The organism is Microbacterium sp. K36 (assembly GCF_004794355.1).
Lineage (GTDB): Bacteria > Actinomycetota > Actinomycetes > Actinomycetales > Microbacteriaceae > Microbacterium > Microbacterium paraoxydans_D.
In genome coordinates, this window is record NZ_SSDN01000048.1 from 1 (window position 1) to 40,809 (window position 40,809).

The 40,809-nt window shown below is 67.7% G+C and carries 55 protein-coding genes and 1 pseudogene; 46 read left to right on the forward strand and 10 right to left on the reverse strand.

What is annotated here, in order from left to right; all coding sequences use genetic code 11:
• Positions 1-107: 107 nt before the first annotated feature.
• The 3 genes from DW296_RS03900 to DW296_RS03910 all read right to left on the reverse strand — a co-directional run bounded on the left by DW296_RS03900 (position 108) and on the right by DW296_RS03910 (position 2,741).
• Positions 108-1,283 (reverse strand): site-specific integrase, encoded by a 1,176-nt coding sequence (locus tag DW296_RS03900; protein ID WP_136051166.1) that lies wholly within the window; start codon positions 1,281-1,283, stop codon positions 108-110.
• Positions 1,284-1,833: 550 nt separating this feature from the next.
• Complete coding sequence (locus tag DW296_RS03905; protein WP_136051167.1) at positions 1,834-2,292, reverse strand: ImmA/IrrE family metallo-endopeptidase; 459 nt, start codon at positions 2,290-2,292, stop codon at positions 1,834-1,836.
• Complete coding sequence (locus DW296_RS03910) at positions 2,289-2,741, reverse strand: hypothetical protein (RefSeq protein ID WP_136051168.1); 453 nt, start codon at positions 2,739-2,741, stop codon at positions 2,289-2,291. The genes DW296_RS03905 and DW296_RS03910 overlap by 4 nt, the downstream gene beginning before the upstream one ends.
• A gap of 88 nt (positions 2,742-2,829) precedes the next feature.
• On the opposite strand from DW296_RS03910, the gene DW296_RS03915 reads away from it, so the two are divergent.
• From DW296_RS03915 to DW296_RS03955, 9 genes are all read left to right on the forward strand, one after another.
• Complete coding sequence (locus DW296_RS03915; RefSeq protein WP_136051169.1) at positions 2,830-3,099, forward strand: helix-turn-helix domain-containing protein; 270 nt, start codon at positions 2,830-2,832, stop codon at positions 3,097-3,099.
• Positions 3,100-3,113: 14 nt separating this feature from the next.
• Positions 3,114-3,341 carry a helix-turn-helix transcriptional regulator gene (locus tag DW296_RS03920; protein ID WP_168428972.1) on the forward strand — a complete coding sequence of 76 codons (228 nt, stop codon included), beginning with the start codon at positions 3,114-3,116 and terminating at the stop codon, positions 3,339-3,341.
• Positions 3,338-3,685: a hypothetical protein gene (locus DW296_RS03925; protein ID WP_136051171.1), complete on the forward strand. Its 348-nt coding sequence runs from the start codon at positions 3,338-3,340 to the stop codon at positions 3,683-3,685. The genes DW296_RS03920 and DW296_RS03925 overlap by 4 nt, the downstream gene beginning before the upstream one ends.
• Positions 3,682-4,059 (forward strand): hypothetical protein, encoded by a 378-nt coding sequence (locus tag DW296_RS03930; RefSeq protein ID WP_136051172.1) that lies wholly within the window; start codon positions 3,682-3,684, stop codon positions 4,057-4,059. The genes DW296_RS03925 and DW296_RS03930 overlap by 4 nt, the downstream gene beginning before the upstream one ends.
• Complete coding sequence (locus DW296_RS03935) at positions 4,056-4,802, forward strand: phage antirepressor KilAC domain-containing protein (RefSeq protein WP_136051173.1); 747 nt, start codon at positions 4,056-4,058, stop codon at positions 4,800-4,802. The genes DW296_RS03930 and DW296_RS03935 overlap by 4 nt, the downstream gene beginning before the upstream one ends.
• Positions 4,803-4,867: 65 nt before the next feature.
• Positions 4,868-5,194, forward strand: a complete 327-nt coding sequence (locus tag DW296_RS03940; protein WP_136051174.1) for a hypothetical protein — start codon at positions 4,868-4,870, stop codon at positions 5,192-5,194.
• On the forward strand, positions 5,191-6,171 hold the full coding sequence (locus DW296_RS03945) for a hypothetical protein (RefSeq protein WP_136051175.1): 981 nt from the start codon (positions 5,191-5,193) through the stop codon (positions 6,169-6,171). Before DW296_RS03940 ends, DW296_RS03945 begins: the two co-directional genes overlap by 4 nt.
• Positions 6,158-6,916 (forward strand): hypothetical protein, encoded by a 759-nt coding sequence (locus DW296_RS03950; RefSeq protein ID WP_136051176.1) that lies wholly within the window; start codon positions 6,158-6,160, stop codon positions 6,914-6,916. Before DW296_RS03945 ends, DW296_RS03950 begins: the two co-directional genes overlap by 14 nt.
• The gene (locus DW296_RS03955) at positions 6,916-7,350 is read left to right on the forward strand and encodes a hypothetical protein (protein WP_136051177.1); all 435 of its coding nucleotides are present in this window, start codon (positions 6,916-6,918) and stop codon (positions 7,348-7,350) included. Before DW296_RS03950 ends, DW296_RS03955 begins: the two co-directional genes overlap by 1 nt.
• Positions 7,351-7,352: 2 nt before the next feature.
• Here the strand turns inward: DW296_RS03955 and DW296_RS03960 are convergent, their stop codons facing one another.
• Together DW296_RS03960 and DW296_RS03965 are read right to left on the reverse strand one after the other, a co-directional pair.
• On the reverse strand, positions 7,353-7,580 hold the full coding sequence (locus DW296_RS03960; RefSeq protein WP_136051178.1) for a hypothetical protein: 228 nt from the start codon (positions 7,578-7,580) through the stop codon (positions 7,353-7,355).
• A gap of 9 nt (positions 7,581-7,589) precedes the next feature.
• Complete coding sequence (locus tag DW296_RS03965) at positions 7,590-7,964, reverse strand: hypothetical protein (protein ID WP_136051179.1); 375 nt, start codon at positions 7,962-7,964, stop codon at positions 7,590-7,592.
• 26 nt (positions 7,965-7,990) lie between these two features.
• Here DW296_RS03965 and DW296_RS16740 point away from each other — a divergent pair.
• The 8 genes and pseudogenes from DW296_RS16740 to DW296_RS03995 all read left to right on the forward strand — a co-directional run.
• Positions 7,991-8,527 (forward strand): annotated as a pseudogene (locus DW296_RS16740) (DNA cytosine methyltransferase); the annotation flags it as partial.
• Positions 8,528-8,680: 153 nt separating this feature from the next.
• Positions 8,681-9,415, forward strand: a complete 735-nt coding sequence (locus DW296_RS16645; protein WP_240742980.1) for a hypothetical protein — start codon at positions 8,681-8,683, stop codon at positions 9,413-9,415.
• Positions 9,412-9,822, forward strand: a complete 411-nt coding sequence (locus DW296_RS03975) for a hypothetical protein (protein WP_136051181.1) — start codon at positions 9,412-9,414, stop codon at positions 9,820-9,822. The genes DW296_RS16645 and DW296_RS03975 overlap by 4 nt, the downstream gene beginning before the upstream one ends.
• A gap of 336 nt (positions 9,823-10,158) precedes the next feature.
• Entirely contained in the window at positions 10,159-10,827 is a 669-nt protein-coding gene (locus DW296_RS03980; RefSeq protein WP_205807805.1) for a hypothetical protein, read from the forward strand.
• A complete protein-coding gene (locus tag DW296_RS16410; RefSeq protein WP_168428974.1) occupies positions 10,811-10,987 on the forward strand; it encodes a hypothetical protein in 177 nt (58 codons plus the stop codon). Before DW296_RS03980 ends, DW296_RS16410 begins: the two co-directional genes overlap by 17 nt.
• On the forward strand, positions 10,984-11,187 hold the full coding sequence (locus DW296_RS03985) for a hypothetical protein (protein WP_136051182.1): 204 nt from the start codon (positions 10,984-10,986) through the stop codon (positions 11,185-11,187). The genes DW296_RS16410 and DW296_RS03985 overlap by 4 nt, the downstream gene beginning before the upstream one ends.
• A complete protein-coding gene (locus tag DW296_RS03990) occupies positions 11,187-11,660 on the forward strand; it encodes a single-stranded DNA-binding protein (protein WP_136051183.1) in 474 nt (157 codons plus the stop codon). Before DW296_RS03985 ends, DW296_RS03990 begins: the two co-directional genes overlap by 1 nt.
• Positions 11,638-12,087: a hypothetical protein gene (locus DW296_RS03995; RefSeq protein ID WP_136051184.1), complete on the forward strand. Its 450-nt coding sequence runs from the start codon at positions 11,638-11,640 to the stop codon at positions 12,085-12,087. Before DW296_RS03990 ends, DW296_RS03995 begins: the two co-directional genes overlap by 23 nt.
• 28 nt (positions 12,088-12,115) lie before the next feature.
• On the opposite strand, the gene DW296_RS04000 is transcribed toward DW296_RS03995, so the two are convergent.
• Positions 12,116-12,436: a hypothetical protein gene (locus DW296_RS04000; RefSeq protein WP_136051185.1), complete on the reverse strand. Its 321-nt coding sequence runs from the start codon at positions 12,434-12,436 to the stop codon at positions 12,116-12,118.
• Positions 12,437-12,480: 44 nt separating this feature from the next.
• Positions 12,481-12,651 carry a hypothetical protein gene (locus tag DW296_RS04005; RefSeq protein WP_168428975.1) on the reverse strand — a complete coding sequence of 57 codons (171 nt, stop codon included), beginning with the start codon at positions 12,649-12,651 and terminating at the stop codon, positions 12,481-12,483.
• A 137-nt stretch (positions 12,652-12,788) separates the two neighbouring features.
• Between DW296_RS04005 and DW296_RS04010 the strand changes: the two genes are divergently transcribed.
• The 5 genes from DW296_RS04010 to DW296_RS04030 are packed head-to-tail and all read left to right on the forward strand — an operon-like array spanning position 12,789 to position 15,404.
• Positions 12,789-13,730 carry a hypothetical protein gene (locus DW296_RS04010; protein WP_205807809.1) on the forward strand — a complete coding sequence of 314 codons (942 nt, stop codon included), beginning with the start codon at positions 12,789-12,791 and terminating at the stop codon, positions 13,728-13,730.
• Complete coding sequence (locus DW296_RS04015) at positions 13,727-13,960, forward strand: hypothetical protein (RefSeq protein ID WP_136051187.1); 234 nt, start codon at positions 13,727-13,729, stop codon at positions 13,958-13,960. Before DW296_RS04010 ends, DW296_RS04015 begins: the two co-directional genes overlap by 4 nt.
• Positions 13,961-14,009: 49 nt before the next feature.
• Entirely contained in the window at positions 14,010-14,516 is a 507-nt protein-coding gene (locus DW296_RS04020; RefSeq protein WP_136051188.1) for a hypothetical protein, read from the forward strand.
• A 34-nt stretch (positions 14,517-14,550) separates the two neighbouring features.
• A complete protein-coding gene (locus tag DW296_RS04025; protein WP_136051189.1) occupies positions 14,551-14,988 on the forward strand; it encodes a hypothetical protein in 438 nt (145 codons plus the stop codon).
• 47 nt (positions 14,989-15,035) lie between these two features.
• Positions 15,036-15,404 carry a hypothetical protein gene (locus tag DW296_RS04030; protein WP_136051190.1) on the forward strand — a complete coding sequence of 123 codons (369 nt, stop codon included), beginning with the start codon at positions 15,036-15,038 and terminating at the stop codon, positions 15,402-15,404.
• Between the two features lie 123 nt (positions 15,405-15,527).
• Here the strand turns inward: DW296_RS04030 and DW296_RS04035 are convergent, their stop codons facing one another.
• Positions 15,528-15,917 (reverse strand): hypothetical protein, encoded by a 390-nt coding sequence (locus DW296_RS04035; RefSeq protein ID WP_136051191.1) that lies wholly within the window; start codon positions 15,915-15,917, stop codon positions 15,528-15,530.
• Positions 15,918-16,753: 836 nt separating this feature from the next.
• On the opposite strand from DW296_RS04035, the gene DW296_RS04040 reads away from it, so the two are divergent.
• From DW296_RS04040 to DW296_RS04150, 24 genes are all read left to right on the forward strand, one after another.
• Positions 16,754-17,191, forward strand: a complete 438-nt coding sequence (locus DW296_RS04040) for a transposase (RefSeq protein ID WP_136051192.1) — start codon at positions 16,754-16,756, stop codon at positions 17,189-17,191.
• Positions 17,145-18,668: a terminase gene (locus DW296_RS04045; RefSeq protein ID WP_136051193.1), complete on the forward strand. Its 1,524-nt coding sequence runs from the start codon at positions 17,145-17,147 to the stop codon at positions 18,666-18,668. The genes DW296_RS04040 and DW296_RS04045 overlap by 47 nt, the downstream gene beginning before the upstream one ends.
• Positions 18,669-20,291 carry a phage portal protein gene (locus DW296_RS04050; protein WP_136051194.1) on the forward strand — a complete coding sequence of 541 codons (1,623 nt, stop codon included), beginning with the start codon at positions 18,669-18,671 and terminating at the stop codon, positions 20,289-20,291.
• Between the two features lie 2 nt (positions 20,292-20,293).
• Positions 20,294-21,028 carry a VG15 protein gene (locus tag DW296_RS04055; RefSeq protein WP_136051195.1) on the forward strand — a complete coding sequence of 245 codons (735 nt, stop codon included), beginning with the start codon at positions 20,294-20,296 and terminating at the stop codon, positions 21,026-21,028.
• A 67-nt stretch (positions 21,029-21,095) separates the two neighbouring features.
• Positions 21,096-21,536, forward strand: coding sequence for a hypothetical protein (locus tag DW296_RS04060; protein ID WP_136051196.1), 441 nt, complete (start codon positions 21,096-21,098; stop codon positions 21,534-21,536).
• A 23-nt stretch (positions 21,537-21,559) separates the two neighbouring features.
• Positions 21,560-22,474 carry a phage major capsid family protein gene (locus DW296_RS04065; RefSeq protein ID WP_136051197.1) on the forward strand — a complete coding sequence of 305 codons (915 nt, stop codon included), beginning with the start codon at positions 21,560-21,562 and terminating at the stop codon, positions 22,472-22,474.
• Entirely contained in the window at positions 22,474-22,845 is a 372-nt protein-coding gene (locus DW296_RS16415; protein ID WP_168428976.1) for a hypothetical protein, read from the forward strand. Before DW296_RS04065 ends, DW296_RS16415 begins: the two co-directional genes overlap by 1 nt.
• Before the next feature lie 18 nt (positions 22,846-22,863).
• Positions 22,864-23,307 (forward strand): hypothetical protein, encoded by a 444-nt coding sequence (locus DW296_RS04075; protein ID WP_136051199.1) that lies wholly within the window; start codon positions 22,864-22,866, stop codon positions 23,305-23,307.
• Positions 23,304-23,639 carry a hypothetical protein gene (locus DW296_RS04080; RefSeq protein ID WP_136051200.1) on the forward strand — a complete coding sequence of 112 codons (336 nt, stop codon included), beginning with the start codon at positions 23,304-23,306 and terminating at the stop codon, positions 23,637-23,639. Before DW296_RS04075 ends, DW296_RS04080 begins: the two co-directional genes overlap by 4 nt.
• Positions 23,640-23,648: 9 nt before the next feature.
• The gene (locus DW296_RS04085; RefSeq protein ID WP_136051201.1) at positions 23,649-23,912 is read left to right on the forward strand and encodes a hypothetical protein; all 264 of its coding nucleotides are present in this window, start codon (positions 23,649-23,651) and stop codon (positions 23,910-23,912) included.
• Between the two features lie 23 nt (positions 23,913-23,935).
• The gene (locus tag DW296_RS04090; protein ID WP_136051202.1) at positions 23,936-24,307 is read left to right on the forward strand and encodes a hypothetical protein; all 372 of its coding nucleotides are present in this window, start codon (positions 23,936-23,938) and stop codon (positions 24,305-24,307) included.
• A 79-nt stretch (positions 24,308-24,386) separates the two neighbouring features.
• Positions 24,387-25,175 (forward strand): phage tail tube protein, encoded by a 789-nt coding sequence (locus DW296_RS04095; RefSeq protein WP_136051203.1) that lies wholly within the window; start codon positions 24,387-24,389, stop codon positions 25,173-25,175.
• 79 nt (positions 25,176-25,254) lie between these two features.
• Positions 25,255-25,632 carry a hypothetical protein gene (locus DW296_RS04100; protein WP_136051204.1) on the forward strand — a complete coding sequence of 126 codons (378 nt, stop codon included), beginning with the start codon at positions 25,255-25,257 and terminating at the stop codon, positions 25,630-25,632.
• A gap of 484 nt (positions 25,633-26,116) precedes the next feature.
• Complete coding sequence (locus DW296_RS16580) at positions 26,117-29,500, forward strand: tape measure protein (protein WP_205807811.1); 3,384 nt, start codon at positions 26,117-26,119, stop codon at positions 29,498-29,500.
• A 62-nt stretch (positions 29,501-29,562) separates the two neighbouring features.
• Complete coding sequence (locus DW296_RS04110; RefSeq protein WP_136051205.1) at positions 29,563-32,778, forward strand: fibronectin type III domain-containing protein; 3,216 nt, start codon at positions 29,563-29,565, stop codon at positions 32,776-32,778.
• Positions 32,775-35,024, forward strand: a complete 2,250-nt coding sequence (locus tag DW296_RS16420; RefSeq protein ID WP_168428977.1) for a fibronectin type III domain-containing protein — start codon at positions 32,775-32,777, stop codon at positions 35,022-35,024. Before DW296_RS04110 ends, DW296_RS16420 begins: the two co-directional genes overlap by 4 nt.
• A gap of 37 nt (positions 35,025-35,061) precedes the next feature.
• Complete coding sequence (locus tag DW296_RS04120) at positions 35,062-35,535, forward strand: hypothetical protein (protein ID WP_136051206.1); 474 nt, start codon at positions 35,062-35,064, stop codon at positions 35,533-35,535.
• A 2-nt stretch (positions 35,536-35,537) separates the two neighbouring features.
• A complete protein-coding gene (locus tag DW296_RS04125) occupies positions 35,538-35,780 on the forward strand; it encodes a hypothetical protein (protein ID WP_136051207.1) in 243 nt (80 codons plus the stop codon).
• 3 nt (positions 35,781-35,783) lie between these two features.
• Positions 35,784-36,533, forward strand: coding sequence for a hypothetical protein (locus tag DW296_RS04130; protein ID WP_136051208.1), 750 nt, complete (start codon positions 35,784-35,786; stop codon positions 36,531-36,533).
• Positions 36,533-37,036, forward strand: a complete 504-nt coding sequence (locus DW296_RS04135; RefSeq protein ID WP_136051209.1) for a hypothetical protein — start codon at positions 36,533-36,535, stop codon at positions 37,034-37,036. The genes DW296_RS04130 and DW296_RS04135 overlap by 1 nt, the downstream gene beginning before the upstream one ends.
• Positions 37,033-37,476 (forward strand): holin, encoded by a 444-nt coding sequence (locus tag DW296_RS04140; protein ID WP_136051210.1) that lies wholly within the window; start codon positions 37,033-37,035, stop codon positions 37,474-37,476. Before DW296_RS04135 ends, DW296_RS04140 begins: the two co-directional genes overlap by 4 nt.
• 121 nt (positions 37,477-37,597) lie before the next feature.
• Positions 37,598-38,065, forward strand: a complete 468-nt coding sequence (locus tag DW296_RS04145) for a hypothetical protein (protein WP_136051211.1) — start codon at positions 37,598-37,600, stop codon at positions 38,063-38,065.
• Positions 38,066-38,151: 86 nt separating this feature from the next.
• Positions 38,152-38,322, forward strand: coding sequence for a hypothetical protein (locus DW296_RS16425; RefSeq protein WP_168428978.1), 171 nt, complete (start codon positions 38,152-38,154; stop codon positions 38,320-38,322).
• 39 nt (positions 38,323-38,361) lie between these two features.
• Positions 38,362-39,495: a fatty acid desaturase family protein gene (locus DW296_RS04150; protein ID WP_136051212.1), complete on the forward strand. Its 1,134-nt coding sequence runs from the start codon at positions 38,362-38,364 to the stop codon at positions 39,493-39,495.
• A 179-nt stretch (positions 39,496-39,674) separates the two neighbouring features.
• Here the strand turns inward: DW296_RS04150 and DW296_RS04155 are convergent, their stop codons facing one another.
• Both DW296_RS04155 and DW296_RS04160 read right to left on the reverse strand, forming a co-directional pair.
• Positions 39,675-39,917 (reverse strand): hypothetical protein, encoded by a 243-nt coding sequence (locus tag DW296_RS04155; protein ID WP_136051213.1) that lies wholly within the window; start codon positions 39,915-39,917, stop codon positions 39,675-39,677.
• A gap of 150 nt (positions 39,918-40,067) precedes the next feature.
• Positions 40,068-40,418, reverse strand: coding sequence for a hypothetical protein (locus tag DW296_RS04160; RefSeq protein ID WP_136051214.1), 351 nt, complete (start codon positions 40,416-40,418; stop codon positions 40,068-40,070).
• Positions 40,419-40,809: the final 391 nt, after the last annotated feature.

Consider the following 40,809-nt stretch of genomic DNA (forward strand, 5'->3'; position numbering starts at 1 on the left):
GGGTTCGATTCCCCCCAGCTCCACCAGGTCGCTGTCACACAGAACGAGGCCCGCCTCCCTAGTAATCACTAGGGAGGCGGGCCTTTTTTTGCGTTGTGGATAACTCGTCAGGCGGCGAGCCCTGCCCACACTTTGCCCACATCTGCCGCCGTCGCGCGCTCGTCGAGCCGGTTCGCGACGTCGTCGAGGTCGTCGTCGAACAGGTCGGCGTACGTGTCGAGGGTCATCGCCGCGGACTTGTGCCCGAGCATCCGCTGCACGGCCTTCACGTGCGCGCCCGAGCTGATCGCGAGCGACGCCGCCGTGTGACGTAGGTCGTGCGGTGTGAGCCGCTCGAGACGGGCTTCCTCAGTCGCGCGTGCAAACCAGGACCCCGCGCCCTCGCTCGTCTTGGCGCGCCGCAGGAAGTTGCCGTTCGGGTTGGAGAACACGAGATCGCTCTTGGACTTTCCGGCGCACTGCCGCTCGAGGGCGTCGCTGAGGAATCCGGGGAACGGGACGGTGCGCTTTTCCCATGACTTCGGCGCGCCGACTTCGATCACTCCGTCGACCTCGACCGCGGCTCGGTTCACGTGCACGCGCCGACGCAGCATGTTGATGTCGGAGACGCGGAGCCCGATTGCCTCGCTCCATCGCAGCCCGCAGTACGCGAGGACGAGGGTGAGCGTGGCGCGGGTGTGGTCGTGCGTCGCCGCCGCGAGGCGCACGACCTCCGCGTCGGATAGGTATCGACGTTCCTTGGCCGAGACCTTCTTCGGCAGGTTCCTCGCGCCGCGGGCCGGGTTCTTCGAGATTCGGCGATCGCGCACGGCGACGTCGAGGATGCCGGCGAGTACACCGAGTGCGCGCAGCACCACGGTTGCGGACCGCGGCCCTGTGGTGTTCCGGCGGAGTCGCTGACGATCAGTTACGGCCGTGCCCAAGCTCATCCCAGAGATCCACGCTTCGACAGCTGACGGCTTGATGTCGCCTACGGGCGTCTCACCCCACCGCGGCTTCACATGGACATTCCACGACGTCTCGAGCGAGTGGTACGACGAGGGCTTCAGCCCCTGCTTGGTCAACAGCCAGGCGTCGCCCAGAGCACCCACGTTGACGCGCGAGTCCTTCGGGTCGAAGTACTCGCCGGTGGCCTTCGAGACGGTGACCGAGGCGAGGAACAGCTCCGCCTCCTTTTTGGTGCGGAACCCTCGCTTGTCGGTCTGTGACTTGTCCGGCTTGCGATAGCGCACCCTGTAGCGGCGCCCCTGCGCGGTGTTGTAGGGCGTGATCGAGCCGGCCACTAGTTCCCGCCCTTGTCGCGAACCGCATACCAACGTCGAGCGATTGACTCGACCCGCAGGACCTCGCCGCGCACCCAGCCGCGGGACTGAGCCGCCTTGAAAACCCTCCACCACATTCGGCCGTAGGTCGCGGCCTGCTCCGCTGACGCGGAACCGTCGACGGGCGCGATCGGGGGGAAGCCGTCGGGCACGCGTGAACGGACTCGGCCAGAGGTGCTGAGCCCGGCAGCACGGCGAGCCATATTCAACCAGGCATCCTCCTTCGCCTCCGCAGAGGCTGCGGCCTTGGCGATCTCCGCATCGGTTACGAGACGAGTGACTGTCTTCAGCGCCATGCCGCGAGGTGGAGCGACGTCGATCGCAGCGATCACGGCGAACGCTGCACGACCGTCACCCCCAGGAACGACTACGCGCGTGCCTACGACCGGAGGCGTCACGAGCGTCCACTCGTACGCATACGCGTGGTCTGGGTTCGGGGGAGTGTTTGACGCGAGTTCGCGAAACGAGACACTCACGATGCGTCGGCTGGGCTTACGGGTGAACCAACCCATCACGCAACCTCGATGCGCTCATGCCACTGGCCGGCGCCCATCCTTGCGTCGACGTAGGTCGTGTCGCCGACGCGCAGTAGTAGCCCCTGGTATGCGAGCACGATGCTCTTCATGACTCCGAGCTCGACCGCGATTCCTGCAGCGCGACCGTGATGGACTCGCTCGAGGTACCGGTAGGTGTCGAGGTCGATGAGTCGTAGCGCTGCCCATTCCTCCGCACGTCGCTCCTGCTTCGCATTTACGGGGCCGAACTTCGAAGGGATGTCGCCCCAGAGCGCGTGCGCGAGCTCGTGTGCAAGGACGCTGCGGTGGTGTCGTGCATGCATGCCGGGGCGCAGGCAGATCACGCGCTTTGCGTGGACGTATTGTCCATCGCGGTCGGTGGGCAGCTCGCGGTACTCGATGCGAACGCCCAGGGCGTCGGCGAAGTCGAGGAGTCTCTGATCGATGGGGGTCATTGCTCGTCCGTGGGTTCCGATTCCGCCGGCCGTGCGACCGAGGGCAGTTCCTCATCCTCATCCGAGCCGCGGACATCGCGAGCCGGAAACCTGTGGATCGTCGCTTCGGAAACCGCTTCGCTGATCGGTTTGTCGAAGAGCGAGCCGGTGTCAGTCATGCCGAGCCGGCGGCCTACCTCGAGCACGAGCGCTTCGTCGGTCGCGGCGTGGAGAGCGTTCTCGACGTCGCTGATGCCGACGTCCTCGGGTGCAAGGTGTCCAGTGGCGAGAAGGTCGGCGAGGACTGGGCGCTTGTAGGCGTAGGAAATCGATCGGACGAGTTCGAACGACAGGGAGTCGTCGTTCGCCTGGCGGTTCAAGGTGGCGTGCGTGGTGCCGATCTTCCTGGCTACCTCGCGGATCGAGTCAGAGCCGCGGACGCTGTCGAGCCACTTGATGGTGTCGTTCATGTCTCAAGTGTGTTCCATAGTCGTCACGCGCGCAAGCCATTTTGAACGCTGGCTTGACAGCATGGATCGCCGGAGTGACAGTTGGAACATGAACAATCCAATCGGTGAGGCAGAGATCCGCCCCGTCGCCGTCATTCGCGATGGACTGCTCGATCGCCTCAAGGTTCAGTCCGGCATCAAGTCCGATGAGGCCTTCGCCCGGCTCGTGGGCGTGAGCCGACCCACGCTCGCCCGATACAAGGCCGGCGAGGAAGTGTCGATGCGCGCCGCGGTAGGAATCGCCCTCGCGTTCGGGCTCGGCCTCGGCGAGGTCGTTGAGATGCGGAGCGACGATAACGCAATGGCAGTGGCGTCGTGAACAACGTCACGCCCATGAAGCGCCCGGTCGCCGCCGTCACGCCGCGGTACCTCTCACCTGAGCAGGTCTGCGACCTCGTCCCCGGGATGACCGTCGCCAACCTCAAGGACCTCCGCGCGTCCGGCAAGGGCCCGCGTTACAGCAAGCCGACTGGCGAGCGCGGCCACATCACTCTCTACCGCGAGGACGACGTCGTCGCCTGGGTCGAGGCCGCGTTCATGGGCACGAGGGAGCAGTCATGAGCGAGCATCTCTTCGACGGCGTCTCGCATGATGAGGGCCGCGGCCATTATCCGCTCCTCACGGGTGAGGTCCATGGCGTCGAGCTTACGGGTTCAGTCTCAGCGGAGGGCGCGTCGGGTCGGGGCACCGTGGGGATGGCTGCCCCGGCCGGACGGCTGAGCCCGATCGTGCGGGCTACGTCCCACGCCTACACCGTCGCCGCCGTCGTCGCCGCGGTCTTCGCGTTCGTCCTCGCGCCCTGGGGACTGCTGCTGCTGATCGTGACGCTCGCGGCGCTGGCCGTCGCGGTCCTCCTGCAGTCGATGGCCGCCGGGCTCGCCGCGTTCGAGGAGGACGAGTCGTGAATGCGCTCGAAGTACTCGATCTCGCCAGCGATGTCGTGAACGCGCGCGAAGTGCTACCAGCGGCGTTTGCGGCGCTGGCTGGTGGCGTGCTCGGCGGCGCGGTCGGCGGCGTTCTTCACGAGCGCTTCCACGTCGGCGCGGGACGGCATGTCGATCGCGTCACGAACACGCACTCCGTCGTCGTCGATGGCGCTCGCGAGCATTTTGACGACGTGCCAGATCCCGTCGAGCTCGGCACGAATCTGGGCGTGCGCGAGGTTGCCTTCGAAGTTCGTACTGATCGCCCTCTGGGCGTCAATGACCGTGGCCTCGAGTGCAAGGACAGCGCTGTGGACTCTCATGGCGCCGAGCCTAGCGACGGGCGTGCATCGTGAGCGCGCTCGAGGTGTTCGACTACGCCGACCGGCAGGTGCGCACCGTCGCGGTCGACGGCGAGGTCTGGTTCGTGCTCGCCGACATCTGCAGCGTGCTCGGCGTCGCGAACGTCGGCAACGTGGCCGCGCGCCTCGACGAGGCTGATATCCGCCAGACGGACATCAGCTCTGGCGGTCAGCGCCGCGCGGTCACGATCGTGTCCGAGTCCGGCATGTACGAGGTCGTCATCCGGTCCGACAAGCCGGAGGCCCGCCGCTTCCGCTGGTGGGTCACGCACGAGGTCATCCCCGCGATCCGCCGAACCGGCACCTATGCGGTCGAGACGCCGGAGCAGCTCATGGCGCGCGCCGTCGTGCAGGCGCAGGAGATCATCGCCCGCAAGGACGAGCAGATCGCCGCGCTCGCGCCGATGGCCGAGGCCTGGGAGGAGATCGCCGACGCTGGCACCGACTACGCGGTCCGCGACGTCGCACCGATGCTCTCTCGCGCCGGGATCGAGACCGGCCCGCAGCGCCTCTTCGAGAAGCTCCACGAGCTCGGCTGGATCTACCGCGGCGAGAAGGGCCGCTGGACGCCCTACGCCAGCGCGGTCGACGCGGGTCTGCTCAAGGTGCGCGCGATGGCCCCGTACCGCGACCGCGACACCGGCGACCTCAAGCCCTCCGCCCCGCAGGTGCGGATCACGCCGAAGGGCATCGAGCGCCTCCGCGTCCGGCTCGGCGCCGGCGCCCTCACACCCTGACCCCACACACGAAAGCGGGGCGCCCGCGGCAACGGACGCCCCACCAGAAAACGAAAGGCAAGCACATGCCTCAGACACAGGATACCGACGACAACGTCGAACCGGTGGACGACTTCGCACCGATGACCGCTGACATGCACCTCAGCGTCGCCGAGCGCACCGCGCCCGTGATCGACGGACCGGTCGCGACCGATCACCGCAGCATCTGGCCGCTGTCTCCCGGACGCATGGTCGCCGTCGTGGCCGCGCTGCTCGGCACGGCCGTCTGCGGCCCCGCCGCGGCCGACCCGACGACCGGGGTCAACGGTGCCGCCCTCGGCGTCCTCCTCAGCCTGGCGACGTTCGTCGCCGCGTTCCTCATCCCGCTTCCGAAGAAGGACGACCAGTCATGACCCCGCAGATCACCGCCGCCCGCGTCGTCGTCCCCGGCGACGCGCCCCGCACCGTGTGGATGCTCGAGCGCGGCGAGGGCGTCACCGCCTCCGACGTGTGGCGCATCGCACGCGCCGGCATCAAGGCGCGCCGCGCCATCGTCGAGCAGAAGATGAACGGCTCGACGTTCCGCGGCAACCGGGCCACGGCGGCCGGGCACGCCCGCGAGGCCGCCCTGCTCGATGAGGCCGCCGAGCGCCTCGCATCGCTCACCCCCAACGCCGCGCTGTGGGCCGCGCTCGACAACGACCTGCACCGAGCCACCCCGGACGCGATCGGCATCGACCAAGACGGCGCTCTCGTCGTCATCGAGGTGAAGTCCCACGAGTTCGGCTGGGACTCCTGGACGATCCCCATCGAGCACATGGCGCAAATGCAGTGGCAGATCCACGTCCTCGGCGCCGACTACGCCCTCTACGGGTTCGAGGTCCGCGACGAAGACGACATGCCGCCCGCCGACGGCGCGACCTGGATCCCGGTGCCCCGGGACGAGGAGATGATCGCGTACCTCGTCGACCGCGCCGACAACTTCATCGCCTGGCGCGACGCGGGATGCCCCGACGTCGACGACCTCCCCGACGACGTCACGGACGCCGTCGCCGCATGGGCGCCACTGAAGCGCGACCTCGACGCCGCAGTGAAGGCGGAGAAGGCCGCGAACGCGAAGGTCAAGGCGGCGACCGCGAAGCTCCCCGGCGCGCAGCGCTTCGGCGCCGTCGGCATGACCGAGCACGGCGGGTTCCAGACCACCGTCGCCGAGACGGTGTCGATCGACGAAGCCGCATGGAAGGCCGCCGCACCCGAGGTCCACGCCCACGTCGAGGCGCTGCGCCTCGAGCTCGCCGTGCTCGAGGCGTCGGCGCTGAAGCACTTCCCCCGCACCACCCGCAAGGCGCCCGCTCTGAAGTTCCAGGAGGTCGAGCATGTCAACGACTGAACTCATCGAGAAGAAGACCATCGGCGAGGTCGAGCACATCGTACACGCCTCGGGCGAGTGGGACGGCACCGGGCCCGTCGAGTTCTCCGACGACGGGGAGACCTGGACCCAGGCGTGGGCGCCGACGATCATCACCGGCACCGACGGCGAGACGATCCGCGTCGAGGTCGCGCACCCGGAGTTCGCGCGCGTCGAGGTCTACCGCAAGGGTGTCCGCATCCCGACGACCGTGACGATCCGTTGGGCCGAGCAGTACCCCGCCGCATCCGACGAGTGGGCGGCGAAGTGGGATCGCTCGCCGATGCGGCACCTCGGCCGGACAGTGCGCATGGTCGCATTCCGGCAGACGTTCCGCGACCTCCTCGGCGACATCCGCATCGAGGAGGAGGTCGACGAACGCGACCTCCCGGACGCCCCCGCGAACACCGCGCCGGCGGCGGAGCGCGACTGGGCGGCCGAGTTCCTCGCGACCGAGACGATCGAGCAGATCGACGCCCTCGAAGCGGAGGCCCGCGCCGTCCGAGCCTTCACCCCCGACAAGGCCGGCACCGACCTGCACCGCACCGCCCGCAACCAGCGGAAGGCGCTCGCCGAGTCCGCCTGGGCGCTGTCCGCCGCCGCGGCCGCCCCGACGGCGACCGAGTCCGAGACTCCCGTCATCGAACGGCCCGCGCCGGGCGACCACCTCCTGCCTCAGAACCGCTCCGCCCGCCGCGCCGCGGCACGCAAGAAGGGACGCCGCTGATGTTCACGAACCCGAGCACGGGCGAGGTGATGACCACCGAGGCCGCGACGTTCGCGATCAAGGCTGGCGCGCAGCTCCTCGACTACCAGCCGACCAACCCGACCGAGATGGAGTACTTCATCCGCGAGTCCGTCGGGCTGATGGAGAAGCTGCCCGACGTGATGCTCGAGATCAACGCCCGCCGCTACGCCGCCGAGCGCGCCTACATCGCGAGGAAGCAGACCCAACTCGCCCACTACGGCCGCAACAACGTCCCCGCGACGTTCGCCCGCGCGATGGCCGATACCGACGCGCAGGCCGAACTCGAGGCGTGGCACACCGTCAAGGCCGAGTACCACTACGCCGAAGGTACCGAGCGCGCGCTGCGCACGAAGGTCAACTCGATGCTCAACATCAATCGCGCGATCGCCGCGCAGTTCGGAGCGCACCGATGAGGTCAGCGAGGGGCGCCGTACCAGTAGCGAATCATCACCGCTTCGATGTCGCGAAAGGTCTGCCCGTCGAACTCGAAGTGGTCCCCGCGCTGGGTGAAAGTGGCGCGGCGGTAGAAGTGGCCGCTTCGATCCTGGTCGTACTCGATGAACCAAGTCGTGCTGCCATCGTCGTTCGTTCTGATCTGTCGGGCTTGATGCGGGATACCACCGAAGTCACGTTCGTAGGGCATTCCCGCACTCTAGCGGGCGAGTACATCGCGAGTGATCTGAGCCAAGTCTCGTACTGCTGCAGCAACCGAACGAAGCCGGCTGCGAAGTGCCCGCGCGTCGGTAGTCGACCCGATTTCTTCAAAGGCCTCGGTGACGCCCTCGATGATCTGGCCGAGATGCTCGAGTTCGGACATGGTGGCGCCGCCCACGTGGGTGGCCGCCATCAAGTTCACTCGAACGCGAGACTCCTCGGCGACGAGATCGAACGCGCTCTCAGCCCGTTCGATCAGCTCCTCGCGACCGAGGGAGTGGGCATGGAGAAGCATCAATGTTGCTCCGACGATCGGGGAATTCTCGCGGAGAGCGTCCGCGATGTTCTCGAGTTCGTCCTTCTCGTTCAGCATGCCCGCACTCTATCGGGGGTGACCAGATGACCGCGCTTCGTTCGGGTGAGTTGTTCGCTGGCGTCGGGGGTCTCGGCCTTGCGGTCGACGAGGTCTTCGGCTCTGACCCCGCATGGTTCGCCGAGTTCGACGCGGCCCCGTCAAAGGTGCTCGCACACCACTACCCGAACGTGCCCAACTACGGCGACGTGCGCGCCGTCGACTTCCGCACCATCCCGCACACTCAGGTCCGCGCGGGCGGGTTCCCCTGCCAGGACGTTAGCCTCGCCGGCCGACGCCGCGGCATGACCGACGGCACACGCTCCGGCCTCTGGTCGGAGTTCGCCCGATCCATCGAAGAAGACCGGCCCGACTGGGTCGTGATCGAGAACGTGAGAGGACTGCTCAGTGCAGACGCATCTAGCGACATGGAACCCTGCCCGCTCTGTGTGGGAGACGACCCAGGGCATGTTCTGCGGGCACTTGGAGCTGTACTCGGAGACCTGGCCGACCTCGGGTTCGATGCGGAATGGGTCGGTCTTCGAGCGTCCGACATCGGAGCACCTCACGGCCGGTTCCGCGTCTTCGTCCTCGCCTGGCCCGGGGAGGGAACTGTTACCGACGCCCGCGGCGGCGGACGGGTCCGGGGGACGAGTCTCGGCCGAGATGGGCGGGACGAGGGAGTCCGGGGCGAAGCGTTCGATCACGCTCGCGACGGCGGTGCATCACAGACTGACGTGACGCTCCTCCTGCCGACACCTGTCGCTCAGCCGTCCGGTAACAGCCCCGAGGAGCACCTGCGGAAGAAGCCGGGACGCGAGGTCGTGACCGACTTGGCGATCATCGCGGAGAACGGGCTGATCGAATCGGGCGGGAAGCTCCTTCCGACGCCTGACGCGTACAGCGGCAGCCGGGGCGGGTCGCAGCACCCGGAGAAGCGCCGCGACGGCGGGCACACGGTGTCGCTGGCCGATGTGACGGAGCACGCGCTCCTCGGGACGCCGCGCACCGCGCAGGGCGTGCAGAACGACCTCCGCGATCCGGCCGTAATCGGTAATCCTCGCGGTCGGCTCGAGGATCAGATCGCGCTGATGCCGACGCCATCGGTCTCGAACAGCCACGGCAACGAGGTCAATGGGCGCGGCGAGCCGCTGCTCCCAGGCATCACCGACTGGGGGCCGTACGAGGCGGCGATCCACCGCTGGGAGCAGATCATCGGCCGCCCGGCCCCGGCGCCCGTCCGTCACGACGGCAAGGGCGGGAAGGCCCGCCTGAACCCCGAACTCACCGAGTGGATGATGGGCTGGCCCGCCGGATGGGTCACCGTCCCGGCCATCGGTCTGTCGCGCGCCGAGCAGCTCAAGGCGTGCGGCAACGGTGTCGTGCCGCAGCAGGCCGCCGCCGCCCTGCGCCTGCTGCTCGCACGACCCGGTGTGCCAGCGCTCGCCGAGACGATGGCGGTGGTATCGTGACCGCCCCGAGCGCCGAGGTGCGCAACGGCGTCTACCTCCGCGACGGCTTCCGCTGCGTGATGTGCGGTGCGCTCGAGAAGACGTTCCAGCACCGCCGCGCGGTCGGCATGGGAGGCTCCCGCAACGTGCCCACCGCCGTCGACGGCCTGACGCTCTGCCTGACCTGCAACGTCGCCTGCGAGGGTGAGCTGCAGGGGAAGGCGCTCGCGAACGGCTGGAAGGTGCGCCGCTGGGTCACCGCGCCCGAGCGCGTGCCGGTCTACTTCCCGCACGAGTTCGCCTGGTACCGCCTCGAGGGCCTCAACCGGATCCGGATCTCGGCCGCCGTCGCGATGGAGATGGGCAGCTCGGTCTACGGCGACGAGTGGATGCAGTGGCGGCTCCGCGAGATCGGCGGTGTGGCATGAGCACGATGCCGACCTACGCGATGACGTACGTCGTCTACTGGCCCGAGGCTGGCGTGCTGAAGGTGGGGCGCGCGTGGCGCTTCCACCGGGTGCAGATGATGACCCGCTCCGGCGGGCACATCGTCGTCCTCGCCCGCGGCACCGACAAGACATGGGAAGCCGAGGCGCTGCGGACGCTGCGCCGCTGGTTCCCGCAGGCATTCAGCAACGAGGACGAAGCGCGCGAGCTGCTGTTCATGGGCCGCGGGTGGACCGAGTGCTTCGAGGTCGACGAGCACCACCTGCAGCTCGCCGTCGACCTGTGTTTCGAGGGATTCGCGAGAGGGAACGATCAAGGTGTCAACGAAGAACGTGCAACGGAAGATCAGCGCGGAGGATCTGCAGTTCCCCGGGTACCTGCGAGCCCCGATGGTCGCGAAGCCGACGGCGATCGGCCTGTGGCTGCACACCGACGGCCTCGGCCGCCGCGAGGTGGTTCCGGAGCTGCTCGCGGCCGCGATCTATCCCGGCGAGGCGGCGACCGACCTCGTGCTGGAGCATCTGCTGATGCTGGACGAGTCCGGGTTCCTGGACTTCTACCAGGCCGACGGGACCGAGTACCTGGTGCTGCGGCGCCCGCTGAGGGTGGACGCGCGCCTCGCGTGGTCGAACTGCCCCGATCCGCCTCATCGCGAATCTTCGCGAACGTTCGCGGCTGTGGGGGGAGCGCGGGCGAGAGCGGGGGAGCGGGTGCGTGCCGAGCAGGCCGAGCGGGCGTCGGAGTGGGCGCAGTGGGCGGACGAGCACGAGAGCAAGCCCCGGCCGCCTCGGAGACCTCTGCTGCTGGATGCTCCGCCCATCGGATGCCCCGATCACCCCTTCGGCAGGTTCAAGGACTGCGGACCATGTGGCACCGCGCGCCGGCGTCACGATCGCTGGGTCCAGGAGGCCCGCTACGGCGAGCAGAGGACCGAGTACGAGCAGACCCAAGAGACAGAGGAGCCCTGGGATGGAAAGCCGTTCTGACGCCCTCGCTGACTTCGTCGAGATGACCGTCACGAGGTTCACGAAGGACCAGCGCTTCCGGTTCCGCCTGATGGCGGAGGCCGATGAGACCCCGCGGGAGACCGCACGCAAGATCGCTGCCGAGGCACACGCCGCGGCACTGAGGAGGACAGCATCATGAGCAGCAAGACGGTCTATCTGCACCTGAGGAAGGGTCCCAGCTATGGGGGCTTCTCGGTCGTGAAGCTCGCGAAGACACGAGATGCGGTGACGCGTGATGGCGACGTCGTCATGCCGCTCGAGATCGAGCTGCCGCACGACTTCTTCGAGCGCGCCGCGATCCGGGTGCACCTCGAACCGATGACGGGGGAGAAGCGCTGATGGCCGGCGAGACCGTCATCACCGTCGTCGGCAATCTCACGGCCGACCCCGAGTTGCGCTACACGCAGAACGGCCTCCCGGTGGCGAACTTCACCATCGCGAGCACCCCGCGGACGATGAAGGACGGCGAGTGGAAGGACGGCGCCCCGCTGTTCCTCCGCGCGAGCGTCTGGCGAGAGTTCGCCGAGCACGTCGCCGGCAGCCTGACGAAGGGCGTGCGCGTCATCGCACAGGGTCGCCTCCGCCAACGCTCCTATCAGGACCGCGAGGGCACCCAGCGGACGGCGATCGAGCTGGAGGTCGACGAGATCGGCCCGAGCCTCCGCTACGCGACCGCACAGGTCACCCGTGCTACGTCGACCAGCGACCAGCAGCGCCCGGCAGCGTCCGCCCCGGCGCAGGAACAGCAGTGGGTGGCCTCCGAGCCACCCGCAGGAGGGGAGTGGAACCATGGCGACGACACACCGTTCTGAGCTGATCGACGAGCTTGAGAAGGCGCTGCACGATGAGGTGTACGACGGCGGGCTGGGTGCGCTGCCGCCGGATCAACTCACGGACTACGTGCGGAGGTTGGCGGTGACCGCGGCGAAGGTCGCGGAGGAGGTGCACACCCCGACCGACGACGAGTACCTCCGCACCCCGGATCCGCAGGGCGAACCGTCCGACGCGCAGGAGCAGCTCGCCGAAGCGCTCTACCTGCTCGACCCGATGAAGGACGATGTCAACCCGCTCGGTGACGGAACGTACGACGACAGCGAGATCGTGCCGTGGGAGCGGTTCGTGGAGCGCGATCCCGAGTGGCTGCATCCGCCGTCACCCCGGTGCCGTGGGACCGCGTGGGCGGGTGCATCGGTCCCTGCGGCCCCGAGGGATGGTATCCGCCCCGCCGGGTGCAGGTGACGCAGGAAGGGACAGAGGCGTGAACTCGCTATCCGCGTTCCGGATGCTGGCCAGCGATGTGCTTGGGCTTCAGAGAACGGTCGCGAGGCGCCGTAAGCGTCTCACCGCCGTCGTCAGCCCAGTGTTCGGTGGCGTCCCGATCGGACCTATCGTCTGCGGCCGCACGGGCAGCTTCCTCCTCCTTCCCGCTTCGGCCGATGATCTCGCGGATCTTCTCTCCGGTCGCTCCCGTCGCGCTTTCAACGGCCGTGGTCGCATCGTTGACTTTGCGTTCGACCGCGTCCACCACGCGCTGGGTGAGGTGCGAGGCGCCTTCAGACGCCGTCTTGATGTGGTCTCCAACAGACATGGCATTGCTCCTTCGTTATCTCCGCCGGGATCGGCGGAGCACGTTCAGGGCCCGGAGGGGCCCTTACGGCTGCGGTTCCTCAAGAGCCCGAAGATCACAGTGCCGACGAACAGGATGATTCCGATGATTGCCAGCCAGAGCAGGCCCTCGATGGCGAAGCCGACAACGGCCAGGATGGCCCACACGATGAGCAAGATGACGAGGACGGTCCACATGTTGTTCACGCTACGCGCATCCGCACCCGATGGATACGGGTTCTGGATTCAGCCCAGGAAGCGCATCAAGATGATGACTCATCGCATGGTCATCACCGAGCCGGATCCTGCGCTGACGTCAGCGGAAGGAACCGACGATGTCTGACCGCTACTGCATCCGCGGCTGCAAGATCCGGGGTGAGCACTTCGCAACCTGTACCCGCAGCGGCGAGGCCTATAAGGGCGACGACCCGTGTCCTGGCTGCGCCCAGGTAGATGCTCGGGACGGTGTGCTCATCTGCGACCGCTGCTACCGGACCCTGCGGCGTCACCTCGAGGACGCGGCCGACGTCGTCGGGCACCTCCGTTCGATCGCGGACCCGACCAAGGCTGCGGTCTTCGATCGGATCCGGGTGCAGTCCTCGTCGGTCGAGATCCCCGCGCCCGTGGCCGCCGACCTCATCGACGCCTCGAACGACATCACGACGACGCTGAACATGTGGGCGAACCACGTCGCGGGGGAGGACCGACCGGGCGCGGGCCTCGCCGCCGGCGCGATGGCGGATGCCGCGCACGACGTCGTCCGCATGGCCGCCGACGTGATCCTCGACGAGCTCGACGACCTCGCGAACGACTCGCACCAGATCGAGGCGCTCTGCGAGGGCGTCATAGTCGTGCACCAGGGCGCCCCGGACGTGTGGACCGTCGCCGACGCCGCGGTGCGCTGGCCGCTCGAGGACTCGCCCCGGTGGGCGCAGGCTCCATGCCCGGAGTGCGACCTGATGGCCGTGCGCGTCCAGCCCGGCCGCAATGGCCGCCCCTCGCGGTACCGGTGCACGACACCCGAGTGCGACTGGGAGGCGAACTCGAACGACGACGGCGGCCTCTGGGCGTCTGTCTTCGCCGAGCCCGCACCGCCCGAGATCCGCCCGCACGACCCGAGCCTGCTCACCCTGGTCGACGCTGCGCGCCTCGTGCACCGCGAACCCGGCACCGTGCGCGGCTGGGCGAAGGCGGGGGACCTCGAGCAGCACCTCGGCCGATACCGCATAGATGATGTGCTCGCGGTGGCGGCGCGGAAGAAGGGAGGGACCACATGAAGACCTGGCTCACGCTGGCCGAAGCCGCCGAGCGGATCCGAACCGACGGCACCGCGAGGGCTTCCGCTGAGCGTCGCATCCGCCGATGGGTCGACGCTGGCGAGCTCAAGCCGATCGCCGGACGCTTCCTTGTGGTGGACGTGCTCGCCGCGGAAAAAGCTATGAGGAGCCGTCGTGGGCGTCCTCGTAAGGCGGCGAGCAAGGGCGGGACCGGGTCGCCGGCGGGCTGAGCAGGGCGTGGGGACGATGCGCAGGTCAGCAGTCAGATAGGGTGCACTCATGAGTGTGCTGAGTCGCGCCTACTTCATCCCGCATGAGCCTGTCGGGTCTCGCTGCTACGGCGCGCTGCTCGCAGACGGAGGGGCGGTGCTGCACGAGTGGGACTACGTGGAGGCGGCTCGCAGCGAGATCGGCGATCTCCACGCGAACAATCTGGATCCCGCCCTCACCGAGGCCGAGCAGAAGGAGTACGCGAGCCAGCTGATGCTCTTGATGCACAAAGCAAAGACGGGACAAGTGCGGTTCGTGGGGCGCGATGCCGAGGGGAATATCGTTGGACGCACCCTGGTTGAACTCAAACCACGGCTGCCCCAGGTTCGTGCCGCTTTTGGTCGCAGGCCGCGACTCCTCCGTCTCTACCTTGGGGAGCCTGCGATCCATCCGAGGAAGTTGCTCGCCCTCAGGCTTGCCACGAAGGAAGATTCGGCTGCAGGTTTGGATGAACAAGACGCTGACATCGCGGAAGCCAAGGCCCGGGCTGAGGCCTGGTGCTCCGGAACTGCGTAGCGGGTAGGCTGATGCTTAGGAAGGAGCGGGTGACATGGTGAAGCACGCAGCGCGACGGCGCAACGTTCGCAACGACCTGGCCCACACGGAAGACCTTTTTGGGTGGTCTTCACAGTGCAACGTCGCTCGGCACGATGCCTTCTTCGACACCTTCGTCGTAGCGATCGAGAGAGCAGGCGTGCCGCGCGCGGAAGTCGCGAGGCGGCTTGGTATTTCCTCCGACGAGCTTGAGGTTGTGATCTCTGGCCAGACTGACATGACGCTGACCGAGCTCCGCATGCTCTCTTCGGCCAGTGAGCTGGTGATCGACTTTCACGTCGAGGCGGCTGCAGTCGAACAGAGCCGAATGAGCCGTCAGCATCTCAGCGACTTGATCTTCGTCGTCCACGAATCTGCAAATCGCGGAGTGTCCTGGGAGAACGACACCAAAGACATGGTGGCGGTAGTTCAAGCGAAGGTCGCATCGTCGTGACGTTGCGCCTGGAAAACGTTGGGGTCGTGCGGTTACGAGGGACCACAGTGGACCCCGAAGACGACGAGACGGTTGTCTGGAACATAACGATCATTGACAAGCAACTGAGCAACTCGTCCTCCAAAACTAGGCCGGTTTTCGGCTTGCTTCGTGCGTCCTCGGAGAATGGATGGGCAGAAGTTGAGGTGAGTGCTGGTCTTGTGGGTTCGAAGAAGGGCACGGAGGAGTCGCTCAAGCGAGACATCGTCGAAAGTGGTGCAGCTGAGAACCTCTACGACTTCGCTCGTGTGCACGTTCAGACCCTGCTTGCTCAGGTGCGCTCCGATCAGTACATCGGTCTTGCAGCGCCGGAACCCCAGCTCCGCTTCATCAGTAGGCAGGAGTTCGACAAGCTCGCCGCCGACAAGGAGGCCTAAGGGCTGCAGCGCCGCGCGTGGGCGGCACCGTGAAAAGTGTCAAACGTGTCCGACGCATATGTTAAGCTGTGCTTGCACCTGAACTATGACCGAAGCCTCGCCGATCCGGCGGGGCTTTTCGCGTCAGAGAGCGTCCGCTGTGACTTGTAGTGCGACGAGGATTACGCCCGCTGTTGACGTCAAGATCAGAACCCATTGCCGACGGAGATCGGCAGCCCGCGGAGCCTGCGGCCGGTTCTGTTTGTCGAAACCTCCGATGGTGCCGATCGACGGATCGAGGCCATTCGCCTCCATAAGTCGATGGCGCCTGCCGTTGAGTTCGTTCACGCGTCGGTCGTACTCGACTGCACCGAGCTCCTTGATAGTGAGAGCGGAGCGGAGGGGTTGGTACCAGCGGTCTATCCGGTCGTATGCCCGGACGTGGCTGGCCGCGCGTGTGTATTCGATGACCATCGAGAAGGCCACGTACAAGGAACCGGCGATCGGTACGACCGCAGCGAAGAACGCGAGCATGCGCTGATCGTATCCAGCCCACAGGTCGGGGGTAACGCTCCTGGCCTCACCGACTGCACTAGGCGGGTGCCTCGGATGACTCCCGGTGCCCGGGGCGCCCGCTTCCAGACTCTCGGGGGTGGGTAGTGGCAACCGCCCCAGCGAACGCGAACGGCCATCGTCGCCGGCAGGTCCGCATCCGTGTCCTCCGCGAGGAGCATGTGTGCGCACTGTGCGACCGGGCCGTAGACAAGTCGCTGACGATGACCCCCGGTGCTCATGGCCCGAGGTGTGGGGGAGCGGGGTGCGCGGGCTGTGTCCCTCACCCGATGCGTGCCGAGGTCGACGAGGACGTGCCCCGCGCTCGTGGAGGCTCGCCGTACGACCGCGCGAACACCCGTCTAATGCATCGCAAGTGCAACAGGTGGAAGGGCACCATGACTCTTGCGGAGGCCCGGAGGAAGCTGCACGAGGCCGCCGAGAGCGCAGCGAGCCGGATCATCACGAACCTCGTGGCCTGGTAGCCCTCGACGAGGAAGGGGAGACCTGATGCGCGTCACCGACTGGCTGATCCGTAACCGAGACGCTGCAGCGACGACATGGCTCACCCGAGACCGGTTCGCTCGACAGCTCGACTCCGATCACCCTCACGCCGATATGTTCCGAGCGCATGCCACGAAGGCCCGTCGACGCCTCGCCTGGTGGGACTTCGCTCTCGGTGTGTGGACCCGAGGCGGCACCCGCCGCCGCTGACGGCCCCCGGGGGCCACCCCCTCCCCCCGCCGTCCCCGGCCCTCCCGGAGGCATAGGGCCGATCTCTCCCCGGGAACTTTCCACTTTCCAGGGGGTGACACCGCATGGCCTCATCCAACGCCCCGCTGCGCGCGGTCGGCGCCCCGAAGTCCGCAGGATCCCGCGGCAAGACCGCCTACACCGAAGCGTTCAAGCGCGACGCTGTCGAGAAGGCGCGGGCTGCAAAGTCGATTTCACAAGTGGCAACTGCTCTCGGGGTGTCCCGGCCGACGCTTCGGAAGTGGATGGATGCCGCCGCGCCCCCGCCGATGACCCTCGTCGAGGCCGCCCGCTCCGGTAACCGGAAGGCGTTCCTGCAGGCGCTCCGCGACGAGCTGGCGCAGAAGATCGCCGAGGGCATGGCGCCGCGCGACCTGCCGCCGAACGTCCGACTCCTGGACGCGACGATGCGCGAGCTCGACGAGATCGAGGCGCGTGAGTCCGAGGAGGCCGCTGATGCCGCGTCCGCGCCCGACGAAGACCTCGACCCCGACGACCTCTGAACGGAAGCTGTCGGACGTCGCGAAGCACCTCGTCGTGCCGTCCGGAATCAAGACCACTGGCTACCCGGCGGTCGAAGCCCAGTGCCGAAAGATGGGCGTCCAGCACGACCCCTGGCAGAAGGGCCTCGCCCGGGCGATCCTCGCCAAGCGCGCCAACGGACTCTACGCCGCAGGCATCGGCGGCGTGCTCATCTCGATCTGCCGCCAGGTCGGCAAGACGTTCTCGATCGGCACCATCGTCTTCGCGCTGTGCATCCTGTTCCCCGGCATCAAGGTGCTCTGGACCGCACATCACTCCGCGACCTCCGACGAGACTTTCGAGACGCTGTCCGCGCTCGCCCGTCGCCGCCGCATCGCCCCCTACATCGCCCACAACGGCATCCGGCAGGGCAACGGCAAGCAGCGCATCAAGTTCGCCAACGGCTCTCGCATCATGTTCGGCGCTCGCGAGCACGGCTTCGGCCGAGGCATCCCAGGCGTGACGATCGTCGTATTCGATGAGGCGCAGATCCTCAAGGCCAAGGCGCTCTCCGACATGATCCCGGCGGCCAACACCGCCAAGAACCCGCTCATCATCTACATGGGCACCCCGCCCAAGCCCGACGACCCCGCCGAGGTGTTCCGCGCTCGCCGCAAGAAGGCGCTCGCCGTCAAGGAGCAGCGCGCGAAGGGTGAGGCCGTTGACTACGACACACTGTACGTCGAGGTCGGCGCGGACGCCGGCGAAGACGTCGAGGACCGCGCCACGCTCGAGAAGGCCAACCCGTCCTTCCCCCACCGCACCCCCTGGGAGGCGATCCTCCGCCTCCGCGAGAACCTCACCGACCCGAGTGACTGGGCGCGCGAGGGCCTGGGCATCTGGGACGAGGAGGAGGTCGGCGGCTCCCGCGAGATCACCGCGGAGGAGTGGCAGGCCACCGAGGTCGAGTCGGTCCCGCAAGAGGGGCTGCGCGCGCTCGGCGTCGCGTTCTCCGCCGACGGCACGCGCGTCGCCGTGGCTGGGGCGCTCAAGCACGGTGCGAGCAGTCACCTCGAACTCATCGACGCGAACACCGGATCCCTCGAGGACGGCATCGGACCGCTGGCCGACTGGATCGCGCTGCGCGCTCACACGATCGCGCAGGTCACCATCTCGGGACGCGCGGGCGCCGACGCGCTGGCGCTCGCGCTGCGTGAGCGGAAGGTGTCGGCGAAGGCGATCCGCGTCGCGTCGACTCCGGAGTACTTCGCGGCGTGCTCGATGCTCCCCGACGCGGTGCGCGGCAAGACCGTCACACACCCCGCAGCCCCGGAGGGCGACCTCCTCGATGCGTCGGTGGCGGTGTGCGACAAGAAGTTCCGCGGAACCGCCGGCGCCTGGGGATGGGCAGCGACCACCCCCGACGGTGACGAGACACCGACTGAAGCGATCAGCCTCGCCCTTTGGGGCGTGCGCACAACAAAGCGCCGACCCGGCAAGAAGCAGGAGGTGATCTGAGTGATCGCGTCATCGACCTACCTGGACGGCATCACCCCGCAATTCATGCAGGGCGTCACCGACCAGGAGCTCGACATCATCCGCGGCCTGGTCGCCGTCTGGGCGAAGAAGCGGCCCCGCAACGTGCTGCGCAGTGTCTACTTCGACGGCAAGATGCCCTTCCGCGACCTCGGTATCGGTGTGCCGCCGCAGATCCTCCGCAAGGTCAAGGCCACCCTCGGGTGGCCCGCCAAGGCCGTCACCAAGCTCGCCGAGCGCAGCGTCTTCGATGCGTTCGTCGCGCCGAACAGCACGAGCGACCCGTTCGAGATCTCCGGACTCCTCGACGCCAACCGGTTCGACCTCGAACTGCCGCAGGCGATCGAGTCGGCCTACAAGCACTCGTGCGCGTTCATGACCACCACGCTGGGGGACACCGAAGCCGGCGACCCGGACGTGCTGATCATGGCGCGCTCGGCCGAGTGGTCCGCGGGGACATGGGACAAGAAGCGGCGCGTCGTCTCGGCGATGCTCGCCATCACCGACGTCGACCAGGACGGCCGCCCCACCGGCATGGACGTCCTCCTGCCCGACGTCGTGCTCATCTGCCGGCGCCGCCCCTCCGGCGCCTGGCTCACCTCCCGACAGGAGAACCCCCTCGGCGAGGTGCTTGCCGAGCCGCTCGCGTGGAGCCCTCAGCTGGACCGGCCGTTCGGCCGCTCCCGCATCTCCCGCCCCGTCATGGCGATCACCGACAACGCGATCCGCTCTGTCGTCCGCGGAGAGGGCGCCGCGGAGTTCTTCGCCGCCCCGCGCATGATGGCCCTCGGCGTCTCCGAGGACGCATTCAAGTCGGGCAAGTGGCAGGCCGCGATCGACCGCTGGTTCGCCATCGGCCGTGACGAAGAGGGCGAGCTGCCGAAGGTGGAGCAGCTGCCGCAGATGACCATGCAGCCGCTCATCGAGCACTACCGCATGTACGCCAGCCAGTTCGCCGGGGAGACCGATCTGCCCATCTCCGCACTCGGCATCGTCCAGGACAACCCGCCGTCCGCGGAGGCCCTCTACGCCGCCGAGAAGGATCTCATCGTCGCCGCGCGGGCATCGAACCGCGTGCTCGGGGCAGCGCTCCGCCGTGTCGCGCAGCGCGCGGTGATGCTCCGCGACGAGATGGACAAGCCGTCGGACGAGTTGCGCGGGCTCCGGCCGACGTGGGTCAACCCGGCCTTCACGTCGCCGACCACGGCCGCGGCCGCGCTCAGCCAGCTCGTGAGCGTGTTCCCGTGGATGGCCGAAACCGACGACGCCCTGCGCTATGCCGGGTTCGAGGAGCCAGAGATCGCGCGCATGAAGTCCGACCGCACCAAGGCGGGCGGCGCGGGCGTACTCGAGCGGATCTTGGCCGGGCAGACCCCGAAGGCCGATGCCGCCCCGGCTCCCGCCGGTCAGCCGCAGGCAGCAACCGGCGACGACCCCGCGGCGCTCAAGGCGAAGTTCGACGCCCTCGGCACGGCCATCCGCGCCGGCGTCGACCCCGACGACGCAGCGAACCGACTCGGCCTCGCCGGGATCCGGTTTACCGGAGCGACCCCGGTCGCGCTGCGCCTGCCGAAGGACGACGCAGACCAGCTCGAAGAGAGGTGACCATGACGACGCGCGCCGACGTGACTCGACTGTCCGCGGCGCAGCGTCGTCTGGTCACCCTCGCCCAGACCGAGCTCACCGGGTACTTCGCCACCCTCGACCTCACCCGGCCCGAGGCGGTCCGCGACGCACTTCTGGAGATCGTCCCGCTCCTCGTGCGCGAGCACGGGGATCTCGCCTCGGTCGCCGCCGCGGAGTGGTACGAGCAGATGCGGCCGGGCGTCGGCTTCAACGCCCGCGTCGCACCCGCCGCCGCTGCCGACCTCGTACAGGGCTCGACCCGAGCGCTCGCGGGCGGGCTGTTCACCGACGACCCCGCGTCCGTCCTCGGCGGCCTCGCGGGCGCGGTCCAGCGCCACATCACCTACTCGGGACGCACCACCATCGCGCTCAACTCCATGCGCGACCCCTTGCGACCCCGATTCGGGCGCGTTCCCACCGGGGCCCAGACCTGCGCCTGGTGCGCGATGCTCGCCTCCCGCGGCTTCGTCTACGCCACCGCCCAGACAGCGGGCGAGATCGCCGACCACTTCCACGACGACTGCGACTGCCAGATCGTCTCCCTGTTCGACGCAGACGCATCGCACATCGAGGGCTACGACCCCGACCAACTCTTCGACCGGTACGAGCAGGCCCGAGCCGCCGCAGACAGCAGCGACCCGAAGGCGATCGCCGCCGCCATGCGGCGCATGTTCCCGGACGAGTTCACCGACGGCGTGCACGAGCACGACGCCTAAGACCACCCGCCGCCGTGGCGGGTTCACGCCGACCCGAGCGGTCAATCGGGGCGAAAGAGGAACGGCTATGGATTTCCCCATCACCATCGACTCCCAGGACAAGTTCGACGACCTCGTCAAGGACCGCCTCGCGCGGGAGAAGACGAAGGTCGACGAGGCCCTGCAGCGAGCCACCGACGCCGAGACGGCGAAGACGGCCGCCGAGCAGGAGCGCGACACCCTCAAGACGCAGGTCGGCGACCTGCAGACGAAGGTGACCGGCTTCGAGTCGAAGACGCAGCTGGACACCTGGCGCGCCGACGTCGCCAAGGCGAAAGGCGTGCCCGCGGACGTGCTGCGGGGAACGACCAAGGAAGAGCTCGAGGCCCACGCCGACGAGATCAAGCCGCTCATCAAGACCCGAGGACCGGTCCTCCCGGACCCCGGCAAGACCCCTGAGAACACCCCGACCGGGGACGAAGCAGAACGCGCCACCGTGCGGCAGCTCTTCGGCTCCGGCGAGGACTGATCGCTTCTGAAAGGAGCACCATCATGGCAGTATTCGGCACCGCGGACGCGAAGGTTCTCATGCCTCGCACCATCGCGGACGGCATGATCAAGGAGACGAAGAGCCTCTCGACCGTGGCGCGACTGTCGGCCCGTGAGCCGATGCGCTTCGGTGAGGTGGACTTCATCACCTTCAACGACTTCCCGAAGATGGAGTACGTCGAGGAGGGCGGCAACAAGGCCTCCACGTCGACTGGCTTCGGCGCGGTCACGGCCAAGCCCCACAAGGGCCAGGTCACCCTCCGCTTCAACGAGGAGGTGCAGTGGGCCGACGAGGACCACCAGCTCGGCATCCTCCGCGAGGTCGGCGACGCCGGTCAGGTCGCGCTCTCGCGAGGCCTCGACCTCGGTCTGTTCCACCGCATCAACCCGCTCAGCGGCTCGGTGATCACCGGATGGGACAACTACGTCACCGCCACCACGAAGCGCGTCGAGCAGGATACCGCCGACGCTGACGACGACTTCCGCGCCGCCGTCGGTCTCCTGATGAGCGCCTCGAAGCAGGTCAACGGTGCCGCCATCGACCCGAAGTTCGCGTGGGCTCTCGCGAACCTCAAGCGTCGCGACGGCGCGGGCGAGACCTCCGACATGCGGTACCCGCAGCTCGGCTTCGGCACCGACGTGAAGGACTTCAGCGGCGTGCCGACCGCTCAGGGTGACACCGTCTCCGGTGTCCCCGAGGCGGCCGACACCGGCGTGCGCGCCATCGTCGGTGACTTCCGCAACGGCATCCGCTGGGGCGTTCAGCGCGAGCTGCCGATCGAGATCATCCGCTACGGTGACCCGGACGGCCAGGGCGACCTCAAGCGGAAGAACCAGATCGCCCTCCGCCTGGAGATCGTCTACGGCTGGTACGTCTTCACGGACCGCTTCGCCGTGATCGAGGACAAGGTCGCGTGATGACCGAGTCCATCCGTCTCACGCACAGCCGCACCGGGGTCGTCGTCAACGTCGACCCCGGCACGCGCGCCGGCCTGGACCGCGAGTGGGTCGAGGAAGGCGAAGAGCTCGACGAGTTCCTCCGCGACCTCGTCGAGCCCGTCGAGCCGGTCGAGCTGGTCACGCCCGTCGAGCCGGTCGAGCCGGTCACGCCCGTCGAGCTGGTCGACCCGGAGGAGACGCCGGAGCCTCCGGCGGGCAACGCTTCCCGCGACGAGTGGGTGGCGTTCGCCAAGGAGATCGGCATCACCGTCGACGACTCCGCGAAGCGCGACGAGATCCGCGCGCAGGTCGAGCAGCTGCTCGACGCCGACGACGAGTCCGGCGAGTAACAGAAGGGGGTGGGCCGAATGGTCGAACCGTTCGCCGACAAGGCGTACTACGAGGAGAACTTCGGCACACCCCCGGCCGCGATCGCGGGCCGGCTCGACAAGGAGCTGGCCCGCGCATCGCGGTACCTGCGCGCCGAGTGCCCCGGCATCGACGGACGCCTCCAGCTGTGGGCCATCGACCCCACCGCCGACGGCGCGATCGATCCCGACCTGGCCGCCGACGTCGTCTGCGAGATGGTCAAGACCGCGGCCGCCTCGGCGGGAGACGGCATCGAGACTTCGCAGATGGCCGCCGGTCCGTACTCCCAGTCGGTGAAGTACATCAACCCCTCCGGCGACCTGTTCCTCACCAAGAAGCAGCGCCGCCTCCTCGGCTACTCCGCCCAGCAGGCCTTCACCGTCAGCATGGCCCCGGCCTACCGCGACGACCCGCTCGCCGACCTCGGGCTGGTCGACCGATGATCGGCGAGACCGTCACCGTGCTGCGCCGCATCGACGGCGCGGAGAACGCGCACGGCGAGCCGACCCAGACACTCGTCGAGACCGACGTCGACGACGTGCTCGTGGCCCCAGGCCCCCGCGCCGACGTCCCCGACACCGCGCGGCCCTACGGCACAGTCGTGGCCTGGAACCTCCACTTCCCCAAGACCTTCACCGGCTCACTACGCGGGGCACTGATCCGCGTTCGCGGCCAGGCGCCGTGCAAGGTGATCGGCGACCCGCAACCATTCACCGCCGAGAACACCCCGACCCGCTGGTGGCTACCGGTCGAGGTCGAACGCTCCGACGGGTAGGTGATGGCCGTGGCTCAACGCATCCCCGTGCGACTCAACCTGCCCGGGCTGAACACCATCATGCGGTCGCCCGAGGCGCGGGCCATCGTCGATAGCACCGGACAACGCATGGCGGCGGCCGCAGGCGACGGCTTCGAGTACGTCGCCGCACCCCACCGCTGGGTCGCCCGCGGGTACGTCCAGCCCGCCAACGCCCGCGCGATGCGCGAGCAGGCCCGCACCGCCGCGCTCGAGCGCGCGCTCGGGCAGATCAAGGGCAGCGGAAAAAGCTGACCGACCCGACGAGAGGAGTCGGCATGTCGTTCCCCGACATCGAGGCGATGGTCCGCCAGTTCCTCCTCCCGATAGCCGCACCGCACAAGGTCGTGGTCATCGTCCCGGCGGACCGTCCCGGAACCTTCGTGCGCCTTTTCCGCAACGGCGGCGCCGCGTCGAACCGCATTGTCGACCGGCCACAGGTCACCGTCGAAGCCTGGGCGCCGGACTCCGCCACCGCCTCCGACCTCCTCAACCGGTGCCGCACTGCACTGCTCAACGACCTCGCCCGGCTCCCGCTCGTGCGCGGCGTCGATGAGATCAATGGCCCCTACTGGACACCCGACCCCGACAGCGAGACGCCGCGCTACCGCCTGACCGTGCAGATCACGGTCCGCGCTCGCAGGGCGTAACCCCGAACCCGGCGACCGGCACCAGGCCGACCGTCACCAGCGCCGGTCATGTCCGGCTCAACCCCAAGGAGACACACTCATGACCGTGAACGCGAACAACGCGCGGATCTTCGGATCCGACAACGACGCGATCTACCTCGCCCCCCTCGGCACCACGCTGCCGACCAGCCTCGACGACGAGCTCGACCCCGCGTTCGAGGACGTCGGCTGGCTCAACGGCGACGGCATCACCGAGTCGCTCACCGGCTCCGTCGAGAAGTCCCGCGGCTACCAGGGCAACGGCGTCGTCCGCACGCGCATCAGCGAGCCCGGCACCACCGTCGCCTTCGTCGCACTCGAGACCAAGAAGCAGACCAACGAGCTGCGCTACGTCACGAAGGCATCCACGACGACCGCCGGAGTCCGCAAGACGACCCGCGGATCCGGGCAGCGCGTCGTCAAGCGCGCCTGCGTGATCGACAAGTTCGACAGCGACGACGTCACGATCAAGGAGCGCGACGTCATCGAGGTGCTCGAGATCAGCCCGAACGGCGACCGTGTCGCCACGAACGCCGACATCGCCATGTACCCATTCCTCGGGGAGATCATCGGCGACTACGACCACTACGAGACGGATCTCGAAGCGGCCGAGGGCGCTGGCGCTCAGGGCTTCGCTGCCATGTCCGCTCCCGACGAGTCGTGGACGGTCTCGCAGCTGAAGACCTACGCGGCCGACAACGAGATCGACCTCGCGGGCGCGACGCTCAAGGCCGACATTCTCGCCGCCGTCGAGTCCGGCGCGACCGCGACCGACGCGGGCGAGACCACCCCGGATGCCGCCACCGGCACTGCGGGCGAGACCAGCGCCACGGACACCTCCGCGGCGTGACCTACCGGTGGGCGGCGTTCGTGACCCCGACGCCGCCCACCTCACCAACCACCCCGGGGTCAGATAGGGGTCAACCATCATGGCAACACCGAAGAAGCCGCAGGACCACCAGTCGAAGAAGCAGAAGCCGATCGACGTCGAGATCGAGATCGCCGACCCGACCGAGGAGGAGCCCGAGCGCGTCCGCAAGGTTCCCGGCAAGCAGGTCACCGTCGACGGCATCGACGTCCGCGTGCCCGACGAGGCGCTCGACGACTTCGAGCTGCTCGACGACATTCGCGGCGTCCAGGACAGCAACGACGTCTCCCGCATGCCGTCGCTGCTGCGCCGCCTCGTCGGTGACGACTACCGCCGCATCCTCGACGAGATGCGCGATAAGAGCACCGGACGCGTGCCCGCCGGCAAGGCCTCGGAGTTCGTCTTCGCCGTCTTCCAGGCGCTCAACCCTTCCTCCTGAAGCTCGCGAACGCCCTCGCGCACCACGAGGGCGCTCTGCGGGCATCGCTCCAATCCGAATACCACCTGCGGCTCCTCCCGAGTGGGAAGGGCCGCACTGATCCGCCCCGCTCCATCGCCGAGCTCAGCGACTACGTCGAGCACCTCCCGTCCGGGTGTGCGCTCGGCCGCGAGCTCGGCGGTGAGGGTGCACTCTCGGTCGAGGCGCAGCTGCTTCGAGAGGTCGAGTTCACCATCCGCCGCGTCTCCTTCCAGGAGGCCGGAGGCAAGGGCACGCCTCCCAAGCCGCTCGAACTGCCGAAGCCCGCGCACGAAGCACGCGCCGAGGCCGCCGAGATGGACGAGAAGCTGCGCCGCCACCAAGCGCGCGCCGCTCGCCGCCGCGCCTGACCGCTCGACGAGGCACAGCCCCGGCATCCGCCGACCGGCTGTGCCTCGTCGAGCATCCGCCACGCCCCTGGGGCGTCCTACCCGAGGGAGTCGCCGTGGCAACCGCTGTCGAGATCGCGAACGCGTACGTCGCCCTGACGGTCAAGGCCCCCGGTGCGAAGCGCGAGGTCGAGAAGGCTCTCGGCAGCGCGACGGGAGCCGCCGACGGTGCGGGCCGCTCGATCGGCGATCGCCTCGTCGCCAGCGCGTCGAAGGTCATCAAGGTCGGCAGCGCGACTCTGGGCGCTACGCTCGCCGCCGGCATCGGCACCGCCCTGTGGAAGGGCTTCTCCCGACTCAACGCGATCGACACCGCTCGCGCCAAGCTCACCGGACTCGGCAACGACGCCGGCTCCGTCGAGCAAATCATGAAGAACGCGCTCACGTCCGTGCGCGGAACCGCCTTTGGTCTCGGCGACGCCGCCACGGTGGCCGCGCAGGCGGTCGCCGCTGGCATCAAGCCCGGCCGCGACCTTGAGGCCGTGCTCAAGACCGTCGCGAACACCGCGGCTGCCGCAGGCACCGACCTCGGCGAGATGGGCTCCATCTTCTCCAAGGCGATGTCGCAGGCCAACGGCATCCAGAACGACGTCCTCAGCCAGCTCGCCGACAAGGGCATCCCGATCTACGCCGCGCTCGGCAAGCAGCTCGGCGTCACCGCGGGCGAGGTCTTCAAGCTCGCCTCCTCCGGCAAGATCAACTTCGACCAGTTCGCCGCCGCGGCCACCGCGGCCGCGGGAACCGTCGCGTCGGAGATGGGCAACACCGTCGGCGGCTCGTGGGCGAACTTCATCGCCTCACTCGGCCGCATCGGCGCCGGACTCCTCGGCGGCGTTTTCCCGCAGATCGCCCCGGCGCTGCAGGCCATCACAGCCGCCTTCGGCCCGCTCGAAGACATCGCCGGGCAGGTGGGCGACAAGATCGGCCAGGTGCTCGCGCCCGCCGCCGAGTGGTTCGTCCGCGCGCTGCAGGGCAAGGTCGACGTCAGCTGGATCAGCGAGCTGTGGACCACGCTGTCGCCGGTCGCGATCCTCTTCCGGTCGCTCGAGCCGATCCTGCCAGCAGTGCTGCAGGGATTCTCCGAGATGGGATCGGCCATCGGCAACGCGCTCGTGCCCGTGCTTCCTGCGCTCGTGTCGCTGATGAACGCACTCGTCCCGCTGCTGACCACCGCCCTCGTGGCGGTTCTGCCCATCGTGGTCGGCCTGGTTCAGGCGCTTTCTGGTGCGGTGTCGTTCCTTGCGCCCGTGCTCATCGGGGTAGTGACCGCGGTGGTCGACTTCGTATCTGCCAACGCCGACTGGATCTCTGGTCTCGCGGTTGCTGCGGCGACGATCGCTGCACTCGTCGTCGCGGCGCGCACGGCGTCGGCCGTGATGCTGGCCTGGCGCACCGCCTTCATGGGTCTGCAGATGGCCACCTACCTCTCGGGCACTGCACTCAAGGTCTACACCGGCCTCGTTTGGGCGAAGACGACTGCGACCAAAGCGGCCACGGTCGCCGCCAATCTGTTCAGGGCGGCGATGAGTGCAAACCCGATCGTGCTCGTGGCGACTGCGATCGCGGGTCTGGTCGCAGGCCTCGTGTGGTTCTTCACCCAGACCGAGCTCGGCAAGACGATCTGGCAGGAGTTCACCCGATTCCTCGGCGAGGCGTGGGCGAACATCTCCGGGTTCTTCATCGCGGCGTGGGAGAACGTCATCCAGCCGGTCTTCCAGAAGATCGGTGAGATCGCGACCTGGGTCTACGAGACGATCCTCAAGCCCGTCTTCGACGGGATCATGGCCGTCGTCTCGTTCCTCGCGGCCGGGTTCAAGCTGCAGTTCGACCTCATCGTGAACGCTTTCCGCCTCGTCGGCGCGATCGCGGCATGGCTCTGGACGAACGCCCTCCAGCCCGCCTTCGCCGCCATCGGCGCAGCGGCGGCGTGGCTGTGGGAGACGGCGATCAAGCCCGCGTTTGAGGCCATCGGCGCGGTCGTGTCCTGGCTGTGGACGACGATCATCCAGCCGGTCTTCGCCGCGATCGGCGCCGTCTTCTCGTGGGTCTGGACGAGCATCATCCTCCCGATTTCTGAGTCGATCAAGGCGGCGATCAACGCCGTCGGCGCCGTCTTCGAATGGCTCTACAAGAACATCGTGAAGCCGGTCTGGGATGGCATCTCCGGAGCGATGAAGGCTGCCTGGAACTGGATCAACGCGTACGTGTTCACGCCGTTCAAGGTCGGCGTCAGTCTCATCGGGCAGGCGTTCGAGAACGTCGCGAAGACCATCGGCACCGCGTGGGACGGCATCAAGAAGGCCGCCGCCGTGCCGATCAACTTCGTGCTCGACACCGTCTGGAACAAGGGCCTGCGGTCCTTCTGGAACGACATGGTCGGCACCCTCGGTCTCGACGACATGAAGCTCCCGAAGGCGTCGCTGGTGAAGTTCGCCACCGGTGGCGTCATGCCCGGGTACACCCCGGGCCGTGACGTGCACCAGTTCTGGTCGCCGACCGCCGGGGGGCTCGCCCTGTCGGGCGGCGAGGCGATCATGCGCCCCGAGTTCACCCGTCTCGTCGGCGGTGCCGCCGGGGTCGACGCGCTCAACGCCGCGGCCCGCAACGGGCGGCTCCCGTTCGGCGACGGAGAGGGCAACTTCTTCGGCGACGTATGGGACTCGATCACCAAGGCCGCGTCCGCCGCGTGGGAGTTCATGACGAACCCCGCGCAGGCGCTCAAGACGCATGTCATCGAGGGCATCATCCGGCCGCTCATGGGCGGGCAGAACCTCTTCGGGCGCACGGTCGGGGGACTGGCGGAGAAGACCCTGATGGGCTTCGTCGACCTGTTCAAGGCCGCCGCGCCGAAGGGCGTCGGCACCAAGGGCATGGGCTGGGAAGCGATGTGGGGCATCGTGCAGAACGCGCTCCCCGGCGCGGTGATGACGTCCAACTTCCGACCGGGAGCGAAGACGGTCAACGGCGGCCAATCGTACCACGCCCTCGGGCGAGCGATCGACATCGTGCCGGCCAGCATGGCGACCTTCAACGCGATTGCGAAGCTGTTCCCGAACGCGTCCGAGCTGATCTACACCCCGGCCGGGAACCGGCAGCTGCAGAACGGCAAGCCTTTCGCGGGCTGGTCCGAGGCCGTCAAGCGCCAGCACTACAACCATGTGCACCTGGCGATGGCCTCGGGCGGTGTCGTCCCGAAGCTGTACGACCAGGGCGGGTGGCTGCCCCACGGCGGCATGGCGGTGAACCGTTCCGGCAAGCCCGAAGCGGTCCTCAACCCGGCGGAGTCCGCGGCCCTCCGCGGTGGGCTGCGGGGTGGCTTGCAGGACGGGGACACGCTCGTGCTGGTCGTCGAGGGCACGCCCCTGACTGCGGTGGTTCGGCGCGAGATCGTCAGCGCTTTCCCGACCGCTGCCGCGGTCACGTCGCAGTTCGCTCGCTGATCCCCGTCCACTCTCAGCGGCCCTGTCCTCGGGGGCGGGGCCGCTGTCATTGAGGAGTTCGCATGGTCGACTACACGAAGCCCACCGGCTCGGCGGGGCAGCTCATCATTCGAGACGACGGCACCAACGTTTCGTTCTGGCTGTCGTGCAGCGACGGCGCGACCAACATCGGTGCGCCCGGCGCCTCGTGGTCCGGCGTCATCAATGGCGTCACGCGCTCTGGGCAGTTCACTTGGCCATCCGGGGGAGGCACTCGCCGGATCGGGGGGCCGTGGGCGGTCTCGTCGTCGCAGACTGCGTCATTCGGCATCGGCGCCACCGGCACGACCGGGCTCGGCGGGCCTTCGTCGCACTCGGCGGCCATCACACGCGCTCTTCCGGCAGCTCCTTCGGCGCTCACCGTGACCCGTGTGTCGGACACGCAGCACACGCTCAACTGGTCGCGCAACGCGACCTATTCGAGCGTGGTCGTGCAGCGTCGCACCGACGGCGGCGCATGGCAGCAGGTCGGCGCGCCCAGCGGGAACGCGTTCACGTTCACGGACACGACGACGACGGGAGACCGGAAGTACGAGTACCGTGTCGCGGGCAAGACCGCAGCTGGGCAGTCGACATGGTCGGGCATCACGACGGTCTACACGACGCCAGCCGCCCCGACGGGCATCACGGCCGCACGGTCCGGAAACGACATCGTCGTGGCCGCAGCCGGCGTTCCCCGCTACGCGACGTCCTACGACGTGATGGACGGAGCGGCGGTCGTCGCCACCGGTGTCTCGCTGCCGTTCACCCACACCGCCCCGAGCCCGTCTGCCCCGCACACGTACACCGTGCGCGGGAAGGTCGGCACCCTCGCGGGCGCGTACTCGGCACCGTCGAATACGGTGCAGCTGCTCGCCCCGCCGAACGCCGCGACGGGACTGACCCCAAACGGTGCCGTGCGCGCCGGCGACGACGTCGTGCGGGTCGCATGGACCCACAACCCTGTCGACTCCTCGGTGCAGACCGCCTACGAACTGCGCTACCGCAGCGTCGGAACGAGCACATGGACGACCCTCAGCGGCACCGCGGCTGCGTTCCGCGACCTCACTCTCACCGTGGGGCCGTGGGAGTGGCAGGTGCGCACGAAGGGCTCGCACGCGGACTTCTCGCCGTGGTCGGCGACCGCGACGGTAACGGTCATCGACCGGCCGGGTGTCGCTGTGATCCAGCCCGACACGTCCTGGGACCGCTCGGCACTCACGGTCGTCTGGTCATGGTTCCAGGCGCAGTCCCGCCCGCAGTCGGCATGGGAGATCGAGCTCTCGAACGGGACCGGGGACACCGTCGAGGTGCGTTCCGGGTCCGGGGCGGCGACCACCGTCACCCTGGGCCACCGCCTTACAGAGGGATCCTGGACGGTGCGCGTGCGCGCCGCGACAGGAGACGTGTGGTCGGTGTGGGCTGTCGAGGCCTTCACCGTCTCCTTCATCCCTCCCGCACCCGCCCTGCTCAACGCGCTCTGGGACGAGAGCGAAGGCGGCGTCACACTGTCGGTCGCGTCCGGCGACCCCGACGCCCCGGTCGCCGACCTCACCAACGTCTTCACCAATCCCTCGTTTGAAGGGCAGGCGGGGACCGTTGACCTGTACCGGAACCTCATCCGTGACCCGGACATGGTCAATCTCTCGATGTGGACCGCGACGGCCGGTGTGCTGTCTCAGGGGACCGGCAATCGACTGGTGGCGACGAGCAACGGCAACAGCACGGTGCGTCTCGGCGCGATGCAGCAGGTCGACGCGAAGTACCCGGCCGGGACCTACACGATGAGCGTGGACATGGAAGGCGCCGACGCGTCGTTGACCACGGCGCGCATCATCCTGCTGGACACCAACGGGTCCATCATCCGGGCAACGACGAGTATGCCGAAGAAGTCGGCCAGCAAGGACCGGTACGACTTCACCCTGACGGCCACAGGCGACTGGGATCGGCTCTATCTCGAGCTCATCGGGACAGGCATCCCGACTGGCGCCGTCGCGGCTTTCGGGCGTCCGATCATCGGCTTGCGCTCCATTCCCGTGCCGTTCTTCTCGGCGGGTCAAGGCGTCCCAAGTCCGGACCTGGTCGCGGTATGGGCGGGCGCAGCGAACGCATCGAACTCGATCCTCCGCGGTACCCGCCCCGCCGGAATCAACACATCGGTATCGAACGCCTACCTGTATCAGTCCACCGAGTGGGCGAGCACGGGTGGCCGGTCGGTGAAGGTGGAACCGAACGGTGGCGGCAACGCGAGTTACGGTTCGCTGCTCCTCGAGGGGCTGACCCCCTTCCAGACGTACACGGTGGTCGCGCGACTTCGTCTCCGCGAGGCGCAGACAGGAGCTCTGCACGCGACGTGGGTCCGCCAGCTCATGGTGCAGTCCAGCGACATGCCGGTCAACAACGTGTTATCCAACCGGACGCCGAACGAGGCCGGAGTCCATGAGATGCGGGTCACCTTCACCCTCGGGGCTTCGACCAGAGCGACGGTGTTCCTGATGAACGGGTCGATCTCAACTCCGATCTGGGTCGATGACGTTGTGGCGGTAGCTGGTGTCTACGCCGGCGGATACTTCGACGGCGATACGGAAGCAGTGCGCATCGGCGACGTCGTGCGGCGTCCGGTGTGGAACGGCCCGCCGCACGCTTCGACGAGCTCGACGGTCGCGTTCCCCGCCACAGTGGGGGTGCGGCTCGACCGTTCGATCGACGACGGCGAGACGTGGGAGCTCGTCGCCGACCTCACGAACACGGCGACGCTGATCGACTGGGAGTCCCTGTCGTACGGCGACACCTTGTACCGAGCGACGGCGTCAACGTCTGAGGGCGCAACCTCCGAGGTCGTCGTGATCGCCCCATCCCGTTCGGATGCCCTGTGGCTGTCCGGCGGGCCGGGGTTCGGGGTCGCCGGCCGGCTGCCGTTCGACCCGGTGGTGAAGGTCTCGGCGGGGCGTGAGCGTGCGCTGAAGCAGTACGCGGGGCGCAGGCTTCCCGTCGCGCTGTCTGGCGAGGCGCTGTCGCGCACGATCTCCGTGTCCGGTCGCACGACCGACCGGGATGACGAGACTGCCGACGTCGAGCAGCTCACGCGCATCGCGCAACTCGAGGACACCACGTTCCTGTTCCGCGACCCCGACGGGCGCCGCGTGTATGGGTCGATCGGTGAGATCCAGATGAGCCGCGAGTCCTCCACCTTCCACCCCGACGGGTGGGAAGGGCTCTGGGGGTACTCGTTCACGATGACGGAGACGGAGTCGAGATGATCCGCTGGGCCTTCGAGCTGCTCGACAGCGAGGACCGACCCCTCGGCGCCCTTGACGGGGTGACCGGGGGGTCGGGCGAGATCGTTGCCCAGAGCGCGCTCGGGGGCTCCGGGTCTCTGTCGCTGGACCGCCGCCGGGACATCGACTGGCAGTCCCACCGGGTGCAGTGCGCCTACACCGACGGAGAGCGCTCGTGGCCCGTGGGGACCTACCTGTTCACATCGCCGCGAGAGGTGCACACCGCGACCTCTGTGTCGTACGAAGTGCAGCTGTTGACGAAGATGAGTGTGATCTTCGAGGACACCGTCGAGGAGCGCTTTTCCCTCCCGGCGGGGACGGCGATCATCCAGAGCGTCGTCGCGCTCATCGAGTCGACCGGCGAGACGCGCATCGCCGCGACCGCGTCGGCCGCCGTCCTCGCGTCAGGCATGACCTGGGAAGCGGGCACGACGAAGCTCACCGTCGTCAACGACTTGCTGCAGGCGGCGGGGTACTGGTCGCTGTGGTGCGACGGGTCTGGCCTGTTCCGGGTTGAGCCGTATGTCGACCCGGCGAACCGTCCGGTGTCGTTCGAGTTCACCCACGGCGAGGCATCCGTGCACTTCCCCGAGTGGGACCGGGAGCAGGACCTCACCTCCGTGCCGAACAAGTTCGTCGCTGTGACCCAGGGCGACGAGACGGCCGCACCGCTGGTCGGTGTGGCGACGAACGAGAACCCCGCGTCTCCGTACTCCTACCAGGCTCGGGGCCGATGGATCACCGCGACCGAAGAGGGCGTGGAAGCGGCATCGCAGAACGTCATCGATCAGTACGCGGCGAAGAAGCTCACCGACGCCATGAACCCGGTCTCGCGGATGACAGCGACACACGCGATGCTCCCGCTCGACCCGAACGACCTGATCGCGTTCACCCCCGAGGACGGTGTGCGCCGCCTCGCGACGGTGCAGCGCATGGCCTTCGACTTCACCTTCGACACCGACATTCGGGCCGAATGGCGTGAGGTGTCCGCCGCGCTGGCGATCAAGTCGAACGTGCCACCCGACCCGACCGCGGTGCCCGCTGCACCCACGCTGCCGACAGCGACGACCAGCACGACCACGGCGGCTTTGAGCTGGGCGGCCCCGAGCAGCCCCGGCGGCCCGATCATCGGATACGACATCGAGTGGGCCGCTGACCCGACCTTCACGGGCGCGACATCGGCCACGAGCACGACGCCATCGGTGACGATCACCGGGCTGACGCCGGGCGGCACGTACTCGTTTCGTGTGCGGGCGCGGAACGCGGCAGGCCCGGGGGAGTGGTCCCCCGCGCGCACGGAGACGACGTCGACGGGCATGGCCGTGAACCTCACCGGCCCAGCCGGAATTCAGCTCAGCGTGCCCACGCACGTCTCCCCATCGGGAGGACAGACCACCCACCCGTCCGTGGTGGACTTCGGCGCTCCCTGGAACGGGTATCGCTACTGGATGGCGCACACGCCATACCCAGGGGGAAACGATGCTCATGAGGATCCGAACATCGTCGCGTCGACGGACGGCACGACGTGGATCGTTCCCTCCGGCCTGGCGAACCCAATCGACAACCAGCCCGGTTCACCCGGCGCGTACAACTCGGACGTGGACCTCGTGCAGGGGCCGGACGGTCAACTGTGGTTGTTCTGGCGCACCTATACGGCATCCGCGACCGGAGCCGAAGAGAAGCTCTACGTCTCTACGTCCCCGAACGGGACGACGTGGGCGCCGAAGAAGCTGATCTACCAGTCGAGCAAGACGGTGCGCCGTCTCGTCTCGCCGGCGTTCATCTTCGAGTCGGGCGCGTGGACGATGTACGCGATCGACATTGTCGGGACGCCGCAGCTGGTGCGTCTGCGGTCCACGAGCCAGGCGCTCTCGCCCTCGGAGTGGTCCGCGCCGACGGTGTGCACGGTCACGCCGTCGCTGCCGAACACCCGGCAGCTGTGGCATATCGAGGTGCGCCTCATCGACGGCGTCTATATGGCGCTGCTGAACGACTGCGATACCGGGTCGAGCGGCCAGAACGGTGATCTGTGGCTGATGAAGTCGCTCAACGGCACCTCGTTCACTAAGGCCGTCAACGTCGCGGTTCCACGGTCGGCAACTGGTCACTCGGCGCTGTACCGCTCGGCGTTCACGCTGCGCACCGCGACGACCCTGGACGTCTGGTACTCGGGGTGGCTTTCGTCCCCGTCGGTCGTGTGGAACCTGTTCCGCACGACGCTGTCGTAGAGGAGGCGAGATGGATTTCGGTTCGTTGCTCCGGCCCGTGCTTGAGCAGATTTCCAAGCTCGCTACCCGCGTCGATCTCACCCCGGTCGTCCGGTGGGGCACGGTCACCCAGACCGTGCCCCTCCGGGTCCGTCTCGACGGCGACACGGAGCCGCTGCCGTTGAGTCCTCAGAATGCGGTCGGCACGGTGTGGATCGGAGAGCGCGTTGTCGTCGTCGAGCAGCACCGCCGGGTGGTAATCGTCGCCGCGCCGTCGCCGCCTTCCGTGCGCGGCAAGGTCGTGTGCGCGGCATCCGGGGTGACGACCGTCACGCTCCCCGCGGGGAAGTTCCCGGTGGTGCCGCATATGAGCGCAACGCCGGTGATGAACAGCCTCGTCGGCGCTGCCCACATCACCGGCCTCACAACCACGTCATTCGAGGTGCGGCTGTTCTCCCTCAACGGAACCCAGATCGCCGGAACGGTCGACTGGACGGCGTCCATGGCGACCGGTATCTCGGCAGGAGGTTGACCGTGAGCGTCATCGTCACCACGAACCCGATCACAGGCGAAACCGAGCAGTGGGCGGCGATCACCGTCGCATGCGAGCGCGAGGGCTGCGCGAATCGGAGCGTCGAATTCACGGTCGCCGTGGGAAACGTCCAGTGCGGCGCCTGCGGCCAGTCGATCTATCCACCGCCGCTCGAAGAGCTCCCACCGCCCGAGCTGACAGACCCCGCCAACGACACCCAATCCACCACCGAGCCAGAGGAGTGACCCATGGGAATCGGCTACGTAGACGGCGCTTACAACCGTGCGACCGGCACGCGGTCCGCGTTCGACGGCCTCTCCGACGCCCTCGAACGTGAAGGCCACCCTCGGATGATCTCGCTCTCCGGAGACCGTGAACCCGAGGTGCAGGAGCGTCTCTGGTACGAGCGGATGACCCTGAGCCCTGGAGGACGCAAGGTCTACGGGTACCGCTGGTGGCAGGGACAGAAGTGGTACCAGATCCACCCGGACACCGTCGCCCCGCCGCGATCGAGCAACCACGAGGCGCGCAGGTCGAACGACTTGAAGTGGCCGTACAACTCCGACACCCTCGCCGCGCGGCGAGCAGAGGAACTCGCCCCCCGCTTCAACATCACCCGCGAGGGCAAGAACTTCCGCGAGCTGTGGCACTGGACCCACTGGGGTTCGCTCGGTCGCATCGAAACGCCCGCCAGCACCGGCGGCACCACCACCCCCACGCCGGCTCCCGCGCCGTCGATTCTCAAGGAGTTGGAAGACATGGATAAGGCAGTCATCGTCCACCTGACCGTCAACAAGAAGACCACCTGGCTGCTCATCGGCGCGACGGTGCCCGGCGGCTACCGCGCCACGAACGCACAGGAGACCGCGAACGCATGGGCTCACATCTACGGGCCGTCGAAGAAGCTGAAGGACCAGGCGGAGCTCGATGTCGCGCTGCGCGAAGCGAAGGCGCTCGCGGCGTCCTGGCTCGCCCAGCAGAAGAAGATCCACAGCTGATGACCGGGCCGGCACCGACCGGCGGAGCTCACCAGACCCAGCACTCGAGCAAGATCGGCTGGGGATGGTGGCTGGCCGCCATCCTCGGCACGGCCGTCGCCGTCGCCGTCGTCACCGTCGCTCTGATCGCATCGCTCCGCTCGGGCAGGGAGATCGACCCGAACCAGGTCATGCTTGCGCTGATCGCGCTCCTCGGCAGCCTGGGCGCGGTCATCATCCCCAAGCTCAACGCGGTGGGGAAGAACACGTCGCAGACAGCTGAGCACGTCGTGAACTCCCACTCCTCCACGATCCTGCGAGACGACATCGACGAGATCAAGCGGATCGTCAAAGCCACCGACTCGCGCCTGTACGGCGTCGAACAGACGCAAAACTTCCAGGCCCGCGACATCCTCGGCATCCGCGAAGAGATCGGCCAGATCCGGAGAAGCGAACGCGACCAGTGGGACGCAATCGAAACGACCGCCAGCAAGCGCCGGCAGAACAAAGGAGATATCCCATGAGCAACCTCACCGACCCCGCCTGGTGGAAGGCAGCCGTCCTACGCGCGCTTTACACCGCAATCGCAATCACGATCCCTTACATCGCCGCCGTGCAGTTCGCAGACGTGCCGTGGTTCATGGCAGCCTCGGCGGCCGCGGTCGGCGCGATCTTGTCGTTCGCGACGTCACTGTTCGGCCTGCCCGAGTCCGGGGGCGCGGATCTGCCCTGGTGGCTCGCCGCGCTGGAGCGCGTCGCAAAGACCTTCGGCCAGTCCCTCGCAGCCGGACTCACCGGCGCTGTGCTCCTGACCGACGTTGATTGGAGCGTCGTCTTGCAGGCGGCGCTCGGTGCAGCGTTCATCTCGTTGCTACGTCTGATCCTCGCCACACTGCCGAGCGACCCGACATCTCCGGGCGTCCTCGCCGCGGCTGAGGAGGAGACGTCGTCCCTGACTCGCTGAGTGCCGCCTCTCGCACGAACACACCACCACCTAGCCTTCGGGCCGCCGGTAGTCGTTCGTCGGTAGGCGCGACGGAGGCAAGGCTGGGAACGTGCACATGTTCAGGGAGTACCGTCCGAACATGAACACACAACTGAAGAACGAAGACGTCCTTGGGCTCGGAGCCGTGCTCGTCGGCTCCCTCCCTGCCACCCTCCTCACCGAGGAGGCACCTGAGCGGTATACCGTCGAAGCGGTCTTCACGCGGAAGGCCGACCCAGACGAAGTGAGCGCGATCGAAGGCCTCGACATGCGCGACCACCTGACGCAGAACGGATTTCCGACCGTGGAGCTTCACGTCTCGGATCGCAGGCTTGAGATCATCAACACCAATCTCGAGGAACTGCGCGATGGTCTCGCCGCAGTCCTCGCGGATCGCCTCGCGGAAACCAGCCGAGCTCTTGTCGCTGCCCGGGAGATCACAGCGCTACGCCACGAGGAAGCATCCATCCGCGAAGAAGAGCGCGCTGCCTCTGTTGCTGCCCTCGCAGGGTCGGTCGTGTTTCAACACCGCGCAGAGCGTCCCGAAGACAACTCCGTAACCTCCTGACGGCGCAACCAAGCACGCCCGCCGCCTCGTTCGTCGAGTTGTCAACGGGCATTCATCAACGAGACCCCGCGCGTAGCGTCAAGGGCATGTGGACCGTACTGATCATCCTGCTCGTCGTATGGGCCGTTCTCTCCGTCGTCGGTTTCGCCATCAAGGGGCTCCTGTGGCTGGCAGTGATCGGCATCATCCTGTTCGTCGGCACACTCATTTTCGGATTCGTCCGTAATCGAGCACGTCGCCAACGCCCACCGCAATAGTGGGCTCCGCCACTTGGGACACATCGAAACCAGGTCATCATGGATACGCCCCGTCGCTACACTCCGACCCGACCGCGCGACACCGCGGTCCCTCCGGGGAGTTCTTTCACCCCGCTGGCACAGCAGGTGCGTGAACTCGGGCTGCTGCGTAGGCGCTACGGCTACTACTGGACAAGGCTCGTCGCCGCCCCGGCAGCGGTCGCGCTTTGCCTTCTCGTCTTCGCCTGGATAGGAGAGTCCTGGTGGCAGTTGTTCACTGGCGCCGTCCTGGCGGTCCTTTTCACTCAGATCGCTTTTCTCGGGCACGACGCCGCGCATCGGCAGATCTTCGTATCGGGGCGTTGGAATGACTGGATCAGCCTGATCCTCGGGGACCTTCTCGTAGGCATGAGCTATGGGTGGTGGCAGCACAAGCACACCCGCCATCACGCAAACCCCAACAAGCTCGGGTCGGACCCAGACATCGAACTTCCCGTTATCGCCGTGACCCCGGAATCCGTCGCGTCGCAACGAAACCAGAGCTTCGCCTGGCTGCAAGCACACCAAGGACTGCTGTTCTTCCCCATCCTCTTGTTGGAAGGGATCTCGCTCCATGCGTCCAGCGTTCGACGCGTCTGCTCTAGGGGCCGGTTGCAGCGCCGGTGGGTGGAGATTGCATTCTTGGTCGTACGCCTCGTCGGCTACCCCGTGCTGGTTTTCTTCGTGCTATCCCCGGGTATAGCAGCCACCTTCCTGGCGGTCCAGGTGGGAGTGTTCGGCTTCTACATGGGCATCGCGTTCGCCCCCAACCACAAAGGAATGCCAGTCGTGCCGCGCGGCCTCGTGCTCGACTTCCTCAGTCGTCAGGTGAGAATGAGCAGGAACATCCGCGGAGGACGCTTCCTCGACGTGCTGATGGGTGGGTTGAACTATCAGGTTGAACACCACTTGTTTCCTTCAATGCCTCGGCCGCACCTTCGACGGGCGGCGCCGATCGTGCAGCAATACTGCGAGACGAATCGGGTGCCGTACACCCAGGTTGGCCTGTTCACCTCTTACGCGATCGTTGTCAGCTACATCAACCGAGTTGGGCTGGGCGAACGCGATGTCTTCACTTGCCCGTTGGTGCAGTCCCGGGCAGCGATCGGAACGGAAACTCTGCACAGGCCTTCCGGTGGGGCTCCTGGAGAGTAGAGTGACGAAAGAGCGCAGCTCGGGACTCTGGGGAGATCCCCTGGGACGGCTCCGGTGGGGGCTCTCACCCCGAGGATTCGGGCCCGAGTGAGAGCCCTTCTCCAGCCGTCGAGACCAGTCAAGCCTAGATGGACTTCACTACCCTCTGCCGATTACCTGGCTCCCCTCGGACAACTGTGTCACAACTCCCAATCAGCCCAGTCGTCAGCAGCGGTGCCCGAGCTCTCCTCGTCTCCAGAGGGATACACGGTCACGGTGACCCGGGTGTGCGGTCCCACGAGCACGCTGACGAGTTCGCGTGGTGCGGCGAAGGTGACGAACGTCGGCTCCGACCGAGCGGCGGACTCAACGCGTTCCATGATGGCGGTCAGGTCTCCACCAACCGGAAGCTGGTAAGTCTCTGCATCGAACGAGATCCTCATGGTGTGCACGGTGGCCCCCCGGGTTTCGCGGGCCGAACCCTCACCCACCTGCACGGTATCCCTCTGAGCGGCTGCGCCCAGGTGGATTGCGGATCTCCGGCAGGTGTGAGTGGTCAAGGGTCTAGGCACCCGCCAGCGCACTCCGCGACTTCAGGAGGACGCCGCGCTGGTGATATAGAGGGGGACCGCGGTCGCCTGGCCGTGACCGAGGATGGCGGGCGTGCTTGGGTTCGGCAGGGACCGGCGGTGCTGGCCGAGCGCGATCCACGGTTCGAGGCCCGGAAGCGTGCGCAGTGCGGCGCATAGGACGGCGACATGCTCGTCCTCGAAGTAGCCAACCCAGGTGCCGACGGCTTCGGCGAGCACGTCATCGCGGCCGCCAGCGGTCGCGCGGAGCTCGGCGATCACGGGCACCGGGTCGGCGGTGTACCGGTTGCGGGAGCAGATCGCGTCAAGGGCGATACTGAGCTTCACTGTGGGGGAGAGACCTCGAGTGGGCATGACCGGATGTCCTTCCTCCGGCCGAGACGAGGTCTCAGTCTACGGTTGCCTCGCCGCAATCGGACCGGCATACTGGCGGAACTGATCCCCTCTCTGCCTCCCCGCAGCGAGGGGATTGGTCTTGCGATCGGCTCCTGCACGCACCTCCGGATACCTGACGAAGATGGGGATCGTGAGGCCGGCAGGACAACTCGCCTTTGAAGTTCGCCACCGCAACGTGCCCACATTTTGCCCACACTCACCGCCGTCGCACCGCATCAGCGGCCACCGCTTGCCAACGCTTTCTCCCCATAATTCCGGGGGTTCTCCACCGTCGCACAGGGCGAGGCATAGTTCGATTCCCCCCAGCTCCACCAGGTCGCTGTCACACAGAACGAGGCCCGCCTCCCCA

What these genes read in the sequence shown, in the direction of transcription:
- DW296_RS03905 (WP_136051167.1), bottom strand. Translation starts at nt 2,292, where the DNA reads ATGACCCCCATCGATCAGAGACTCCTCGACTTCGCCGACGCCCTGGGC.
- DW296_RS03910 (WP_136051168.1), bottom strand. Translation starts at nt 2,741, where the DNA reads ATGAACGACACCATCAAGTGGCTCGACAGCGTCCGCGGCTCTGACTCG.
- DW296_RS03915 (WP_136051169.1), top strand. Translation starts at nt 2,830, where the DNA reads ATGAACAATCCAATCGGTGAGGCAGAGATCCGCCCCGTCGCCGTCATT.
- DW296_RS03920 (WP_168428972.1), top strand. Translation starts at nt 3,114, where the DNA reads ATGAAGCGCCCGGTCGCCGCCGTCACGCCGCGGTACCTCTCACCTGAG.
- DW296_RS03925 (WP_136051171.1), top strand. Translation starts at nt 3,338, where the DNA reads ATGAGCGAGCATCTCTTCGACGGCGTCTCGCATGATGAGGGCCGCGGC.
- DW296_RS03940 (WP_136051174.1), top strand. Translation starts at nt 4,868, where the DNA reads ATGCCTCAGACACAGGATACCGACGACAACGTCGAACCGGTGGACGAC.
- DW296_RS03945 (WP_136051175.1), top strand. Translation starts at nt 5,191, where the DNA reads ATGACCCCGCAGATCACCGCCGCCCGCGTCGTCGTCCCCGGCGACGCG.
- DW296_RS03950 (WP_136051176.1), top strand. Translation starts at nt 6,158, where the DNA reads ATGTCAACGACTGAACTCATCGAGAAGAAGACCATCGGCGAGGTCGAG.
- DW296_RS03955 (WP_136051177.1), top strand. Translation starts at nt 6,916, where the DNA reads ATGTTCACGAACCCGAGCACGGGCGAGGTGATGACCACCGAGGCCGCG.
- DW296_RS03960 (WP_136051178.1), bottom strand. Translation starts at nt 7,580, where the DNA reads ATGCCCTACGAACGTGACTTCGGTGGTATCCCGCATCAAGCCCGACAG.
- DW296_RS03965 (WP_136051179.1), bottom strand. Translation starts at nt 7,964, where the DNA reads ATGCTGAACGAGAAGGACGAACTCGAGAACATCGCGGACGCTCTCCGC.
- DW296_RS16410 (WP_168428974.1), top strand. Translation starts at nt 10,811, where the DNA reads ATGGAAAGCCGTTCTGACGCCCTCGCTGACTTCGTCGAGATGACCGTC.
- DW296_RS03985 (WP_136051182.1), top strand. Translation starts at nt 10,984, where the DNA reads ATGAGCAGCAAGACGGTCTATCTGCACCTGAGGAAGGGTCCCAGCTAT.
- DW296_RS03990 (WP_136051183.1), top strand. Translation starts at nt 11,187, where the DNA reads ATGGCCGGCGAGACCGTCATCACCGTCGTCGGCAATCTCACGGCCGAC.
- DW296_RS03995 (WP_136051184.1), top strand. Translation starts at nt 11,638, where the DNA reads ATGGCGACGACACACCGTTCTGAGCTGATCGACGAGCTTGAGAAGGCG.
- DW296_RS04000 (WP_136051185.1), bottom strand. Translation starts at nt 12,436, where the DNA reads ATGTCTGTTGGAGACCACATCAAGACGGCGTCTGAAGGCGCCTCGCAC.
- DW296_RS04005 (WP_168428975.1), bottom strand. Translation starts at nt 12,651, where the DNA reads ATGTGGACCGTCCTCGTCATCTTGCTCATCGTGTGGGCCATCCTGGCC.
- DW296_RS04010 (WP_205807809.1), top strand. Translation starts at nt 12,789, where the DNA reads ATGTCTGACCGCTACTGCATCCGCGGCTGCAAGATCCGGGGTGAGCAC.
- DW296_RS04015 (WP_136051187.1), top strand. Translation starts at nt 13,727, where the DNA reads ATGAAGACCTGGCTCACGCTGGCCGAAGCCGCCGAGCGGATCCGAACC.
- DW296_RS04020 (WP_136051188.1), top strand. Translation starts at nt 14,010, where the DNA reads ATGAGTGTGCTGAGTCGCGCCTACTTCATCCCGCATGAGCCTGTCGGG.
- DW296_RS04025 (WP_136051189.1), top strand. Translation starts at nt 14,551, where the DNA reads ATGGTGAAGCACGCAGCGCGACGGCGCAACGTTCGCAACGACCTGGCC.
- DW296_RS04035 (WP_136051191.1), bottom strand. Translation starts at nt 15,917, where the DNA reads ATGCTCGCGTTCTTCGCTGCGGTCGTACCGATCGCCGGTTCCTTGTAC.
- DW296_RS04040 (WP_136051192.1), top strand. Translation starts at nt 16,754, where the DNA reads ATGGCCTCATCCAACGCCCCGCTGCGCGCGGTCGGCGCCCCGAAGTCC.
- DW296_RS04045 (WP_136051193.1), top strand. Translation starts at nt 17,145, where the DNA reads ATGCCGCGTCCGCGCCCGACGAAGACCTCGACCCCGACGACCTCTGAA.
- DW296_RS04055 (WP_136051195.1), top strand. Translation starts at nt 20,294, where the DNA reads ATGACGACGCGCGCCGACGTGACTCGACTGTCCGCGGCGCAGCGTCGT.
- DW296_RS04060 (WP_136051196.1), top strand. Translation starts at nt 21,096, where the DNA reads ATGGATTTCCCCATCACCATCGACTCCCAGGACAAGTTCGACGACCTC.
- DW296_RS04065 (WP_136051197.1), top strand. Translation starts at nt 21,560, where the DNA reads ATGGCAGTATTCGGCACCGCGGACGCGAAGGTTCTCATGCCTCGCACC.
- DW296_RS16415 (WP_168428976.1), top strand. Translation starts at nt 22,474, where the DNA reads ATGACCGAGTCCATCCGTCTCACGCACAGCCGCACCGGGGTCGTCGTC.
- DW296_RS04075 (WP_136051199.1), top strand. Translation starts at nt 22,864, where the DNA reads ATGGTCGAACCGTTCGCCGACAAGGCGTACTACGAGGAGAACTTCGGC.
- DW296_RS04080 (WP_136051200.1), top strand. Translation starts at nt 23,304, where the DNA reads ATGATCGGCGAGACCGTCACCGTGCTGCGCCGCATCGACGGCGCGGAG.
- DW296_RS04090 (WP_136051202.1), top strand. Translation starts at nt 23,936, where the DNA reads ATGTCGTTCCCCGACATCGAGGCGATGGTCCGCCAGTTCCTCCTCCCG.
- DW296_RS04095 (WP_136051203.1), top strand. Translation starts at nt 24,387, where the DNA reads ATGACCGTGAACGCGAACAACGCGCGGATCTTCGGATCCGACAACGAC.
- DW296_RS04100 (WP_136051204.1), top strand. Translation starts at nt 25,255, where the DNA reads ATGGCAACACCGAAGAAGCCGCAGGACCACCAGTCGAAGAAGCAGAAG.
- DW296_RS04110 (WP_136051205.1), top strand. Translation starts at nt 29,563, where the DNA reads ATGGTCGACTACACGAAGCCCACCGGCTCGGCGGGGCAGCTCATCATT.
- DW296_RS16420 (WP_168428977.1), top strand. Translation starts at nt 32,775, where the DNA reads ATGATCCGCTGGGCCTTCGAGCTGCTCGACAGCGAGGACCGACCCCTC.
- DW296_RS04130 (WP_136051208.1), top strand. Translation starts at nt 35,784, where the DNA reads ATGGGAATCGGCTACGTAGACGGCGCTTACAACCGTGCGACCGGCACG.
- DW296_RS04135 (WP_136051209.1), top strand. Translation starts at nt 36,533, where the DNA reads ATGACCGGGCCGGCACCGACCGGCGGAGCTCACCAGACCCAGCACTCG.
- DW296_RS04140 (WP_136051210.1), top strand. Translation starts at nt 37,033, where the DNA reads ATGAGCAACCTCACCGACCCCGCCTGGTGGAAGGCAGCCGTCCTACGC.
- DW296_RS04145 (WP_136051211.1), top strand. Translation starts at nt 37,598, where the DNA reads ATGAACACACAACTGAAGAACGAAGACGTCCTTGGGCTCGGAGCCGTG.
- DW296_RS16425 (WP_168428978.1), top strand. Translation starts at nt 38,152, where the DNA reads ATGTGGACCGTACTGATCATCCTGCTCGTCGTATGGGCCGTTCTCTCC.
- DW296_RS04150 (WP_136051212.1), top strand. Translation starts at nt 38,362, where the DNA reads ATGGATACGCCCCGTCGCTACACTCCGACCCGACCGCGCGACACCGCG.
- DW296_RS04155 (WP_136051213.1), bottom strand. Translation starts at nt 39,917, where the DNA reads ATGAGGATCTCGTTCGATGCAGAGACTTACCAGCTTCCGGTTGGTGGA.
- DW296_RS04160 (WP_136051214.1), bottom strand. Translation starts at nt 40,418, where the DNA reads ATGCCCACTCGAGGTCTCTCCCCCACAGTGAAGCTCAGTATCGCCCTT.